Origin of the sequence: Neochlamydia sp. TUME1 (assembly GCF_000813645.1) — a bacterium.
In the GTDB taxonomy this organism is placed as follows: domain Bacteria; phylum Chlamydiota; class Chlamydiia; order Chlamydiales; family Parachlamydiaceae; genus Neochlamydia.
The window spans coordinates 1-57,671 of the sequence record NZ_JRXI01000111.1; the positions used below are offsets into that span (position 1 = coordinate 1).

Annotated in this window: 42 protein-coding genes and 2 pseudogenes (1 of these 44 running past the window's edge); 23 read left to right on the forward strand and 21 right to left on the reverse strand. The window is 37.8% G+C overall.

The features are described 5' to 3' along the window. Positions 1-91: 91 nt before the first annotated feature. On the reverse strand, positions 92-709 hold the full coding sequence (locus tag DB41_RS04820; protein ID WP_039384947.1) for an outer membrane protein: 618 nt from the start codon (positions 707-709) through the stop codon (positions 92-94). A gap of 394 nt (positions 710-1,103) precedes the next feature. Here DB41_RS04820 and DB41_RS04825 point away from each other — a divergent pair, with 394 nt between their 5' ends. Beyond that, positions 1,104-1,310 carry a DUF2892 domain-containing protein gene (locus DB41_RS04825; RefSeq protein WP_039384949.1) on the forward strand — a complete coding sequence of 69 codons (207 nt, stop codon included), beginning with the start codon at positions 1,104-1,106 and terminating at the stop codon, positions 1,308-1,310. 860 nt (positions 1,311-2,170) lie between these two features. On the opposite strand, the gene DB41_RS04830 is transcribed toward DB41_RS04825, so the two are convergent. Next, complete coding sequence (locus DB41_RS04830) at positions 2,171-2,758, reverse strand: NADPH-dependent FMN reductase (protein WP_039384951.1); 588 nt, start codon at positions 2,756-2,758, stop codon at positions 2,171-2,173. 122 nt (positions 2,759-2,880) lie between these two features. After that, entirely contained in the window at positions 2,881-3,468 is a 588-nt protein-coding gene (locus DB41_RS04835; protein WP_039384953.1) for a hypothetical protein, read from the reverse strand. A 1,179-nt stretch (positions 3,469-4,647) separates the two neighbouring features. Here DB41_RS04835 and DB41_RS04840 point away from each other — a divergent pair. From DB41_RS04840 to DB41_RS04860, 5 genes are all read left to right on the forward strand, one after another. After that, positions 4,648-5,865 carry a DEAD/DEAH box helicase gene (locus DB41_RS04840; RefSeq protein WP_079979978.1) on the forward strand — a complete coding sequence of 406 codons (1,218 nt, stop codon included), beginning with the start codon at positions 4,648-4,650 and terminating at the stop codon, positions 5,863-5,865. A 272-nt stretch (positions 5,866-6,137) separates the two neighbouring features. Next, positions 6,138-7,124, forward strand: a complete 987-nt coding sequence (locus tag DB41_RS04845; protein WP_052243916.1) for a C39 family peptidase — start codon at positions 6,138-6,140, stop codon at positions 7,122-7,124. A 259-nt stretch (positions 7,125-7,383) separates the two neighbouring features. Then, on the forward strand, positions 7,384-8,637 hold the full coding sequence (locus DB41_RS04850) for a TolC family protein (protein ID WP_039384954.1): 1,254 nt from the start codon (positions 7,384-7,386) through the stop codon (positions 8,635-8,637). A 14-nt stretch (positions 8,638-8,651) separates the two neighbouring features. Then, complete coding sequence (locus DB41_RS04855; RefSeq protein WP_039384955.1) at positions 8,652-9,464, forward strand: efflux RND transporter periplasmic adaptor subunit; 813 nt, start codon at positions 8,652-8,654, stop codon at positions 9,462-9,464. 17 nt (positions 9,465-9,481) lie between these two features. Continuing rightward, positions 9,482-12,586 carry an efflux RND transporter permease subunit gene (locus DB41_RS04860; RefSeq protein ID WP_155117582.1) on the forward strand — a complete coding sequence of 1,035 codons (3,105 nt, stop codon included), beginning with the start codon at positions 9,482-9,484 and terminating at the stop codon, positions 12,584-12,586. 982 nt (positions 12,587-13,568) lie between these two features. On the opposite strand, the gene DB41_RS04865 is transcribed toward DB41_RS04860, so the two are convergent. Together DB41_RS04865 and DB41_RS04875 are read right to left on the reverse strand one after the other, a co-directional pair. After that, positions 13,569-14,474: a DUF4116 domain-containing protein gene (locus tag DB41_RS04865; protein WP_039384957.1), complete on the reverse strand. Its 906-nt coding sequence runs from the start codon at positions 14,472-14,474 to the stop codon at positions 13,569-13,571. A gap of 404 nt (positions 14,475-14,878) precedes the next feature. Then, positions 14,879-15,160, reverse strand: a complete 282-nt coding sequence (locus tag DB41_RS04875) for a hypothetical protein (protein ID WP_039384959.1) — start codon at positions 15,158-15,160, stop codon at positions 14,879-14,881. A gap of 232 nt (positions 15,161-15,392) precedes the next feature. Here DB41_RS04875 and DB41_RS04880 point away from each other — a divergent pair, with 232 nt between their 5' ends. Beyond that, positions 15,393-15,683: a transposase family protein gene (locus DB41_RS04880; RefSeq protein ID WP_255350916.1), complete on the forward strand. Its 291-nt coding sequence runs from the start codon at positions 15,393-15,395 to the stop codon at positions 15,681-15,683. A 123-nt stretch (positions 15,684-15,806) separates the two neighbouring features. Further along, positions 15,807-16,265: an ISAs1 family transposase gene (locus DB41_RS04885; protein ID WP_080502413.1), complete on the forward strand. Its 459-nt coding sequence runs from the start codon at positions 15,807-15,809 to the stop codon at positions 16,263-16,265. Between the two features lie 371 nt (positions 16,266-16,636). On the opposite strand, the gene DB41_RS04890 is transcribed toward DB41_RS04885, so the two are convergent. Beyond that, positions 16,637-18,352, reverse strand: coding sequence for a hypothetical protein (locus DB41_RS04890; RefSeq protein WP_039384964.1), 1,716 nt, complete (start codon positions 18,350-18,352; stop codon positions 16,637-16,639). A gap of 229 nt (positions 18,353-18,581) precedes the next feature. Here DB41_RS04890 and DB41_RS04895 point away from each other — a divergent pair, with 229 nt between their 5' ends. From DB41_RS04895 to DB41_RS04905, 3 genes and pseudogenes are all read left to right on the forward strand, one after another. Then, positions 18,582-19,661: a class I fructose-bisphosphate aldolase gene (locus DB41_RS04895; protein ID WP_080502414.1), complete on the forward strand. Its 1,080-nt coding sequence runs from the start codon at positions 18,582-18,584 to the stop codon at positions 19,659-19,661. Positions 19,662-20,450: 789 nt separating this feature from the next. Next, positions 20,451-21,512, forward strand: a complete 1,062-nt coding sequence (locus DB41_RS04900; RefSeq protein WP_052243919.1) for a cytochrome-c peroxidase — start codon at positions 20,451-20,453, stop codon at positions 21,510-21,512. Between the two features lie 112 nt (positions 21,513-21,624). After that, positions 21,625-22,892 (forward strand): annotated as a pseudogene (locus DB41_RS04905) (NAD(P)/FAD-dependent oxidoreductase). A gap of 468 nt (positions 22,893-23,360) precedes the next feature. On the opposite strand, the gene DB41_RS04910 reads toward DB41_RS04905, so the two are convergent. Then, positions 23,361-24,335, reverse strand: coding sequence for a tRNA-dihydrouridine synthase (locus DB41_RS04910; RefSeq protein WP_039384966.1), 975 nt, complete (start codon positions 24,333-24,335; stop codon positions 23,361-23,363). A gap of 452 nt (positions 24,336-24,787) precedes the next feature. Continuing rightward, positions 24,788-25,099 carry a hypothetical protein gene (locus DB41_RS04915; RefSeq protein WP_039384970.1) on the reverse strand — a complete coding sequence of 104 codons (312 nt, stop codon included), beginning with the start codon at positions 25,097-25,099 and terminating at the stop codon, positions 24,788-24,790. A gap of 141 nt (positions 25,100-25,240) precedes the next feature. On the opposite strand from DB41_RS04915, the gene DB41_RS04920 reads away from it, so the two are divergent. Then, positions 25,241-26,683 carry an anion permease gene (locus DB41_RS04920; RefSeq protein ID WP_039384971.1) on the forward strand — a complete coding sequence of 481 codons (1,443 nt, stop codon included), beginning with the start codon at positions 25,241-25,243 and terminating at the stop codon, positions 26,681-26,683. Positions 26,684-26,772: 89 nt separating this feature from the next. On the opposite strand, the gene DB41_RS04925 is transcribed toward DB41_RS04920, so the two are convergent. Next, the gene (locus tag DB41_RS04925; protein ID WP_039384972.1) at positions 26,773-27,627 is read right to left on the reverse strand and encodes a bifunctional methionine sulfoxide reductase B/A protein; all 855 of its coding nucleotides are present in this window, start codon (positions 27,625-27,627) and stop codon (positions 26,773-26,775) included. A gap of 442 nt (positions 27,628-28,069) precedes the next feature. Here DB41_RS04925 and DB41_RS04930 point away from each other — a divergent pair, with 442 nt between their 5' ends. After that, a complete protein-coding gene (locus DB41_RS04930; RefSeq protein ID WP_039384975.1) occupies positions 28,070-28,300 on the forward strand; it encodes a hypothetical protein in 231 nt (76 codons plus the stop codon). A gap of 539 nt (positions 28,301-28,839) precedes the next feature. On the opposite strand, the gene DB41_RS04935 is transcribed toward DB41_RS04930, so the two are convergent. From DB41_RS04935 to DB41_RS04965, 7 genes are all read right to left on the reverse strand, one after another. Next, entirely contained in the window at positions 28,840-31,194 is a 2,355-nt protein-coding gene (locus DB41_RS04935; RefSeq protein WP_162180918.1) for an NB-ARC domain-containing protein, read from the reverse strand. A 584-nt stretch (positions 31,195-31,778) separates the two neighbouring features. Further along, positions 31,779-32,789, reverse strand: coding sequence for a hypothetical protein (locus tag DB41_RS04940; RefSeq protein WP_052243920.1), 1,011 nt, complete (start codon positions 32,787-32,789; stop codon positions 31,779-31,781). Positions 32,790-32,818: 29 nt separating this feature from the next. Further along, the gene (locus tag DB41_RS04945; protein WP_039384979.1) at positions 32,819-33,079 is read right to left on the reverse strand and encodes a hypothetical protein; all 261 of its coding nucleotides are present in this window, start codon (positions 33,077-33,079) and stop codon (positions 32,819-32,821) included. A 935-nt stretch (positions 33,080-34,014) separates the two neighbouring features. Further along, entirely contained in the window at positions 34,015-35,169 is a 1,155-nt protein-coding gene (gene dnaJ / locus DB41_RS04950; protein ID WP_039385035.1) for a molecular chaperone DnaJ, read from the reverse strand. Positions 35,170-35,350: 181 nt separating this feature from the next. Next, positions 35,351-35,530, reverse strand: coding sequence for a 30S ribosomal protein S21 (gene rpsU / locus DB41_RS04955; protein ID WP_039384980.1), 180 nt, complete (start codon positions 35,528-35,530; stop codon positions 35,351-35,353). A 98-nt stretch (positions 35,531-35,628) separates the two neighbouring features. Then, on the reverse strand, positions 35,629-36,315 hold the full coding sequence (gene tsaB / locus DB41_RS04960; RefSeq protein WP_039384981.1) for a tRNA (adenosine(37)-N6)-threonylcarbamoyltransferase complex dimerization subunit type 1 TsaB: 687 nt from the start codon (positions 36,313-36,315) through the stop codon (positions 35,629-35,631). Continuing rightward, on the reverse strand, positions 36,303-37,457 hold the full coding sequence (locus tag DB41_RS04965; RefSeq protein ID WP_039384984.1) for a deoxyguanosinetriphosphate triphosphohydrolase family protein: 1,155 nt from the start codon (positions 37,455-37,457) through the stop codon (positions 36,303-36,305). The genes tsaB and DB41_RS04965 overlap by 13 nt, the downstream gene beginning before the upstream one ends. A 416-nt stretch (positions 37,458-37,873) precedes the next feature. Between DB41_RS04965 and lon the strand changes: the two are divergent. Further along, a pseudogene (gene lon / locus DB41_RS04970) lies at positions 37,874-40,349 on the forward strand (endopeptidase La). Positions 40,350-40,603: 254 nt separating this feature from the next. Here the strand turns inward: lon and DB41_RS04975 are convergent. Both DB41_RS04975 and ychF read right to left on the reverse strand, forming a co-directional pair. Beyond that, positions 40,604-41,746, reverse strand: a complete 1,143-nt coding sequence (locus DB41_RS04975) for a class I SAM-dependent RNA methyltransferase (RefSeq protein WP_193365244.1) — start codon at positions 41,744-41,746, stop codon at positions 40,604-40,606. 12 nt (positions 41,747-41,758) lie between these two features. Then, on the reverse strand, positions 41,759-42,859 hold the full coding sequence (gene ychF / locus DB41_RS04980; RefSeq protein WP_039384989.1) for a redox-regulated ATPase YchF: 1,101 nt from the start codon (positions 42,857-42,859) through the stop codon (positions 41,759-41,761). 893 nt (positions 42,860-43,752) lie between these two features. Here ychF and sctU point away from each other — a divergent pair. The 9 genes from sctU (at position 43,753) to DB41_RS05025 (ending at position 53,973) form a co-directional block, all read left to right on the forward strand. Continuing rightward, positions 43,753-44,826: a type III secretion system export apparatus subunit SctU gene (gene sctU / locus DB41_RS04985; RefSeq protein WP_039384990.1), complete on the forward strand. Its 1,074-nt coding sequence runs from the start codon at positions 43,753-43,755 to the stop codon at positions 44,824-44,826. A gap of 3 nt (positions 44,827-44,829) precedes the next feature. Continuing rightward, complete coding sequence (gene sctV, locus DB41_RS04990; RefSeq protein WP_039384992.1) at positions 44,830-47,010, forward strand: type III secretion system export apparatus subunit SctV; 2,181 nt, start codon at positions 44,830-44,832, stop codon at positions 47,008-47,010. A 37-nt stretch (positions 47,011-47,047) separates the two neighbouring features. Beyond that, positions 47,048-47,782, forward strand: coding sequence for a hypothetical protein (locus DB41_RS04995; protein WP_039384995.1), 735 nt, complete (start codon positions 47,048-47,050; stop codon positions 47,780-47,782). A gap of 194 nt (positions 47,783-47,976) precedes the next feature. After that, complete coding sequence (locus tag DB41_RS05000; RefSeq protein ID WP_039384997.1) at positions 47,977-48,297, forward strand: TyeA family type III secretion system gatekeeper subunit; 321 nt, start codon at positions 47,977-47,979, stop codon at positions 48,295-48,297. A 7-nt stretch (positions 48,298-48,304) separates the two neighbouring features. Beyond that, the gene (locus DB41_RS05005; RefSeq protein ID WP_162180919.1) at positions 48,305-48,778 is read left to right on the forward strand and encodes a CesT family type III secretion system chaperone; all 474 of its coding nucleotides are present in this window, start codon (positions 48,305-48,307) and stop codon (positions 48,776-48,778) included. Between the two features lie 186 nt (positions 48,779-48,964). After that, a complete protein-coding gene (locus DB41_RS05010; protein WP_080502415.1) occupies positions 48,965-50,566 on the forward strand; it encodes a 4-alpha-glucanotransferase in 1,602 nt (533 codons plus the stop codon). Further along, positions 50,567-52,129 carry a transglutaminase family protein gene (locus DB41_RS05015; protein ID WP_238578432.1) on the forward strand — a complete coding sequence of 521 codons (1,563 nt, stop codon included), beginning with the start codon at positions 50,567-50,569 and terminating at the stop codon, positions 52,127-52,129. Positions 52,130-52,354: 225 nt separating this feature from the next. Next, entirely contained in the window at positions 52,355-53,371 is a 1,017-nt protein-coding gene (locus tag DB41_RS05020; RefSeq protein WP_039385000.1) for an HIT family protein, read from the forward strand. Positions 53,372-53,382: 11 nt separating this feature from the next. Beyond that, positions 53,383-53,973 (forward strand): cob(I)yrinic acid a,c-diamide adenosyltransferase, encoded by a 591-nt coding sequence (locus DB41_RS05025; RefSeq protein ID WP_039385041.1) that lies wholly within the window; start codon positions 53,383-53,385, stop codon positions 53,971-53,973. 241 nt (positions 53,974-54,214) lie between these two features. Here the strand turns inward: DB41_RS05025 and DB41_RS05030 are convergent, their stop codons facing one another. From DB41_RS05030 to DB41_RS05045, 3 genes are all read right to left on the reverse strand, one after another. Beyond that, positions 54,215-55,153, reverse strand: a complete 939-nt coding sequence (locus tag DB41_RS05030) for an ankyrin repeat domain-containing protein (protein WP_039385002.1) — start codon at positions 55,151-55,153, stop codon at positions 54,215-54,217. Between the two features lie 86 nt (positions 55,154-55,239). Continuing rightward, the gene (locus tag DB41_RS05035) at positions 55,240-55,452 is read right to left on the reverse strand and encodes a hypothetical protein (RefSeq protein ID WP_155117583.1); all 213 of its coding nucleotides are present in this window, start codon (positions 55,450-55,452) and stop codon (positions 55,240-55,242) included. Positions 55,453-55,896: 444 nt separating this feature from the next. After that, positions 55,897-57,671 carry the 3' portion of a patatin-like phospholipase family protein gene (locus DB41_RS05045; RefSeq protein ID WP_039385008.1) on the reverse strand. It continues 70 nt past the right edge of the window, so only the last 1,775 of its 1,845 coding nucleotides appear in the window; its start codon lies off the right edge, out of view — the gene reads right to left on this strand; its stop codon occupies positions 55,897-55,899.

Below are 57,671 nucleotides of genomic sequence, written 5' to 3' on the forward strand. Positions count from 1 at the left end.
CAAATTAAGATTAATTAATAGTAAAAAAAAAATGTGTCTTAGGCTAAAACCTAAGACACATTAAAGACACAATACTCTAAGAGGTTTAAGCTTAGAAGTAATATTTTAAGTTTACACCAACGTCATGGTTGTAATTGCTTCTTTCATGACGACGAGTTGTCGTATCAAAGAAACGATATTCAACAGCTAAATCCACATTGTAGTAGATTGGGTATGCAACGCCAGCGACTGCTTGCCATGCAAACTGATTATCGTTTTTATGGTATCTATGGTGTGCATTACCAGCATAGTTATAATGACGCTCATTTTTAATGTGAGCATAACCAATACCAACACCAACATAAGGAGCCATAGTCCATTGCATGTCGAAATCGTAGAGGACATTAACCATTGCTGCCCAAGTATCGCGGTGTCCACGATGACGATGGTTAGTTACTAGGTCACCATTGTGATAATGGTGGCGTTTTTTGCCCTTGTTATATCTGTAAGCAACTTCAGCTTCTAAATGGAAGCGATTGCACCAGCGGTATCCCAGATCTACAGTGCCGAAATAGCCTGTATCAAATTTGCCTCTATGTTTTTTAGCATGTTGGAGAAAGTTTGCTGCTCCAGTTGCACCTACATAAAAGCCTTCCATGTCTACTGCTTTCACGCACTGCGGCACGAGAAAAGCGGCAAACAATATTGTTAATAGAACAAATTTTTTCATAACGAGTTCCTTGGTTACGTTGTTTTAAGGATGTCTCAACAACTGGTGAACATACCCTATGTTATTAAATTTTTCAATAGAGAAAATTAGTTTTTTTCCTGCAGTACAATTTTTCTTAAAAAAACCTAATTTTTTATAAAGTAAATATCATTTAATATTTTTTTAAATGGCTTAAATCTTATTAATAATCAAAGAGATAAAATATCTCTATTTGGCTACTCTCTCTCCTCATAATTTTTTTTCCTGGCGGGGATAAAAGTTTATTGCTTATGAAACTTTCTATAGCTATCAATAAAATTGAGGGTATAAGATAGGAAGAGAATTGAGATCCTTTAGATCTAAATTGGTCTCTAACGCGTAACCTAAATCCATTGGCTAAGTTTTAAAAGGAATTATGAAAAAGAACATAGGCACTGCTGATCGAATTTTAAGATTTACTTTAGCCTTTTTATTGGGCGGATTAGCCTTTCAATTTAAAAGCTGGCTTTTAGGCGTCATGGCTCTGTTTACCCTTTATGAAGCATTAGCAAGCTGGTGCATACTTTATCATTTGATAGGAAAAAACAGCTGCTCTCTGCCTACAAAACCTAAAAGCAAGTAAGCCCTCTTGCTTTTTCAAAACAAACTTAACAAAACGTTTACCTAAATATTTATAATTATACGCTTTTGAACCGCTCTTTATGTAGCCACATACTTAATCAAAAGCTTGTTTTTATGGTGAGAGTCAGCTTGGAAAAGGGTTAATATCTTTTGGGGATATGCAGAGGTAGTTTCTTTAAAAGGTGTTAGGAAGCCTTTTTTATCTTAAGCATGTTAAAAATTATTATCTTAACACGATACAGCCCCTCCTCTAGCTTAAGAATCACTTTATATGATGAATAAAAGCGAAAATGGAGAACTTTCTATCCTAGAATTTTTAAGTAAAAGGTTATTAGAATTTATAGCTTAGATTGAAAAGGCTTGAAAACATTTTTTTAAAGGCTTTTCTTGATTTGCAGAAAGCATAAAACTTTATTATGCACTACCTAGCATGGCAACAGCTTTAGTTCTCCAGGCCGCATATAATCAAACAAGCTTTAATTTTTCTCAATTTGACTATAGATTTCTGCAAGGTAAAAATTATTATAAAATCATCACGCTCTCAAATTTAGCTCAACAAGACCTTTTTTGGTAAGCGGTCACAGGGATAAAACTGTTTAATCTTTTGATTTGCAGAAGATAATGTAAATCAGAAAGTCGTGCAAATAGGAAAACCAGCTATTTACAAGCATTTTTGGCTTTGCAGATGCCCGCAGAATCGCATCTAAAGCTGGGCTTGCCCCGTGGCCGCTTATCTTTTTTGTTATATAGGCTCTTAGAAATTTCAACTACATGATTTAGAACTTCTTATGAGAGATTAGGTATTACCTAATTTACATTTTTTAAGTTATTTTTTACATGCAATAGGAGCTGCTTTAAGGTTTATTTTGCATTAAATTTGATAATAAATTGTGCTAATTTTCTACCTACATTTAGCACATCTTCTTGATCTTTGAGATTTTTTAAATTTCCTTCTTCACTAAATGCTAGATGTGCTTGTGAGATGGATTTCTGCTGAGGAATTATATAACAAAAAATATTGCAAAACATGGAACGTACATGCACAAGTCCTCGCATACCGCCAAGCTGCCCTGGCGAGGCACTCAAAAGAGCAACTGGCTTTTCAAAAAAACAAGATAGGAAAGGCTCGTTTTCTTCCGCTTTTCTGGAAGTCCAATCGATGACATTTTTCAAAACCGCCGGTATTGAGCTATTATATTCCGGGGAAGCAATCAGGAATCCATCATGTTGAACCATTAACTTCTTAAGTTTTAAAGCATTTTCTGGCAGACCTTGTTGATCTTCAATATCCTGGTCATAGAGAGGTAAGGGGTAATCTTTTAAATCTATAAGGGTGACTTCGGCTTCAGCCTGCTGGGCGCCAGCTGCCGCAATTTTAATCAGTTTCTTATTTAGAGAGTCTTTGCGCAAACTGCCCGCGAAAGCTAAAATTCTAGGTTTTTTAGACATATCTATTACCATTTATAATTTCATTAGCATCATACTTAGTCGATTAACATATAGAATGTTTAAAAAGCTGTCATCAGATTAATCTAATGACAGCTACGAAAAGAATCAAACAGCAAGCTTAATTAACGAGGACAGGGAGTGGGGCAGCCTGATTTTCCGCATATATGCTTATAGTAATATTTGGGAACATATTTAACATGACGATCGGAAACCCATTTTTTGCTTGGTATACATTCTTGAACATCATAGCATTCGGTTTCATATTTACAAACAGTCTCGGTATAATACTGAGGAACCATTCTACATTTCTGCACTTCGGTGTATTTTGGTACTTGGCGAGTACATTTTTTTGTACGGTATTTATTCTCTGTTACACAACGTTTGGTATAATAATAACAAGGCTCGTAATGAACATATTTACACCAGCATTCACCAGTAGGGGCATCTGCTGCTCTATCTGCACAAGGATGGTCCTCTCCCTCAATAGAGCAGGAACCTGGATGCCAACGGCGGCCATCATGGCTCCAATAATGCTCTTCGGTGGTATTCTGATTGTTCTGATTCCATTCTTGCCCTTTTTGAGAGCTAGAAGCTTGGCTCTGAGCAAAGGCTGCGCCAGCAGAAGCAGCTCCGGACGTCTCTTGTGCATAGCTATGCGAAGCAACAAAGAGACCACACATTACCAGGCCTGTGAGCAAAAGTTTCTTCATATTATAATCCTCCGAACATTTTTGAATGTTTACGTCTACAGAATTTATCCTTTCTGTGAACGAATAATAATCTTTTCGCTTTGGCTGCACTTTGCAGCTTTTTGCGGCTAAAGTTTTATCAAACCTCACTTTCATTTTTTTAAGTTTTGTGTAAATATTTTTTTTAACAATTTAAAAAAAGTTATTTATGTGGTTGCCTTTATGCTGCTTGAAGAAAACAATTGATTCCGCGGCCGTATCATTCTCAGAAGATTACGTAATGTTAACTTTTTTAGAAAATAGATAACTTGTATAGCTTCAGCAATTCAGGGAAAGGATTGGACCATTTAGTAACAACAGCTAATTAACCGCTGCTGATGGGCTTAATTTTAATTCAAACATAATCTATTGAATGATTGGCTTTGACCAGGAGAAATTTAGCAGTTTTTTATTTTCACTCCCTTTATCTATCTTTTAAAAATTAAAATAGCGTTAAGTGCATTAGGAGTAAGAGATCTAGCACTTCTAAAAATCTTAATAAGCAGCTAAGCAGGCTATAGTCGCAGAATAGAATTTAATAGAAGTTGCAATATTACTGCCGGTAGACAATTAATCTTGATACCCTTACGGTGATTAATCAAGTTTTTGATTATCATGCACTTAATAATAATTAAGAAAAGCTTGTAAGCTCCAGCCATTTGAAGATAAAGCTCTACCCAACAAGACTATCTAAAGGAGCAAGACAAATTCCTATTAAAGTAGCAGTGAAGAATTAGGGTAATTTAGCCTTTAATCGTTCGAGCCAGATGAAACCTTGTGAGTAGGCAACCATGCAGCTAATGACCCTATCTAACAAGGTTTTCGGGCCATTAATTCCGAAATTTAAAAATGCCCTTTAATTTTAAAATCATTCTTTTTTATCCGTTTTCTTCCGTTAGACTATATTCATTTTTTTCATAGGCCTGCTTAACAATTGCTAACTAGATTATCAATGCCTAGATGGGTTGGGCTCTTTTATCCTCCCCCTTAATCTCCTATCGACTGCAAATAATTGAATTTCAGCTTAAATATATTCCAAAATAAAAAAATACTATTAACGAAAACAGATAAGAATTTTCTAAAAATTTTGTTAAAATAGATATCAATTATTTAAGGCTTCTGCTACGATATCTGTTTAAACCTAACCAAAAGTTGAAGTACATGACATTTAGCGAATTAAATTTACATGCTGGGATTTTAAAAACTCTTGAAAATGAAGGGCTTACAACTCCCACCCCTATCCAATTAGAAGCTATCCCGAAAGTATTAGCGGGCTACGACTTGCGCGCATCCGCACAAACAGGCACCGGTAAAACCGCAGCTTTCCTTTTACCTGCTCTAAACCGCTTAACCACCCCCTCTGCTGTTCCTGGGCAAGGGCCGCGTATATTAATTTTAGTTCCTACGCGCGAACTTGCAATGCAAGTAGCCGAGGAAGCTAGGCGCTTTAGTGCAAATTTATCAAGAGTAAAAACAGTATGCATTTACGGAGGAGCTCCTTATCCTCTACAAAACCGTGAGCTCTCACGTCCTTTTGAAATTTTAGTGGCAACGCCTGGAAGACTTATTGACCATATGAGCCGTGGCCGTATTAATTTTAATCGTATAGAAATGCTTGTGCTTGATGAAGCAGATCGTATGCTTGATATGGGATTTATCGAACCTGTGGAAAAAATATCGGCAGCTATTCCTAAACAAAGGCAAACGCTTCTTTTCTCTGCTACTCTTAAAGGAAATGTATTAAATCTTTCCAATCGTTTAATGAATAATCCTATAGAAATCAGCGTGATTTCTGAAAATTCCCGACACGAAAACATTGAGCAAAGACTACATTTCGTAGACGATATGCATCATAAAAGTCGCCTTTTGGATCACTTATTAAATGATCCATCCGTTAACCAGGCTATCATTTTTACGGCAACTAAGCGTTTTGCAGACCAACTTGTTGATATTCTGTATGAGAATGGACACCCTGCTGCAGCCTTGCATGGAGACATGAATCAAAGGCAGCGTTCAAAGACAATCATGCGTTTACGTGATGGCGAGATAAGAGTGTTGGTGGCTACCGATGTAGCAGCACGTGGTATCGATGTACAAACAATTAGCCATGTCATTAATTTTGATCTTCCTACAAATGCAGAAGATTATGTTCATCGCATAGGAAGGACAGGAAGAGCAGGGGCCAAAGGTATTGCACTTTCATTTGCAGCCTCTAAGGACATGCGTCTTGTTCGTCAAATTGAACAATTTACTGGCTATACCATTACCCCTTCAGTAATAGCTGGTATGGAGCCTAAATCAAAGCCTAGCAAGCCTTCTTCATCCTTTAAGCAAAAAAGGCCTTTTAAACCTCATTTTAAGCGTGCTCAGCGCTATTAAAAGAAGCCAAAAGCGAGGGTTCCCTAGAGTAACCCTTTCTTTTTTAAAAAGCTTTTTCCCCTCATCTACTTTAATTTCTATTTAACCAAACCAAGCTTTATAGCTCTTAAGGGTTAAAAAGCAATTCTTGCCTACACTTCTTATCATTAAAGCTGCGATGCCCCTTTTTATTCAAACAAAGTAATCTCTACGATTGCAAACCCCTTGCAAATAATTTTTTAAGGTCGTATAAACTTATTATTTATTAATTTTTTTTAAAACATTAGTTTTCTATGATTACCATGCTTTTATTATTTATTGGAAGTTTGCTGTTTTTGCCTTTGCAAGCTAGTCAAACTCTCCATAAGGAGATTGATCAAAAAGAATTGCATGGTAAAAGCATTGAATGGGAACAAACAGGCCTTACTCCCTTTAATGAACTCATCGTGTCCTGGGACGCTCAACGTCCTAAACATGGCTATTATCTAATTAAGGTTAGCTTATTAACAGATAATAAATGGTCTCCCTGGCTCAACTATGCTTATTGGGGGTCCTCCCATCAATACACTTTTAACTGTCATCCTAGAAACTCTTCATGTAAAACCTATCAGGACGTAGCTGGGCCATTAGGTAGGAAAAAAGCTACGGGCTTTAAAATTAGAGTAGACTGTAGCGAAAGCTCTCTACTGAAAAACATACGTACGCTGCATGCCAGCTTCACTAATATTCAAGAGCACAAGGTTAGCTTTGATTTAGCCCCCCATTATTCTATTAATTTAAATGTTAAGGGATTGTCTCAAGTTACATTACCTGATGAACGCCATATGAGACTTTGTTCTCCTACCTCGACAACAGCTGTGATTAATTATTTATCACCGGGTATCCATCTATCCGCTCTAACTTTCGCCGATCATGTTAAAGATTCAGCGTTTGATATTTATGGAAATTGGTTGTTGAATACTGCTGAGGCATCTAATCTTCTCGGCCCCTCATGGCATAGCTATGTAGCCAGGCTAAATAATTTTGATCAAATTATGGAGAGTCTTAGCAGAGGCTTTCCCGTAGTAGTGAGTATAAAAGGCCCTTTAACAGGTAGTGCCTCCCCCTATAGCTCAGGTCATTTAATTGTTGTCAAAGGGTATGAAGCAGAAAAGCAGCAAGTACTATGCATGGACCCGGCTTTTCCTACTGATCAAAGCACTCTTGTAAGTTATAGTCTCAAAGATTTTCTAGTAGCCTGGAACAGAAGAAAAGGAATAGCTTATTTATTTTATAGATAAGCAAGCGATCTAATAAGTCATTTCCTTTAAAAATTAATACCCTCATCTACCCCTTTAAGCCTTCTCATAGGAAAAAGTAAACTCGATAAAGTCCTTAATCTTTTATGGATGTATTAGAAGATCATTCACTCATTATCATGAAAAATCTCACCCACGTTCGTCTGCTCATCTTTTTTTAATTATTTTTCTTGTGAATAATGTAAGTTTATTTCTAATATTTCCTAATATTTTAAGGTCGTTTCTAATTACATGGAATATTATGATGCTTATCTTTAAGGTACTTGTATGCTATTTACTCGCAGCATCTTCTTTTTTATATGGTATTCTAACACTTGAAAAGTGTTATGATCTAGCTCTAAACTATAGCGAGACGCTAACGGTTGCCGAGCTTAAAGCTCTAATTGAGCAAGACCGTACGCGTGAAGTTTACGGCCTACACCTTCCCCAGATGACCGCACAAATAGACTTTCTTACAAAGGGAAATTTGAAGCGGGTGCGGCATCAAGAGCGTACGAAAAATGCTCGTGTTTCTCTTGTTATTCCTCTTTACAACTTTGGGCATTCAACCCACACAATTAACGCCCAAAAAAGTAGAGAAGAGTCATCTTTTATTAAAATGACTACAGCTCGCCAAAAGATTCTACACGCTACCAATCATGCTTATTTTACTTTAGCAGAAGCACAAAAAATTATCTTAATCATTAAAGAATCCATCCGCTCTTTAAAAGGTCAATTACGAATCAGCAAAGATTTTGCAGAACAAGGTCTTATTCATGAAAATGAAATTTTAGTAGTAGAATTAGAATTAGCTCTCAAGCAGCAAGATTTATTGCAAGCTCAGAGTAATGTATCCATAGCAGCTACCCAACTAAATCGCTTAATTGGATACCCTTTAGATCGGCAGACTGTAGTTATAGATCTGCTTGAGCCAATACCTTATCATGCAAATCTTAACCAGCTATTAGAAGAAGCACGAAGCAATCACCCTCATTTAAAAGCCCTACAAGCAGATATTAAAGCCGCTCGCTTTACCCTTACAGCCGAGAAAGGAAAGCTCTACCCTTCAATTTATGGCTATACGAATTATAGTACCTCTGATAACTATGCTCTACCCTATCGGCATGGTCTAGATGCGGGCATAGGCATCCAATTATCTCTCTACGATGGGGGGTCCACATGGGCAAAGCTTAGACGCTTAAGAAAAGAGATGTGTGAACTAGAACAGCAATATATAGCTGCAGAAAAAGATATGGAGCTATATATACGTACAGCTTTTTCTACTGTTGAAAATACCATTCAGAAGATTCCTCTTGCTTTAAAAGCTATCCAGGTTGCTGAACACAATCTGACTCTGGTAAAAAATCACTTTGCAGAAGGTCTTATCACTAATGAAGATCTTATGATAGACGAAGAAAAACTGCTACACGCGCGCCATAATTATTATCAAACGCTCTGCCAATATTATAAAGCTAAAGCCGATCTGGCTTATGCTGCCGGCCTCAATTTTTTATAAGCAAGGAAGTAAACATGACGAGAAATAAATTTGTTCATTTTCTTTTTATGACCTTAATCATTCAAAGCTCATTAAAAGGAGAAGAAATTTGCGCAATAGGACATATACAGCCTTCTTCTAAAAGCTTAATGGGAGCCCAGGTATCAGGAAGGGTTGAAAAAGTTTTAGTCGAAGTGGGAGACAAAGTAGTAAAAAACCAGCCTCTAGTTCAACTAGATAAAAATTATTACGAGATAGAATTAGCGCTAAAAACAGCGGCATTGGAAGGAGCTAGAGTGGAGCTGTCTGATGCCGAGAAAAATTTCCTCCGCATGCAAAAGCTATGGGAAAGGCCAGATGGACAATTACCTTCTATTCCTTTAAAAAAATATGAAGAAGCCAAAAGCAAATACGATCATTCTCTTATTCATGTAAAACAATTTCAAGAAGACTTAAAGCGTGCTCAGTTATATTGGGAAGAAACTACTATTAAGGCTCCTTTTGAGGGAATTATTACAAAAAAACTGGTAGATGTGGGGGAATACATTACCGTGCAACCTGTCACCAGCATGGTTGAAATCCAAGCTTTGAATCCTCTTTATCTTGAATTTTCTATTCCACAAGTGTATGCATCTACCCTAAGATTGGGTACTCCTCTTAGCTTCGAAATTGATGGAACCCATTTAGATTGCAATCACGCTCAAATAGATCTTTTTTATCCAACTCTAGATGAAACTACACACTCATTGCGGTGTCGAGCCATCCTTGATAACAGTGATTATAAAATTCGCCCCGGATCTCTTGCCCGAGTAATCATTAAAGCAGGTCAAGTAGCTAATAACCCTTAATTTGAGGAAAACAAACCGTGATTTTGTCTGACCTATCGATCAAGCGACCGACTTTTATTTCTATGATTACCTTTGGCTTAGCAATTTTTGGGTTACTTGCCTATAAAGAGCTTGGCGTAGATCTTTACCCTAAAATCGACTTTCCCATCATCACCATTATTTCATCCCTTCCCGGTGCTGACCCCGAAAGCATAGAGAAAACAGTTACCGAGGTTATCGAAGAAGCCGTTGCTACCCTTAACTCTATTAAGCATCTTCGCTCGACTAGCGCTGAAGGGATATCTCAAGTAGTGGTAGAATTCGATTTAGAAAAAAACATTGATATTGCCTATCAAGAAATACAAGCTAAGTTAGGGACAATTAGAAAAGAGCTACCAAGCGATCTTCAAGAGATAGTGATAGGAAAATTTGATATTGACTCAGCTCCTATTATGGCTCTCCTTATTTCTGGAGATTTACCTATTCAGCAATTATCTTACCTTGCAGATAAGAGCATAAAAGATAAACTTCAACAAGTCTCAGGAGTAGGCCAAATTAAACTAATTGGTAAACAAGAACGTACCATTTGGATCTCCTTAGACCCTTTTAAAATGGAAGGATTTTCTGTCACCGTGCAAGATATTTCCACTGCTCTTAAAGCCCAACATATTGAGCTGCCAGGCGGGCGTATATCTTCTTCTACGCACGAATTGGCCGTTAAGACAAAAGCTGAGTGGGAAGAGATAAAAAATTTGAAGGATATTGTTGTCGCTTACCGCCATGGTTATCCTGTGACACTTACTGATATAGGACATATTGAAGATGGGTGGGAAGAGCCAAGAACTTTAGCTAGATTAAATCATCAACAAGCTATTGCTCTTCTTATTACAAGGCAGTCTGGCACAAATACAGTGAATGTAGCTCAAGCTCTTAAAAAAACTATTGGAGAGATTCAGCAAGAGCTAAGGCCCCAAGGCATTAATATAGAGATTGCGCAAGATCTGTCCCTCTTCATTGAACATTCTATGAAAGACATTAATTTTCACCTAATGTTTGGGGGCCTATTAGCGGTCATCATCGTTTTCTTATTCTTAGGAGACTTAAAGATTACAATGATTAGCGCTTTAGCAATTCCTATAAGCGTTATTTCAACTTTTATTCTTTTACGTATAGTAGGCTTCACACTAAACAATATGACCATGCTAGCTCTATCTTTATCTATTGGAATTTTAATAGATGATGCTATCGTAGTCGTGGAAAACATCTATCGCCATTTAAAAAAGGGTAAATCTGCTAAAGAAGCTGCAGCGATAGGTACTCAAGAGATTGGATTAGCTGCTTTTGCTATTACAATGTCTATCGTTGCTGTGTTTTTGCCTGTCGCCTTTATGAAAGGTATTATTGGCCGCTTTTTCTACCAGTTCGGTATCACAGTAACCTTTGCTGTTTTAATTAGTCTTTTCGTTGCCTTCACACTCACCCCCATGCTTGCTTCTCGTTTCCTTACCTTACACATGTCCACAGGCAAGCTAGCATTAAGCATGGAAAGAATACTCGATAGCTTGGATAGAGTTTACACAAAACTTTTATCAAAAGCTCTTAACTACAGCAAGACCACTCTCCTGCTAGCCATTAGCTTACTTATAGGCACTTTATTTTTAGGAAAATACATTCGCTCTGAATTTATTCCTTTAGAAGATCGCAGCGAGTTTTTTATCAAAGTTAAAGTCCCTTTAGGTTCCTCATTAGTTGTGACTGATGAGGCCATACGAAAAATCCTTCAAGATATTTCTCCCCAACCCTGGGTTAAGTATACTTTCACTACTATAGGAAGCGATAGTTTCAATAGAGTAAATGAAGGCACTGTATATGTCAAAATGACCGATAAAGAAAGCCGCTCTTTAAGTCAAGCAGAAGCGATGAAGTTTGCTCGTGAGAAATTATCTTCTTTACCTCATCTTATAACAAGTATAGAGCCAGTTCCTGCTATAGGGGGTGGTGGGCGAAGAAATGCTGCCATTCAACTAGATATCAAGGGTGCAAGCCTTGAAAAGATTGACCAGATTGCTAATCAGATCAAAAATCATTTAGAAAAAACTTCTGGTTATGTAGATGTAGACACATCCTATGAAAAAGGTAAACCTGAAATCGAAATTTCTATTAAACGTGATGAAGCAACTGCTTTAGGAGTCTTACCTATCTTTATCGCCCAGGAAATTAAAGCTCTCGTGGGCGGCTTAGAGGTCAGTAAATTCCGTAGCAATGGAGAACGTTATAATATCAGCCTGCGACTAAGTGAAGAATTTCGTAACAAACCCCAAGATATTTTCCAACTTTCTGTAAAAAATAATAAAGGAAATTTAATCAAGCTAGGTAACCTAGTCAATATTAAAGAGAAGCAGGGACCTGTTCAAATTGATCGCTATAATCGGGCAAGATTTATTTCTGTTTTCAGTAATCTACAAGAAGGAAAAAAGGTTCTTGGTGACGCCATTAACGAAATAAATAGCTTTATATCCCAAATAAAAATGCCTCTAGGTTATCGTACAAGTTTTTCAGGCGCTGCAGAATCAATGAAAGAATCTTTTCAGCATTTAATTTTTGCTTTACTGCTGGCCGTAGTTATTATCTATATGGTTCTGGCTTCTCAATTTGAGAGTTTTGTACAACCTTTAGTTATTATGCTATCGCTTCCCTTCTCTATCATAGGAGCCTTAGGAATACTGATTATAACAGATATGACACTAAGCATTTTTACAATTATAGGCATTATTATGTTGCTAGGATTGGTAACAAAAAATGCCATTTTACTTGTTGACTACATCAATACCTTAAGAACACAAGAGGGAATGGATAGAAAAGAGGCTATAATGCTAGCAGGTCCTACCCGGCTACGTCCTATTCTAATGACCACATTAGCCATGATTTTTGGAATGCTACCTATTGCCCTAGGCCATGGGCCTGGCTCTGAATCCCAAGCCCCTATGGCTATGGCTATTATCGGAGGCCTTTCAACCTCTATGCTACTCACCCTGATTATTGTGCCTATTGCTTATTTGATTGCCGAGGAGCTACCTGGAAAGACAAGCCAGCTTTTTAAGAAACTTTGCAAACTTAAGGCTCGCTTAACAAAAAGCTCTTGAACAAGGATCTATGTATACTTGCTCCTGTAATGCTGCTTAGGAAAATAAAATTTAACTTACTCTACTTATCTTATCTCGGCAGAAAGATTGATAAGCTGGCTTATGCTTTAAAAAAAACCTCGCAGCGGATTACTGCCTAAAATAACGCAAGTTAGAGGATAAGGAAATAGCTGAAAAAAGATCGTCACATGGCTAAAAGTATTTTGCAAAAAAGCTTTAAACGTGGGAGATCAAAAATAAGGGAAGGGGATTGTAATAATTTTTCGTAAGAGTAGCTAGAACATATAAAGATTACCATGTCCAATATATTCTACCTTCTAAAGAAATTATGTCTGTAAAACCAAAAAGCAATTAACCCCGTTTCCAAGCTGATTCTCTTCAGCCACTTTCCACTACCAACTCATAGCTTATTTTTCATCTCTTGGGGTAAGCCTTACGGCAAGCGATTAATTAATTCCTTAAAAGTCTATGGAGTGACTCTAGCAAAAAAACTCCCAAAAGGTATCATCAAAGAGAGCAACTACCTTTCGTCCTCTTAAATTAGCAAGCCCGCCTGATCTTCATTCTATAAAATGAGCAATAGCAGCCGTAGTGTTGCCTCCTACTACATCTCCAAAAAGTATAATCAAAAAATAAATGCCATAAAGGATAGACGCATCGCTTACCTCTTTGAGGGTCTAATATCTGCTAAGTTAGATTTTATGCTTTCTTTAAATTAATTCCTTCTTGTAACTCAGCAAAGTTTCACCAGTAGTCCTTTTTATTGTCATTGTTACCTTTTTCTTAAAAGAAGGAGTTGACTTTACATCATATAGCGTCAATCTATGGCATCAATCAAATGTTTTTCATCCAGACTCTCTAGAATCTTACCTTAGAGGGACCTAAGCATTTAAAGAATATTACCATAAATTTATTTGCTTTTACCTAATCCCTAGGTTTTAAATCCTTTTGAAGCTGTTGGCTAGAATGCCTAAGTGCCCGACTATCTTGCTAGACAGCGAAGGACTTCCTTGTCGTTCCTCAGCTTTTCGCTAGCGTGCTTAAGCGCTGGACCGTATTGCTTAACAGCCGCAATGACAACTTCCCTATCATTTCGAAGCTCTTCGCTAGCATATTCAAGCGCTGAACCATCTTGCTGGACAGCCGCAAGGACGATTTCCTTGTCGTTCCTCAGCTTTTTGCTAGCGTGCCTAAGCGCCCAGCCCCATTCCTGAACAGCCGCAAGGACGATTTCCTTGTCGTTCCTCAGCTTTTCGCTAGCGTGCCTAAGATCATTACCGTGTTGCCGAACAACCGCAAGGAAGAATTTTCTATCATTTCGAAGATCTTCGCCAGCATATTCAAGCGCCCAGCTACATTTCTGAACAGCGGCAAGAACGACTTGCTTAACGTTTCGAAGCTTTGGACTAGCATATTTAAGGGCCTTACCGTCTTGCTGAACAGCGGCAAGAACGACTTGCTTAACGTTTCGAAGCTTTGGACTAGCATATTTAAGGGCCTTACCGTTTTGCTGAACAGCGGCAAGAACGACTTGCTTAACGTTTCGAAGCTCTGGACTAGCATATTTAAGGGCCATACCATTATGCTGAACAGACCGAATGGCAGCGCACAGAGCGTCTTTATCATCCTCTTTACTAGGAGCAAAATTCCAAATTCCAACGAGTATATTTCCCAACACCGGAATCAACAAAATCGCGCATCGCTTAAAAGTTTTTTGTTTGAGGTGAGTATAATAAGGGTTTCTAGAAAGATTTTCTTTTTCCTTTAAAGGTAAAACAATTACTTTTTGAAAGATGTTGACTAAATTAACCACCGTACTGGCGATAGGTATGTAATCAGCCTTATGATCAATAAATAGGCATGCTTTAGATAGAAAATTTATTACCATGGTATTCTCGGTGTGTATTTTTTTATAAAGAGTATGATTTTCTCAAAAAAACTAGAACATGTTTCCCTAATTGATTGACCTATCAACCTATCAAATAAATAAGCTTGTTTAAAAACTAAACTTTAATTGGTTGATTAATTAAATGTATTAGGTAAGATATTAAAATAAATTATACTAATTATTAGTTTTTTTAGCTAGGATAATGATTCTTTTCTTCGGGGCAGGATGTTTTGATGAGAATATTTGATAAACACCTTGCCTAGTAATCCTCTCAAATAATTGGGTGCATAAGCGGCACTTCGTCTAGCATCTGCCCTTCCTCGCTGCGAATCAAAAGTTCTTATTATATTAGTCGCTAAGCGTCTGATTAAAGCCATGTTTCCTGCACTAAAACCTACATCCACTTAATGAAGCATCTTGGCAAATTTTTTAGACCCTGCTTTTCGGCTAGATCCATAATAACGGATAGCTTGTTCTACTTTATCCCCTATCGTCCGTCCAGAACGCACTTCAATCATGGACTGCGAATGCCATTTCTCCCGTTGTGGAAGCCAATCCAATACATTGCCTACACACACATAGCGACTTTCTATGCGACCATGGTCTTTCTCGTGCGTCTCCTCCCGGCTAATCCCTTCGATTCCTTCATAATTAACTAGTTTTGCTTGCTCAAAAAAGTTATACACTTCAGCTTTAAAATTACTTTAATTACCTTTGATACCTAGGGCGTTTTGATGAAAAAGATTTGACAAATGCTACATAAATCTAAAATTATCTTCTTTCTAAAAGAAGGAGGTAACAATGCCCCAAAGGAAAACCACCGATAAAAACTTTGCTGATTTGCAAGAAGAAATCGATTTAGAGAGAGCGTAAGATCTAACTCTGCAGATTTTCCAGATCCTTAGAGCCAAGCAATGTATTTATCCTATATGGTATTTATTTTTGATTCCACTTTCTGGGTATCTAGCAGGATGTAATACCGTGGCTAAGATTGCTTATTTTGCAGAAATAAGGGCCAGTTGGTTTGCTGATCTAATAGGATTAAAGGTAGCTGCACCTTCTTATGATACCCTTTGGTGGTTTCTTGCTAGGGTCCATCCACAAGCATTTAAGGAATTGATTAATCGCTGGCTGCAAGGCTTACCGCAAGAAATGAAAGATCAGCTATTAGGGATGGATGGAAAGCGGCTAAAAGGCGTTTTTAGATAATAATACGCTTTCAAGCTACTTCTTATGTAATCCCGTACTTTGTATAATTCCTCTCATTAAGTAGAGAAGCAACTTTCAGAGGGTTAGGTATGCAGACTTAGTTTTTTTAAAGCGTATAAGAATATCGCGCATATTGTCGAGATATTTGCTGCCGAAGGACGCTTAGTGATTGCTCAAGAGAAACTGCAGGAAAAAGCTAGTGAAACCCCAGCAGTGCCCGCCTTGCTGGAGGCTATGGATGTCAGTGGAGCGATTGTATCGATGGATGCACTTTATGCCCATATAGATACCATTAATGAGGTTTTGAATAAAGGAGCGGACTATATAGTAGGAATTAAAGGTAACCAAGGCCATCTTAAAGCAGAAGCGTATAACTTCTTTGAGCAAGCAAAAGCAGTTAATTACCAGGGAGTAGAGGGAATAACTCGAGAGGAAACTCATGAGAAAAATCGGGGTCGCATAGAAAGTCGTCATGTGTGTGTAGTCAATGCTTTACAGTGGCTTCCCCAACGAGAGAAATGGCATTTGCAGTCCATGATTGAAGTACGTTCTGAACGGAAGGTAGCAGATAAAATAGAATAAGCTATCCGCTATTATGGATCTAGCCGAAAAGCAGGGGCCAAAGAATTTGCTAAGTGGATTCGAGCGCACTGGGCGATAGAAAATAGTTTGCACCATGTAATGGACGTGGTTTTTAAAGAAGATGCTTCATTAAGTGGATGTAGGCTTTAGTGCTGAAAACATGGCTTTAATCAGACGCTTAGCTGCTAATATAATAAGAACGATGGATTCAGGGCGAAGGATTGCCGATGCTAGACGAAATGCCACTTATGCACCTAATTATTTGAGAGGATTACTAGGCAAGGTGTTTATCAAATAATTCTCATCAAAACACCCTACCCCAGAACCGCAAACTTTACCACCTACCTTTCTCTTCTAAAGATATTTTATTCCTATTCCCCCGTTGGAGAAAGTATGATCAGCAGACTATCGTCTGTTTTCGCTACGTTTTTAGGATCCTTAATTTGCTGCTTTACAGCTTCCAATTTTTCCTCTATTTCTTTTAGCTGGGCTTTCAAATCATTAGCGTTTTCTTTCTCTGCAGGACTGCTTAACTTATGGTGAATTTCTATTGTCTGATGCTGTAAATCTCGCGCTTGTGTAACAACTTGATGCTGAGGATCTGTAATAAATTTAATATAATTATTTAGACGCTGGGCAATTTTTTCGTTATCGACAGAAGTGTCTATCACCTCATCTTTTGTAAATCTTTTCAAGTCCTCTGCTGTTGGCAAAGTAGGAGGATCTTTATCTAACCAGGGCTGCCCCTCTCTTTTTAGCTCTTCTAGGGATAAATCAAATTTCGAACTAAAGATAATGAGAGGGAGAATCAATTCTAGTTGTTTTTTTACCTCTGCTGCTCCCTCTTCAGAAGAAAGTCCTTCTAGATTTCCTGCATAAATATTATCTGCAAGGCCGTCACTAGCTAAGATAACGATATCATCGCGATTTACTTCTGCCGAAAAAGTTGAAATTTTCTCCAAATCACTTTTTTGCATTTCCCCTACTTGAAGGGCCCCTCCCGAATCTGCATGATCCATAGGATTTTGTTTAGTGATGGTGTTAAGCTGCTTAGCGGTGCCTTGAGCACGATTAACACTAACGGCTATTGTGTCCCCAATAGCCCCTCCATTGACTAGATAAACATCACTACGATCAGCAATATCCGCAAAAGTTGCAAATACAGCTGTAGCTGCCTTTGCATAAGTGTTATCATCTACCTTGACAGATTTTGAGGCGTTTACAAAAACTTCTTTTGTTAGCTCTTCTAATACAGTTGGCTCAAGGTTTTTATTAAGGCTGCCCTTTCTTATGAATGTTTCCATGCTTTTTGTGAAGGCTTGAGCTGCTTTCATTACATATTCCCCTGAGGAGGAGCCATCACAAACTATCCCATAATTTTTTCCATTCACCTGCCCTGCTGCGCCTCTGTCCATGTTTCTAAAAATTTGTTCAGTTGGGGAGCCTTTAATCTTATATTCATTAGCAGGAACTGTACTCTCATGATATATCACCCGTGACTTACCTGCGGATACTTTTAGCCCTTGCGAGCCGTTATCATCATTTGTTCCTATTTTTTTAAAATAAATATCTTGGGTGTATTCTTGATCTTTTGCACTCAGGCTATTAAAAAAATTTTCATACGCTTGCTCAGCTTTTACGGTTACAGAAAATCCAAAAGTTTTACTAAAAAGGTGTTGAATCTGTCTTAGAATTCCTCCTTTTTTGATTTCTTGACGATGCTCATCGACCGCTGTCTTTAAATCAGCTAAAATTTTTGGATGCTTGTCTTTATCTTCGGTACGGATAGAAAGATTAGTTCGATTAAGAACTTCCCTAAGTTTTTCATGATTAGTTGCTTGCTTTGAAAAGGCTGTTTGGAATATTGCCGTGTTAATAGAGCTTCTTTGATCCGTAGCTTTGGGTGGTACTTCTATATTTTTTTGCCGTTGGCTAGTTTTTACTATAACTTGAGAATGGGCAAGAGAAGGGCCGGGAATTGCTTTAAGGTTAGAAGAGGAGCTTTTCTGAACCTCTTGTTGATTATAAAGACGATTGGTTTGCCAATTATTATGGGTAGGGGGTCTTTCTTTGTTGAAGATATTCATATTCTCCTCCTAAATGCTAACTTAACCACCTTGTAAACAAACTTTTTTAATAACTATGCAATAATCATGCCATTCCTTAATAATTCTATTAACCAGGAAGAAGCTTAACTATAAGAGCCTGGTAAAAAGCTTCTGATATCATTTTTTTATTTTTTAAAGGAAGTTTACTGGCATATTTTTGTCGGATTATTTAGGATGAATTTTATAACTAATACTTGCGAGGTTTGCTGTGCTTGAAATAGCTGATATTGAAAGATTTCTTGGAGCTGAAGCTGATTCTTTACTCCACTACCAATGTAAAAAAGTTTCCAAAGAAGCGCTTCATTTGCCCGGGCCAGAGTGGTTAAGTAAAATTCATGGTGTTAGCGATCGTCCCGTACGTGTACTTGCCAGCCTTCAAACGCTCTTTAATCATGGGCGCTTGGGAGGAACAGGATATCTTTCTATCCTTCCTGTTGATCAGGGTATCGAACATTCAGCAGGTGCTACTTTTGCTCCTAACCCTATCTATTTTGATCCGCAAAATATTATGAAATTAGCTTTAGAAAGTGGCTGTAATGCGGTAGCTTCAACCTTAGAAACATTAGGACTTGTCGCACGAAAATATGCACATCGCCTTCCTTTTATAGCAAAAATCAATCATAATGAGCTTCTTAGCTATCCTAACCGTTATGACCAAATTCTTTTTGGAAATGTTAAGCAAGCTTGGAATATGGGAGCAATGGCCGTAGGTGCCACCATTTATTTTGGTGCAACAGAAAGTAATCGTCAGATTAAGGAAATTAGTGAGGCTTTTTCACAGGCGCATGAATTAGGCATGGCTACCATTCTTTGGTGTTATTTACGTAACCCAGCTTTTAAAGTCGATGGCATAGATTACCATGAGAGTGCTGACCTCACAGGCCAGGCCAATCATCTGGGAGCAACCATTGGAGCAGACATTGTAAAACAAAAATTACCTCTTAATAATGGGGGCTATAAAGCTTTAAATAAAGATAAGAAAGGCAGTTACGGCAAATATGCTGAAGCTATGTACACAGACCTTTGTACTGATCACCCTATCGATCTTTGCCGTTATCAAGTATTAAATGGCTATAGTGGCCGTGTGGGGCTTATCAATTCAGGAGGAGCTTCTTTAGGGCAAAAAAACTTGGAAGAAGCAGTTCGTACAGCTGTGATTAACAAAAGAGCTGGAGGGATGGGCCTAATCAGTGGACGTAAAACTTTTCAATGCCCTCTTGAAGAAGGCGTAAAAATCTTCCATGCCATACAAGATGTATATCTAAACAAAGCTATTACTATTGCCTAGCAAAGAGTTTAAAAGAGATCAGGAAAAATTTAAGTTATCGAAAAGGTTAAAAGATAAAAAGATATTCAACAGTTTGCACCCTCATAAATTTTAAGGAGATAGGCACTAAAAAGGATTAGGAAAGGATCTAATAAAGCCGAATTTGCGCTGCGAAAAATTTTTTAGCGATTTGGCTTTCAATGAACACTGCTTATTAATGGAGAGTCTATTGTTTTTTATGCATTGACTTCTCCAACATATTCTGATAGGCAAGTAGATTAGTATTGCCTAATTTGATCATCAATTTCAGCTTTTCTATCTGCTCTTTAAGTAAATCTGCATGATCAATAAAGAGCTTTTAAGAGGCCAAAAAAGCCTTTATTATATAGTCTAATGCGTTAAAAAATTTATGCCCACCCTTTTGATCTCCTTACTCATCTCCTCTTTACTTTGAAATCTAGTTTTTTTAAATCGATGATGCGCAAAAAGCTAGCCAAAAGCTTAAAAGGCCGCATTTTTCTAGATAGCTTAAGAGTTAGATTTTTATCGAGCTTTATGGACACTCGATGCTTAAAGTTCATTAGCAAGAAGAGCTATAGCCTAATAAAAATTATTAGTAGATTACCTTCAAAGAGTAAAAGAATTTAGAGTTAAAATATAAAATTTAAAGCCTATTCAGGCAGTTTTTCAATTTATTTTATTTACTTTTATAATTACTAAGCTTTTATAAATAAAGAGCTTAAACATTTAATCTTGCACAATTGAGCTGTAAAATGCAAAATGCAGTCTTATAGATAGAAGGGAGAAGATATGAAGCTTGCGCAGATAGCATGGATAGCTTTTTTCTTGATGGGTGTAGCATGGAGTGAAGTGAATGTCAGCGATGCATCAAAAATGAATTTCCTGGCCGAGCCTCAAAAACTTATCCTTCCTTATGGATTACCTGAAATTCCTTGGCCTAAAGATAACCCTTATCATGCAAAAAAAGCAGAGTTAGGACGGCTTTTATATTTTGATACTAGGCTCTCATCAGATGGAACTGTTTCTTGTGCAAGCTGTCATGCGCCCTCTGAAGGTTTTTCAGACCGCAGACCTGTATCAATAGGAATTAAAGGACGGTACGGTAGCCGCCACTCGATGACTATTATCAATTCAGCCTATCAACCTTTACTATTTTGGGACGGTAGAGCTAAAACTCTTGAAGAACAAAGTAAAGGGCCTATTGCCAATCCTAAAGAGATGACTTTAGCCGATAACCCTCATGAGGCCCATTGGCAATGCCAAGAACGTGTAAAAAACATTGCAGGCTATCGCCTTCTCTTTAAAGAAGTATTTAACAATGAAGAGTGTACAATAGATGATATTGCCAAAGCCCTCTCTACATTTGAACGCACCCTCTTATCTGGGAATTCGCCTTATGATCGCTACATTAAAGGTGACCAATCAGCCATGAATGCTGAGCAAGTGAATGGTTATCAAGTGTTTTTATCAAAAGGATGTATTGATTGTCATCATGGAGTTAATTTTAGCAGCGGAGATTTTGCTAACATTGGGATAGGGATGGCTTCTTCTAAGCCAGACTTAGGACGCTATGAAATAACAAAAAGAGATAAAGATTGGGGAGCTTTTAAAGTACCTATCCTCAGAGAAATAGTTAGGAATCATCCTTATATGCACGATGGAAGCCTTAAGACTCTAGAGGAAGTGATTGAGTATTATGATAAAGGAGGCACGCCTAATCCTAACCTGCACCCTTTGATGAAGCCCTTGCATCTTAAAGAAGAAGAAAAAAAAGCTCTCCTTAGTTTCTTAAAAGCCCTCGATGGTGAAGGTTGGCAGCACATTCAATCGCCTTCGACTTTTCCTCAATAGTAATGTTTCTATGGGTCTGCTGTAAGAGGCTCAAATAGGTAAAAATAATAGAGAAATTTAGTTGATTTATTCGGTCATCTAATAATAAAAAATGATTAAAAAGGTTATAAGCATGAGCAAGTTAAAAGTTGTAATTGTGGGAGGAGGATTTGGTGGCCTTAATGCTGCTAAAGCTTTAAAAAAAGCAGCAGTAGACGTCTTACTACTTGATAAAACTAATCATCACCTTTTCCAACCACTTTTATACCAAGTGGCCAGTGCTGCACTATCGCCATCTAATATTGCTTCACCTATTCGTACCATCTTCTCTAAACAAGAGAACGTAACAGTCCTTTTAGCCAACATTACCGCCATAGATAAAGAAAAAAGGTAGTAATAGCAGAGAATGGGGAAACTTACAATTATGACTATTTAATCCTTGCTCCAGGCTCTCAGCACACCTATTTTGGACATGCAGAGTGGGAAGCATTTGCCCCTGGCTTAAAAACTTTGCAGGACGCCATAAGAATTAGAGAACGTATTCTTCTAAGTTTTGAAAGAGCCGAACGATGTACCAAACCTAAGGAAACCGTAAAATTTTTACAATTCGTAATTGTGGGTGCAGGTCCTACAGGGGTAGAAATGGCAGGAGCCATTGCTGAAATTGCTCATACCTCTTTAATCCATAATTTTCGTCATATTAACCCTGAGCAGGCACGTATTTATTTGATTGAAGGCTCTGAACAAATACTATCTAGCTTCCCTAAAGATTTAGCCGAAAAAGCAGCTAGAGATTTAAGAAAGCTGGGAGTAGAAATAATTTTAAAAACCAGGGTAACAGAAATAACTTCTGAAGGAGTAAGAATAGGAGATAAGTTTATTGACAGTCGCAATGTCATTTGGGCGGCTGGTAACCAAACTTCTCCTTTATTAGATACATTAGAAGTCATGCAAGATCATTCCGGACGAATACATGTCAATAATGATTTATCTGTCCCTGGTTATCCAGAGATATTTGTAATTGGCGATGCTGCTCTTCTCTTAGATGCGGCAGGTCTTCCCTTGCCGGGTATAGCTCCTGTTGCTATTCAACAAAGCCATTACGTGGCTAGGCTAATAAGAAAGAATACTTGTGGCAAACAAAGAAAACCTTTCAGATATTTTGACAAAGGAATGATGGCAACCATTGGAAAAGCAAAAGCCGTAGCTGTAGTAGGAAAATTAAAAATCTCGGGCTTTATTGCCTGGCTAGCATGGTGCTTTATCCATATCCATTTCCTTATCAGCTTCGCCAATCGAGTAGTGGTCATGCTCAACTGGTTTTATCTATATTGCCGTAATCAGCGTTGCATACGGCTTATTACTCGTCCCCTAACTGATAAAGATGAACCGATCCGTTGATAATAACTTCTAATTTTTTTAGTTCTCCAACTGATACTATCCTAGTCAATAGGTACGCATTTATCTTAAAAATAATAATGGCCGTAGGCCCTCACTTAAGACTTTAAGCCACAAAAAAGGCTATCCTAACCAATTATTATAACAGTGCTTGATAGGTATTTATGCATATTAGGCACCTACTTTCTAGAAATACTTACCTAATAAGGAGATTGGGTAAAAAAGCTTTTTAGAAGCTGGGACGCTTTCTCTCTTCTGATTAAAAGCATGGTGAAGAAAAGAAAGTTAGAACTAAAAAAAAGACATCATATGCGAATGTCAGCTTGCTTTAGAAACTAGCAGACCCATTATTTAGGCAAAAAAGGTATAGGCTAAACTTCGTGAGTCGAACTTGTTAAAAGAAAATTAAATAATAAAACCTTCGATTATCAAATAAAAACTTAGGCAATTTTGGTGGAAGAAGAGATAGTTTTATATATAAAAGCTTTTAAGATGATGCATAGCATCCTCCATAAAAGCATCTAAATGGTTAAATTGCGAAGTTAACATTTGTTGGCGATAGCTTAATAGCTGTGGATTGGCTTTGTACAGAAAACTTAGTAATTGTTTCATCTTATTAATCTTATTGCGAACGGGAGTTGTTAAAGGTATTTCCGATAAGTAAGTTTTGAGATAAGTATCTAAAGAATCCCATGGGGGTATAAAAGCCTTCCCTGAAAAATAAGCACGTATGTGATGAAAGATAAAGGGGTTAATCACGCTTCCCCGCCCCACCATGAGGGCATCACATTGTGTTGTTCTCAACATACGCACAGCATCTTCTACACATAAAATATCTCCATTGCCCACCACAGGGATTTTCAAAATAGACTTAGCTTCAGCGATCAAATCCCAGCGCGCAGGAGGTCCATATCCCTCTACTTTAGTGCGGGGATGTAGAGTAATAAAACACGCTCCACTTTCTTGTGCGGCAAGTAAATTTTCTTTAAAAAGAGAAGTGTCTTCATATCCTGAACGCATTTTAACCGTCACAGGAACCTTTACAGCTTTTACCAACGCCCTTGCCACTTCATAAAGATGCCCAGGTTCTTTTAAGAGACTCGAACCTGCACCTCTGCCTGTCACTTTGTTAGAAGGGCACCCACAGTTTAAATCTATGCGAGGTGCTCCCCTGCGAGCTATCTCTAAAGCCATTTCTGCCATTAAGTTAGGTTCCGATCCCATCAATTGAGCTGCTAAAGGAATAGGAGAAATTTCATGAGAGTCATAAACTTTAGCTAAGCTGGAGACATGAGCATTGCTCGGCACCCGAATAAATTCGGTAACACCCTCATCGAATCCCCCTATGGTCGCCATTGCTTTACGAAAGCAGCGGTCTCCTACTCCTTCCATGGGAGCAAGAAAAAGATAAGGACACCCAAAAGCGTCTTTTGAGAGTAAATGCATGATGGTTGATGCCTTTAGCTTACTTAATTGCCAAGTCTATATTTTTTAGATATTAAAAATTAAGCGTTAGGCTTATTTATCTATAGCTAGTAAGAATTTTTCTTATATTTAATAATTTTTCTAGGCAGCAAACGAGTGACTGTAACCTATTTTCAAGGAACAAGGCCAAAGGCAATAAAAAAGATCAGCGTAATCTCAGGCAAATAAACCTGCTACCTATAATTAAAAGTAGGGATTAAAAGTGCACGTTTGGTAGTAAAATTTCTAGAGAATTTACAAGAAAGACGCCTAGCTATGAAAAGCAGGTAAGATTTATTCCTACTAACAAGTAAATTTTATGAATATTTCTACTTAATTAAACCCAGGCTTAAAGACCTAATAAAAAAAATTTAAGAATAAAAAGAGGCTTTGATTGCTGAAGAGCGGTATAATGCCGCTCTTCTATTCATCAATTATTTTTCTTCTTCATCCTCTTCAATATCTTCTAGTTCATCCTCATCTAATTCCTCAAAGTCTACTTCTCCGAATAAAGAATTAAATAAATTGATATAAGCCAAAAATTTTACATTGCTAGCAAGATCTTTTTTCTCTGGATTACTCTTACGTTTAACGATTTCTTCCTGAATCACTTTAATGACTTCTAGGATAACATCATCCTCATCTCCTTCAGCTTCTTCAGTGATTATCTCCTGCTTGAGTTCTTCTAAATCAGCTGAAAATTGGTCTAAATCCAACAAATTTAAAGATTCTATATCTGTAATCATAATTTTTAATCCTTTTGGGTTAAGGGGTAGAATAACATTATGGCAGTATCGGCTTCATCTACGCAAGCAAGATTTTCATCTTAAAAGAAATTCCTTCTCCTAGTAATATAGGTTCCTTACAAATATTTTTGGAGACACATCATGTCGCATCCTCAGCACTCTAACAAAGTAGTTTTTAAAGGTGCCAATTTCCTACCCCTTTTTATTGCTTGCACAGTGGGTGCATGCATAGGGTTCGCTCCCTCGCCGGTGGGTGTTGAGCCCAAGGCGTGGCAGCTGTTAGCCATTTTTTCTGCTCTGATTGTGGGATTAATAGGAAAAGCACTGCCTATGGGAGCCATTTCTTTTTTAGCTCTAACTACTCTTATTGTCACTCAGACTCTTACGTTGAAGGAAGCTTTAAGCGGTTTTTCCCATCCTATCATTTGGCTGGTTGTTGCTGCCTTCCTTATCTCCAAAAGTTTTATTAAAACAAAACTGGGAATGCGTTTAGCCTATCTATTGGTGGCTTTTTTAGGAAAAAAAACTTTAGGGTTAGGATATGGGGTAGCTTTTACCGAACTTATCTTGGCTCCTGCTATTCCTAGTAATACAGCACGGGCTGGAGGCATTATTTTTCCTATCGTCAGAGCGTTAGCTGTTAGCTTCGGAAGCTCGCCTGAGCGCCATTCTCAACGCCTCATAGGAAGCTATCTTACCCTTACGGCCTACTACTGCAATTTAATCACTAGCACCATGTTTATTACAGCCATGGCAGCAAATCCTCTTATCGTAGCAGTACTGCTTAATCATAATATCCCCATTACCTGGGGCCAATGGGCCTTAGCCGCCAGCCTTCCTGGAGTACTAAGTTTAATCAGCGTTCCCTATCTTGTGCATAAATTATATCCTCCAGAAATTAAAGAAACTCCTGAAGCTAAAGATTTAGCTATCAAAAATCTTCAGCAAATGGGTCCTATGTCAAAATATGAATGGATCACTTTGGTGGTATTTTTCTTGTTAATTGTTTTATGGATTTGTGGAGAATCCTATCTTAGCATAGATAGTACGACAGTGGCCTTCTTAGGAGTATGCATTTTACTTTTAACAGGTGTGCTTACTTGGGAAGATATTAAGAGAGAACAAGAAGCTTGGGATACGCTGATTTGGTTTTCTACGCTAGTGATGATAGCCACCTATTTAAATAATTTTGGATTAATTGGTTGGATGAGTAGCCACCTACGCGCTATGATGGCAAATACTTCCTGGTACTTGGCATGGCCCATGTTGGTGCTTTCCTATTTTTATAGTCATTATCTTTTTGCTAGCAATACCGCTCACGTTAGCTCTATGTATGCGGCTTTTCTAACTGTCGGCCTACATCTACACATTCCCCCTTATCTTATAGCTCTTTCACTTGCCTTTTCTAGCAGCTTGTTCGCCTGCCTTACTCATTATGGAACCGGATCAGCACCTATTTTATTTGGATCTGAATATGTAAATCTTAAAACTTGGTGGAAAATGGGATTTATAATGAGTTTTATCTTTTTAACTATCTGGATAGGCATAGGGTCTTTGTGGTGGAAAATTCTTCATCTGTGGTAGGCACACTTACATTCTCATCTTGCTTTGCTTCCTCCTTATGATGTTAAGGCGGGAAGCATAGTGATTGCTAATTGCAAGAAAAGGTATGCTTAAAAACGTTTGACACGCACATGGCAATAAGGCTCTTTACCCACTTTATCATAGTAATCTTGATGATATTCTTCTGCAGGATAAAAAAAGCTTGCTGGCAAAAGACGGGTAGCTACTTTAATCCCCTTCTTTTCCAATTTTATCACCAAATTTTCGGCTATCTTCTTTTGAGCCTCCGAGAGATAAAAGATTGCCGAACGATATTGTTCACCCCTATCAGGTCCCTGGCGATTGTGCTGTGAGGGATCGTGGATCTCAAAAAATAATTTAGCCAATGTTTCATAAGTCACAATTTCAGGGTCAAATATAATTTCCACGCTTTCTGCATGGCCACTCATTCCCGTACAGACCTCTTGATAGGTTGGATGCACTGTTGAGCCTCCTATATAACCTACGGTAGTACTAACTACTCCTTCAACTTTTTTAAATAGATGCTCAACACTCCAGAAACAACCGGCAGCAAAAACAGCTCTGGCATAGCCCTCTTGAGTAAATGCAGGGTTAAATGTTAGCGATGTTGAATTTACACAGTGCCGCTGATTCTTTCTTGTCAGCCTTTCTCCAATAAAAAGATGTCCTAGATGCCCGCTGCAGCGCCGACAAAGAATTTCTGTACGCTCCCCATCTGCATCAAGCTTGCGCTCCACAGCACCCTTAATTTCATCCTCAAAACTAGGCCATCCGCATTGAGAAGGAAATTTATCAGAGGACATATATAAAGGAGCGTCACAATGACGGCATAGATAAATACCTCCTTCAGCAAAGTGGTAGTATTTACCCGTTCCAGGTTTTTCAGTCCCTTTTTTTAAAATGATAGATTCCTCGTAAGAATCTAAGGCATGATATCTTTCCATATAAACCTTTCATGTTATTCTTTCCTCTTTTTCCTAAGAGCAAGCGATCATTATAATATTTAAGAGCAAAAGCCTCAAGCCATCATCCATTTAAGTTTACAATCATTCTACCATTAAATTGTTAGACCCAGTTACATGCTTGTGCTTTTATTTGAAATGCTTACTACATTTTTCACTCGTCTAGCTTTTTCCTTAAACACTTAAATCGTGAAGTGGGGCACTTTACAATTAAGAAAGCTGGATTAATAAAGGACATTTAAAGCAAAAAAAAACAGCATAAATGAAAGTTTTCTATCTACTAGCAAGACAAAAACTACCCAAGTGTTTTACCAATGCTAACGCTATTCCCCGTTAGGCGATCTTACGTCTATTAATTTTTTCACACTCATATTGATATTAATTATTTTAATAGCCTATAATAAAGTAATCAGGAGGAAAAAGTATGGGTGCTCCTATCAATAATAATTTTCGAGATCTTTATGAAGATGCTCATCTCATGGTTAGTAATAATCCTCTTGTCTCTACTCCCAAGCCTTTTGATATAAATGCTACCGAGCGAGCAGAAAAAGCCAAAAAAGATTTTAAAAAAAATCGAGAAGGCAAAAAAGATAAAGATGAAAAAGATAGTGAGGAAGAGGAAAATAAGCCGTTACCACGTCCTATGGGCCTTTAAGACGCTAGGCATAATTTATTAAAAACTCCTAACCCTTTATCTGTCGGTTTATTTTTTTACCTGATTCTTAAGGCTATCCCTATATTTAAGGGCCTTACAATTTTTAATTTAAGACGCGTTATCCCTTCATTTTTGACAGCCCCAGTAAAGATTGAAACAAATTAAATTGTAACGGCAAAAAAGTTTTTGCATATTAAGAATGCTGTGTACAAACACCACCATTTATCTTAAAGATTTAAGGATTGAATACCTAGGGGTTAAGGAATTTTGCTAAAGCTCCGTTTATTCTATATATCTACTTTACTCTCTAAAATTGATGAATTTTCAAAGATTTAAAGTCTTATAAACTCTTTTTATCTTTGACATACTTTTAATAAACGAGCCCTTCGTGTTGTACGTCTTTCTAGGATAATAAACATTTTAACTAGCCTTTAGGCTTAAAGGCTAGTTAGCTCTCATGCTCTTAGCATAAAGAATAGAAATAGCTAAAGGTACTATCTTATAAAAACTCATTTCTTCAGAGCTTAAGCATGAGAGCTTTATAAGCACAAAATTAATGGAGCATCATTTCTAAAAGCTTCTTTTATTTTCTCTGCTTCGTAGAAGCCTTTGGGACGGATCCTAGTTAATCCTTTCCCCCCTACTTTGTTAAATAATTGAATTGACTCGTTGATAGCCTTAAAAGCTTGATGGGAAAGACCTTTTTCCAAATAAAGCCTAGCAAGGTAGTATTTGGACTTTGCACCAATCATAAGATCGGTTTTGGATAGTTGCGAAGCCTTTTCAAAATAGTCTTGAGCTTTTCCAAGATCTCCAAAAGGACAGTCTTTATCTAAGTATAACTCTCCTAACATCAGGCAAATTTCTCCCGATCTTACATATTGCTGCATCATCTGGATGGCTCCTTGAAAAGGCACGCCATTTTCAATTCCTCCTATTTCAAGTCTCTCGCGTGCTTTATTATAATATTCCTGTTTTTTTTCTTTATCCGCTTCTTGCTGCGCTAACTTTAAGTAGACTCTGCTCAATTGAATATTACAATATCTTTCATTAAACAGATCACGTTGCCCTGCAGGCATGCAAGGATTTTGTTTAAAGAGATTAAGATATAATTTTTCTGCTTGTAACAAATCCTCCTTATCCCCCTCTAAGAGGGCCCAACCTTTGCCTTGACGTTGGAAAACTATAAAGTCAAAAGGATTGGGATTGTCATACTCATCGCGTCTGGCTGTTATTACTTCCTGGACATCAATAGCTTTTTGAAAATATTTTTTTGCTTGATCTAGCCCTTGCGTATGAAAATAGACTTTTCCTAAGTAGTGAAGAGCCTGAGCACATAGAGCTGGAAGTTCTTTGTGTGCTTTTAAATTATCACAGATTTGCTCAGCTGTTGTGCGATCTATTTGAAGTCCCACAAGCTTCAAACTTTTCTTAAAAGCTTGGCGAGCTTCGAAAAAATTATTGGATTGTAAATAATAATTACCTAAAACATTATAAAGATGCACGAAATAAGGTTTTAACTCTTCTTGCAACTCATATTTTTCTGCATGTCTTAAAAGAGTTTTTAGCTGATTTTCAATAGCTTTTGTTTTATTTAATCCATCAGCAAAACGCATATCCAATTTAAAATTGTTTTTAAGAAAAACAAGCAGCTCTTTTAACGTTTGTGAAGGCTTTACTCCTTTTTTTTCCGCTTTTTCAATTAGCAACTCTTGCAAAGAGGAATGGACCTCCCACCCATCTTCTCCATCCATAGCAATCAAAGCATAACTTTCTAGTAAATCTAATATGTGATTAAATAAACTAGTGTTACCTACATGCTTATCAAACCACAGCTGCAAAATAGATCGATCTATAAAGTAAGGGTTTAAAAAGGGTATAATAGAAAGAAGGGCTTTGCTTTCGCTTTGTTTTTGTTCGCATTCTTCTACACTCAAAGAGTGGACAGCCTTTATAATCCGGGTAGCATCATCGATAGAACGTAAAGAAACTTTCTCGGATACCCCTGCAACCTCTTTTAACCTTTTAACATAGGATTCTATTGAGGCATCAAAGCTATTATCTTGTGGCGCATCTTTTAAATAGATAGCTGCTTGCTTAATAGCTAAAGGTAAGTAAAAAAGTTCACTCGCTAATTGGCGCTTTGAATTATTTGCTTTCTTAAGAGCCCAATGATCATCACCGAGATTAAGATTAAAGATGTCGAGAGCTTCTTGCATATTAATCGTATTGCTTTGCATATCAAAAGGTACGGCCCCCTCTAACTTTTCTTTTGCAACAAGTAAAATTTCTCCTTTTTTATTATTTGGAAAAAACTTTTGCAACTTTTCGTAACTTTTGGCATCAACATTGTCAACTATAAAAAGCCAATGAGGCCTTTTTGCAAGTTTTTTATTAACTTTTTTGATAATAATTTCTTCTTGAGCTGCAAGCGGGACATGAACTCCTAAATCCTCTGCAAGTTTTCTGTACGCACGTAAAAATGTGTCTTCGTCTCTCATGTCAGCAAAGAAAACAGTTCTTATTCTATCAGGTTGTTCTTTCATTTTCTTTTCATAATGTATTGCATATCGTTTAGCTAAAGTTGTTCTGCCCGACCCAGCCATGCCTACAATTGCTACCTTTTGTATGTTAGATTCTGGCTCTTTAAAAAGCTCTTCTAGCTTGTCCAGATTTTTTGTTTGAATCCAGTTTCCCTGCTGAGATAAAATTTCGTCCGAAAGTCCAACATGCACAGTTTCTTCTTTAAATGCTTTTTTTACATAGTCGGTAATTAGAGGACGCAAGACATATAATACTAAAACACTAAAGGAAGTCCCTATAAATAGCTGTTGCTTTTCAAAAGGGGTCATATTTTTAAAACGTTTCTGCTTTTGACTAAAATATTCTTGCACACTTTTAATTCTCTCTTCCTTCCCGCCATTTTCTTTTATTTCTGTATGTAATCTTCTTTGCCCTTTGAAAACCCTTAAAGCACTTGGCTGTAATTTATCCTTGAACTTTGGGTTGCAAAGATATTTTCCTTTAGTCCAATAAGATCGCCGACCTTGATTCTCCGATATTGCTGAGAAGGTTACGTAATTTATTTTATGCCCCCTAAGCAGGTAGGTAGAATAATGACTTTTATAAAGATTATGAAAGGCAGTGGATATAGATATAGATCTGGAACAGAAGAGAGTAGAGGAAATAGCTTTAGAGTCTGTAGGGAAAGAAGGAAGGCTCTTTAATTTAGAATAGAGGCCTCTGCTCAGAGGAAAAGATGATTTTGAAGAAGAAATTGACATATTGTTCCCCCTAATTTATGTAAAAAAACATGTTTAAAAGCAATATAGAAAGCGATTAGCCTGACTTGAAATTTTAATTTGCTTATAGATTAAGCTAGGCCTCTTTGGATATTGGCTTATCCCGCATTATAAGTCAAAAGCTTATCAAAAAGATCTCCATAAGCGGGTGTAAACAAAAGTGTTGGCAATCTTTTTTAAGCAGCAGCTTTGTAGGAATTCCAATAAGCTTCCCAATAACCATTTAATCTACCTATTCTTAAGCTCAGCATCGCATTAGCATTTTCTGTCTTCCACCAAGCTCCCGCTATCTTCAGCCTCTTTTGTACCACATGCCTATGACTACTTTCTATCTCGCCTGAACCAATCGGTAAGCCTTTATCTAAAGCGCTTTTATAATTCATCATATCCAGTCTTTTTTCCATATACCTATAGCATCTTACTAAGCCATTCTCCTGCTCAGGATGATCTAGCGCCTTGAACTTATTTTCAATCTCTTTGAAAACTTCTCGGCTTTTTCCAGCTTTTAACTTCTCTTTACTTTCTTCTAACCACTTTTTTGGCTCAAAAATATTGCACCAAATTGCAGCCTCGGATAAATATCCACATAGATGGTAAAAATCAATTAAGTGACCGCTTCGATTGCAAAACTTTAGTTTTATTTGTTCAGCTATCCACGGCGCTCCATCACTTATTGCATGCACATAACTACCTTCTTTCAGACCCGCTATAAGAGCACATTCTAGCATCTGTTGGCCTGCTTGTTCTGCCGTTCCAATACTACCAGCATAAAAGCGGTTGGCTTTGTCCTTGCCTCTTGCCAGACTTAGTTTGGCTTCTTTCCAACACACTTTTCTTGCTTTTCTTGCATCTTTTTTTGCTTGTTTGTCGGCCTCATTTATCTCCACAATGGGTACCATACTCCCATCTGTTTCACTAATAATGATTGCTTCTTGAGTGGACGTTTCTTTTTTTAGCTTAGCTATTTTACTTGCATGCTTTTGGGTAATCAATCTAACCATGGAAGAAGAAGCTTCAATTCCATAATGCTCCTTCATCTTTTCCCCTACTTTTCCAAACGCAATATCTGCTCCAAAGTCGGTTATTGCTCGCTCTAAAGGTAAAGAATACCCTCTACATCTAACCTTAGAAGATAAGGAAAAGGGTCTAATCAATTTTCCTGCTTGTAGGAAGCACCTCTCTTCCATACCTACTATCCCAAATGTTGTATGCCAACTTAGTTTTTTTTTGAGTGCTGCCTTAATTTCATTTCCCGAGTCTTGGCTTCTTGTTCATTTACTTGATGCTTTGCCCAATCCTCAAGGCATTTTTTCCCTAAGCCTCTAACTTCGGGAATAAGAGCAAATTCAGCATCATCCGCCACTTCAATCCCTTTAACTCCTTCGGTAATATCTAATAAATCTCTGATGGATTCTAATAGACTGGGATGCTCCTTTAAGCGATTAAATACGTTATTAACTTCTTCTTCGTTAAGCATATGCAACCTCCTTTTGCTACGCTTTCAGTATGTATTAATCCTTCCTTATCTTGCCAACACTTTTAATTACACCTTCCATAAGCTTAAATATTTTTTATCAAAAATTAATCGAGCTTCTCGAAATTTTTTCCTTGTTCTTAAGCTGAGGTTAAGGAAAAAGTTTAAATAAAGAATAAACTATAAAGTAAAACTTTTTCGTAGGCCTACACAAAGAGAGACATCTTCACATAATAGGTCAGGAGGTATACTAAGAGGATATCTTAAAACCCTTATTTTACCCTCATACTTGTGCACATTATTGAAGAAATTCTAAAGCCCGTGGCTTAATCCATTTAAGGGAGAAGAGAGAGAAACTAGGAGAGGTTGAAACATAATTACCACTCTTCCTGCCATATTACCTAGCTAAGAGGGGATTTTCTTATCTTTTAACTGCTTTCCCCTTAAGGAAAAGACAGGTTAAACTCCTCTCAAGAAAAAAGTTAAACAATAAGAGTTAAAATATTGGGGAATATCAGCTAAAGGATCGAAAACTTAAGGTTGTAAGACGGCTATATAACGGCCACCCATCTATTTGCTAAGAAATTTAAATATATTCTAGCCTGTATTCAAGAGGAAAACGTTATAAAAAAAAGGAAATATGCGTTTAAAACCATCAATGTAGGTAAATTAAAAAGTAGAGCTTTAAGTATGCTTGCGAAGGATAAATAATAAAAAGGTCGTCACAAGCAAGATTCCTCTCTATGATAAAGATTTGGAATCGCTTGTAAAGTTTTAAAAAAGAGGATTAATGTTGGCTAAGACAAAGGAGAGCAGATAACAACTATAGCATAGATAACCAAACCTTAGTATTCATCAAAAAAAAATAAATACTTAGCCTTCCATTTCCACGAACCCTACTTTATCTTTCAATGAATAAGAAGATTGACAAGAAATTTTTATTTAAAAATACTTTTTATCTTATCCAAAAAGGAGTTACTTTTAGGTAAATTAGCAGGACCTTGCAAGGAAGAAAACTCTTTCAGCAATTTTATTTGCTTTTCGGAAAGCTGTGTAGGTGTTTCCACAAATATTTTAACTAGTAAATCTCCTTTGCCTTGTCCATGCACGCTGGGAAAGCCTTCATTCCTTAGGCGGAATACTTTTCCATTTTGGGTGCCTTCTGGGATAGTAATACGACAAGTATGGCCATAGAGACCCGGTACATCTTTTTTACATCCTAAGGCAGCTTCGGTAAAACTAATCGGTAGATCTAGCAAAACATCGTTACCTTCACGTTCAAAAATTTCATGCGGCTCGACGTTAATAAAGACATAAAGATCTCCTGCTGGCCCACCACCATGACCTGCATCTCCATAACCGCTCATCTTAAGGCGCATGCCACTATCCACACCTGCTGGTATATGAATTTTAACATGCTGCTTTTCTTTAATTAAACCCTCTCCTCGGCAATCTTTACAGGGATCAGTGATAATTTCCCCTTCTCCATGGCATTGAGGGCAAGCCATAGACATGCTAAAAAAGCCTTTCTGCTCATATACTTGTCCGGCGCCATGGCAACGCGGGCACTTTTTCTTGCCCTTAGAAGAGGGGGTACCTTTACCGTGGCAGGTCTTACAAGTAACATAGTTATTGATGGCCAATTCCTTATCCACGCCCTTAGCTGCCTCTAGAAACGAAATAGTGATATTGGCACGTTTGCTAGCGCCTTGGCGACGCATTTGGGCTGAGCCTCCCCCAAAGTCATTTCCACCAAAATAACTTTCAAATATAGACTCCCCACCCATGCCACCAAAAGCACCCATGAAAGTACGTAAAGCTTCATCGACAGAAGAAAATCCTGAAAACCCTCCTCCAGCTGCTCCTGCCGCTGCTCCTAATCCTTCTTTACCATATCGATCGTAAGTTTGGCGTTTTTTATCATTACTTAAAACTTCATAGGCTTCTGAAATTTCTTTAAAGCGTTTTTCAGCTTCAGCATTGCCAGGATTTTTGTCAGGATGGTATTTTATGGCTTTTTTTCGATAAGCCTTTTTAATCTCGTCTGCTGTGGCAGTTCGTGGAATTTCCAATGTTTCGTAATAGTCAGCCATAATGCTCACATAGATGTCTTGAGAGTGCATGTCTTTTAACAAAAAAAACATAACACTCGGTGGAATTTAAAAAACTTTAGCCTAAAGGGTATAGGTACTCATTGTAATAATAAATCTGAACACCCTTTGGGGAACTTATATTAAATCAATCGGCTTGTTACTTAAGCAAGCCAATCTGGTTTTAACGCTGTCTTTTGTATTTTAAAGCAGCCTTAGATTTTGCGCGCTTTTTAACCGATGGTTTAGCATAAAAGCGATGGGCTTTGACGGATTTCATTACACCCTCTTTATCTAATCTCTTTTTCAAGGCGCGAAGGGCTTTATCGATGGGTTCGCCAATACGGACTTTTACTAATGACATTTCGCTCAATTCCTAATTTTATAAGTTTAGTAATCACGGCAACACTTTTGCCAGTTTTCTAATGATGAAAGCATCATACACAATCGATGAGTAATTTATCAATACTGAATACTCTTTTGCAATTCTTTCTCTATTTCTGCTTGGGTTTTACGCAAATATAAAATCTCGAGGGGCTCTTTTTGCATGATCTCTCCCCTTCTCCATTTATCTTCCGATAAACGACTTAAATAAAGCGCATCGGGGCCTTTTTCTTCCCATGTCCACTGCCAGTTAGGATACATATTTTCTATCTTTTGTTTTAGTAGGAGACTATTAGGAGTAAGCAGATTGTTTACATTTTGTAGATATACGCCCACTTCACTTAAAGGAAGAAGTTGTACTTTTCCCTCCCTCTCATAAGCTCCTCGGCTAGCTTGGCCTTTTAGTACGTACACTCCCCCTATCTTTGCATCAAAAAGTACAGCATACGAGCCCTCATGGGAAGGAAGAAATCCTTCCAAACTACAAAAAGTAACCAATGGCTTTCTTAGGGAAAAAGCGACTGCTTTAGCAACTACAACGCCTACCCTTATACCGGTATAAGAACCCGGACCAATTCCTACCGCTACATAGCTCAAGTCTGCCGCTTTTCTTCCCAAATATTTCAATCCACGTTCAATTTCGGGCAAAAGGGATTGAGAAGAATTTAATCCAAACGGAAAATTTCCTTGAAAGATTACTTCTCTTCCATCAAAGAAGGCTGCGCAGCCGCGCTCACTACTAGTGTCGATTACTAACGAAAACATTCTCTTAAGTCAATCCTACGGGGAAGAGTAAGTTTTTCTAAGGTACGTATAAAAAAGCTGTCGGTCATTCCAGAAATATAATCAACCACCATTTGTACTAAAGAAGTAGAATTTTTGTAATGCTCATTTTTATTAAAAGTATAATTTTTCCACACGTAACTTTCTTCATTTAAATGATTAAGGTCTTCTAATAATAATTCAAATAAAAGACGATACGCTCGCTTGATCTTGCTAGATTCCACTTTGAGTTGAGGATGCACATAGATATGAGCAAAATTAAAATCACGCAAAAACTTTAAAGCTTCAAAAGCTTCCATAGAAATACCTATGTAAGCTTGTTCGTAACTCACTTTAATAATTTCTTTAGCAAGAGTCGCCAGAATTTCTTGATTTGTAGTACCTAAAAATGTTTTGGGCACCTGTTCCTTAGATATGATTCCTAAACGAATAGCATCTTCAATATCTTTGCCTATGTAGCTCATTGTATCGCATAGTTTCACTAAGCACCCCTCTAAAGTTCCTGGAATTATGTTATAGTCCGGTTCTCTTGCTTTCTGTTTTTTATCGTTAAAGTGATCTTCCCATGTTTTATCAAAGCTAGGATGGATCAAAGAGCTGCTCATTGCACCATCGTGGCAAAGAAAACCATCATAGACAGCAAGTCCAAGGTTAAGCGGTTCTATGTCAGTAAAAAGCCGGCATGATTGCAAAGGATGAGCAAACGCCCCATTCTCAAACATTATTGACAGTTCAGATAAATACTCCTCACCTTCGTGACCAAAAGGAGGATGTCCCACATCATGACCTAAAGAGATAGCTTCTACCAGATCAAGATTCAAGCGTAAAATCTCTGCAATTCCCCTAGCAAAGCTACTAACAAATTGTACATGTAAGCCACGATGAGTAATATGATCATTATCGACTAAGTATACGACCTGAGTTTTATCATTATAGCGAGCATATGCTCTAGAGTGGATGATTTTATCTACATCTCGTTTATAGGGTAAACGATAATCTTCCTCATTACCAGCCTGCCGACTGTGGGTGGATGTACGTGCGGCTAAGGGATGCAAATAAGCTTTTTCCTGTTTTATTAATGCATGACGATAAAAGGAAAGAGTTTCACTAAAAGGGATAGTCATGTATTTACACTCATTCTTTGAAAAATTCCTCATAGTAAATCTTAGTGAAAAATAATTTATAAAACAAGTCGTTTGAGTTATAACCCAGGAAGAATAGCTGATAGAAAAAAGTCTTTCCAATCTTATTTAAAAGCAGCCTAGTTGAGCAATATAAATAATTAAAGAATGTATTTAAATATTTTTTTTAGAAACATAACTTTCTTGTTTTTCTAAATAGGCTAGCTTAGAATAAAGCTTATCTAAAAACAACCCTGATAAGAACACCTTTGGCAGGATCTCTGCTGCCTAGGAAAAAACGCTTTCTTAATTGAATGTTTATTCTTTATCCTCCATAATATTATCACTCCTATAATTTAAATGGTAAGAGGCCAAGTTTGAATCTAGAAGATATTGAAGACAGTTCTTTTACTCAGCAGCTGGAAAATGCTGTGATCAAGACACTTGAAAATCAACAAAAAACAGAGAAAAGAAACTCCTTTCCGAACGAGCTATGTATATTTCCTCTTTTGAAAAGACCTTTTTTTCCTGGGATGGCAGCTCCTATAGTTATTGAACCTGGACCTTTCTTTGAAACTCTAAAATTAGTGGCTAAAACTGATCATAAGTCTATCGGTTTGATTTTAACCAGGCAAGAAGATGTTGATATCTATAAAGCTAGCTTTGGGGATCTTTATCAAGTGGGAGTTATCGCTCGTCTATTGCGAATCATTCCTTTAGAGCAAGGAGGAGCACAAGTTATACTTAACATGGAAAGGCGACTACGTGTTTTACGCCCTCTTTCTAACTCCAAAGTTTTAAAAGCCAAAGTTTCTTATTTTGAAGATAGTCCTACGCTTACCTCTGAGCTTAAAGCCTATGCGATCAGTATTATTTCTACCATTAAAGAATTATTGAAATTAAATCCGCTTTTTAAAGAAGAATTACAAATTTTTCTTAGTCATTCTGATTTTACCGAGCCTGGGAAACTTGCAGATTTTGCTGTAGCTTTAACAACCGCTTCCCGAGAAGAGCTGCAAGAAGTATTAGAAACGTTTGACATCCAAAAACGCATTGATCGAGCTCTTTTACTGCTTAAAAAAGAATTAGACTTAAGTGTTTTACAAAATAATATCAATCAAAAGATTGAATCCACCATCTCTAAAAGCCAGAAAGATTTTTTTCTGCGCGAGCAGCTAAAAACAATTAAAAAAGAGTTGGGTATTAGAAAAAGATGACAAGTCTCTTGACAAAGAAAAATTTGAAGGACGTATCAGAGAACGTAAAATACCTGCTGACGTATTAAAAGTCATAAAAGATGAGATGGAAAAGCTCTCTGTACTAGAGACGCAATCTGCTGAATACGCTGTATGCCGAGGATATTTAGATTGGTTGACCAATCTACCTTGGGGTATTCAAAGTGAAGAGTGTCAGGATATTATGAAAGCTGAAAAGATCCTTGCGCACGATCATTATGGCCTAGAAGACATCAAGCAACGCATCCTGGAATTTATAGGAGTAGGTAAGCTTGTAGGAGGGGTAAAAGGCAGCATATTGTGCTTGGTCGGCCCTCCAGGAGTCGGCAAAACCAGTATCGGTAAAAGCATAGCTCGTGCCTTAAATAGAAAATTTTATCGCTTCTCTGTAGGTGGCATGCGAGATGAAGCTGAAATTAAAGGACATCGCCGTACCTATATTGGAGCTATGCCAGGAAAATTAATTCAAGCACTCAAGTTTTGCCAGACCATGAATCCCGTGATCATGCTAGATGAAGTGGATAAAATGGGAAGTAGCTACCATGGAGATCCAGCCTCGGCATTGTTAGAAGTTCTAGATCCCGAACAAAATCGTGAATTTTTGGATCACTACTTAGATGTTCACTGTGATTTATCTAATATTCTTTTCATTGTGACTGCCAATGTGTTAGACACAATCCCCGAGCCCCTTAAAGACCGCATGGATATTTTGCGCCTTTCGGGCTATATTATGCAGGAAAAAATTGAGATTGCCAAAAAGTATTTACTTCCTCGCAACCGTAAATTAATGGGATTAAAAGCTAAAGATATCACCTTTACGACTGAAGGCTTAAGAGCTATTATCAATGGTTATGCACGTGAAGCGGGAGTAAGAAGCCTTGAAAATAATATTAAAAAGATCATGCGTAAGATCGCCCTACGTATTGTTCGAGAGGCCTCCTTAGCTGCAGAAAAACCTCGTAAAAATAACAAGCAAAAGGATACAAAAGTCTTAACTTCTTCTTATAGTGTGACTCCCACCAGTTTACATGAATATCTCGGTAAGCCTATATTTACCTCAGATCGTTTTTATGAACATAATCCTATAGGGGTTAGCACAGGCTTAGCATGGACTTCAATGGGTGGAGCCACTCTCTACATTGAAACAATTAAAGTAGCCGCAGAAAAAACGGAGATGAAGCTAACGGGCCAAGCAGGCCAGGTCATGAAAGAATCTTCTGAAATTGCCTGGAGCTATTTACATAGTGCCTTAAACAAATATGCTCCCAGTTATAGCTTTTTTGAAAAAGCGCAAGTTCATATTCATATCCCTGAAGGTGCTACTCCCAAAGATGGCCCATCGGCGGGCATTACCATGGTTACAGCCTTATTATCTTTGTTGACCAATACCCCTGTGCTTAACAATTTAGGAATGACAGGAGAGCTAACTCTAACCGGCCGCATTTTGCCTATCGGCGGGGTAAAAGAAAAACTAGTAGCAGCTAGACGCTCGGGTCTAAAAACTCTTATCTTTCCTAAAGATAATTTAAGAGATTATGAGGAACTTCCTGATTACATCAAAAAAGGAATAGACATACATTTCGTACAACATTATGACGAAGTCTTTCATATTGCCTTTCCTGATCTGGAGCATGCTCTAGGCGCTAAGTTGGACAAATAGAGATTTAAAAAAATCCTCTATCATAGTTTAACCTTTCGGGAATGCATGAATAATAGCTTATTCTTCTGAGTAACTTCTTGAGTAATCATCGACTTAATAAAAATCCTCACTTTAAGGAGAGAGGGAGCTCTCAGAAAGATGTTCTCCTTTTTAGACTTTATAGACGTAGGGTCTTTAGACGGTAAGATTTAAATGCCGCATGGAGAGGTTAGCACTTTATAAAAAACTTTATCCACTGTTTAGGAAAGCTTTTATTAATAAAGATCAAATTCAAGCAAGCGACTATCCACGCTACTATTAGTAATAACATGGCGACGACTCGCTGACAATCCAATTTCTTTGACCAAAGGGGTATTAGCCGTAAATATAAAGCCTCGCGCAGGTTTAGAAACATGATGCTTCATGAAGTCCCCCAGCGCTCTGTATAAAGGAATAAGAGTGTCTACATTGTCTAATCTTTTTCCGTGAGGAGGGTTGGTTAAAATCATGGTAGGCAATATTGAAGGACTAAATTCTCTAAAATCAGCTTGCTTAACTAGAACATCCTTTAAAAACCCTGCAGCCCGCAAATTACCTTGACAGATACGCGCTACATTTTTATTAATATCTATCCCAAATAAATGATTTTTTGGGATCGCTTGCCGTAAAGCATCTACTTCTGTTTTTACTTTTAACCATTCTTCAAAAGAAAAATGAGGTAAAAGCATAAATCCCCATTTTTGACGCAAATATCCAGGTGCCGTACGAGAAGCGATTAATGCCGCTTCTATTAATAAGGTTCCTCCCCCACAACAAGGATCTAGTAAAATTTCGTGAGGTTGATAATCAGCTAGGCGTAGCAAAGCTGCAGCTAAAGATTCCTGCAAAGGAGCTTCTGCCGACTCTTGCCGATAACCTCTTTTATGCAAGGGAGTTCCAGAAGTATCTACGCTTATAGTCGCTTGATTATCGTGAATAAATAGATTTAATTGTACATCAGGATTTTTAACATTTACACTTGGGCGATTGCCGGTTTTTGCACGTATTTGATCGCATATAGCATCTTTAAGAACCTGTGCTGCGAACAAGCTATTTTTTAGCTGCCGATGGGAAACATTGGCATCTATGGCAAAATTTTTTCCTGAAGGTAAATATTTTAACCAATCAATACTGCTTCCCCCTTTGTACAAGCCTTTTTGATCATAGCAGGGAAACTGAGCAAGTGGAAGTAAAACCCTTCCTGCTATACGAGAACAATAATTAAGGCGAAAAATAGCGGGGAAACTTTTATCAAAGACATAAACTCCTCGAAATCCTTCTCTTACCTGAGTAAAGCCTAATTCCGCTAATTCTTGGATTAATAAAGATTCTAGACCTTGTCCGCAAGTCACAAAAAGATGATTAGGATTTTCTAACACAATAATACCTGCTTAATTATGCATAAATAAAATAACATCGCCGTCTTTTACCACATATTCTCGTCCCTCAGAGCGAGCCTTTCCAGCTTCACGTGCGGCTACACGTCCTTTATAAGTAACCATATCTTCATAAGAAACAACTTCGGCACGAATAAATCCTTTTTGAATGTCTGAGTGAATTTTACCAGCTGCTTCTGCTGCCGAGGTACCTCTATTGATGGTCCAAGCGCGCGTTTCAATTTCTCCAGTGGTGATATAACTAATAAGCCCTAACATCTCATAAGAGGCTCTAATTAAGCGCTGTAGCCCCGATTCTTGCAGTCCCAAGCTATCTAAAAATTGTTGGCGTTCACTTAAGTTAAGCTGAGCAATCTCCTCTTCTATACGGGCACAAATAGAAATTACAACATTCCCCTCTGCAGCCGCATAGTCACGCACACGTTTTACATAAGGATTTTCCATGTCAGGAAGATCGTTTTCCGAAACATTAGTAGCATAAATGACTTTTTTCATGGTCAATAAGGGATAAAGCTGAAGAACTTCTCGTTCCTCAGGTGTAAATTCTAACATTCTCACCGGCTTGCTGGCATTTAAATGCTCTTGCACACGATTAAGCACAGATAAGGTTAAAGCAAGCTCTTTTTTTCCTTTAAGCTGCTTTTCAACGCGCGGGATAGCATTTTCAATCATCTGCAAATCTGCTAAGCACAGCTCCAGGTTAATCACTTCGATGTCTCTGATAGGATCTGTTTGTCCTGATACATGCACGATATCGGAAGAATCAAAACAGCGAACCACATGAACAATAGCATCTGTTTCTCGAATATTTGCCAAAAATTTGTTACCTAAGCCTTCGCCTTGGGAAGCACCAGCAACTAGCCCAGCAATATCCACAAACTCCATAGTCGCACAAATGATTTTATTGCTATGGGAGATCTCCGATAAGACATGCAGCCTGGTATCTTGTACTTCTACCACCCCAACATTCGGGTCGATAGTACAAAAAGGATAATTTGATGCAGGAGCTTGATTGGATGTTAGGGCATTAAATAAAGTAGACTTTCCCACATTTGGGAGACCTACAATACCGCAAGAAAGTCGACCGGCTGCCATATAGATACCTCATAGTAATTAGTGGCAAAAGTATAGGATGAAATAGTAAAAAAAACAATAGAGAATCATGGGGGAAGTCATAGAATAGGAAAAAATAGTGTTACAATATTTCTTCTTGCTATTTTCTTAGGAAAATTAAAGTTTAATCTTAATTTTAGCTTTATTAAGGCGATATCCATAACAGACTGGTTTCTTAGTCAAAAGGCTCTCGTTCCTTCAAAAGATATCCTTCACTTATTATTTCCTAATAAAATTTCCCACCTTTAGAAAAGAACTTTTCTGGTTTATTGAATTATCTTAAAGGATCTTTACAATCAGACCTCCTAGCTTAAGATTTTAAGCTCAAGCCTTTTCTTATAGAGATAACCTATCATAAAGCACCTCTAGGCGCGCAGAATAAAGTTAAAATAATTATCATTTTTTGAATTAAAACTTTTTTGGAAAGTTTTAAATATTTTTAGATTACTTTCTAGCAAAAGCTTGTGGATATCATTTTCCCTATTACCTTTAAGTCCTCCACAATTAAAGGGTTGCTTGCTCGCTGAAATTAATGGAATTTTTAGTTATAATCTAACTAGTTTTAAGAACCTGACTTTAATTTCTTTGTTAAATTATTGTAATTTCTACTTCGATTTTGTCATCCACCCCCTAAAAAGCTTACCTAACGCTTGTTAACTTTAAATAAATTTTGGAAAAATTAATTTTCATCTCGTTTGGAAAGAGGGGCCATCCAAAACTCCTTGACCATTCAGAAAGAAAAGAATTATACTAGACTTGTAGAGTGAAAGAATGTCTTGTCATCATTTGCGCACGGGCAAATATTTAAATTTTTCATTATAACTGATAAAATTTCTTTATTTTTGCCCATTTATTCCTAAGCAGAGGCTGTGACCATGGGCGAAAAAACCGAAGAAGCAACACCAAAAAAATTAAGAGATGCAAAAAAGAAGGGTCAGGTAGCTAAATCTCAAGACCTTCCTTCTGCTTTTACCTTCATTGTCTCGGTTTATGCAGCCGTAGCATTAAGTTCAACCCTTTATCAGCAACTTGGGGATTTTACGGTAGGGACTTTTCGCATGATAGCCACCACTAACTTGGAGGTAGCTATTCCTCAACTCTATTACCAATCAGCTATTGTAATCTTTATAGCTAGTATTCCTCTGATGGCTATCGTATGTGTAGTCGGCGTTATCGTCAATTTTTTAACTGTTGGCCCGGTTTTTGCTATAGAAGTATTTAAGTTTGACCCCAAAAAATTTAATCCGATACAAAACTTAAAAGCAAAGTTTAAGCTTAAGACTTTAATTGAATTGTTAAAGTCGACATTAAAGTTATTGATTGCTAGCTACTTAATCTACCAGGTCATGATGAAGAGTTTACCCATTTTGATAAAAACAGTGTCGATGCCGATGATATCTGCTTTGTTGGTTTTTGATGCTTTTTTAATGGAAGTGGTGGCTAAAATAGGCTTATTTTTTATTATCATCGCGGTAGCCGATTTTATCTATCAGAAGAAAACATTTGCTAAAGAAATGAAAATGGAAAAATTTGAGGTTAAGCAAGAGTATAAAAACTCGGAAGGGGACCCACATATTAAAGGTAAACGAAAGCAAATTGCCCATGAGATTGCTTATTCAGAAGGACCTGCAGCAGGTGTTAAAAAGGCCAAAGCAGTGGTCACTAATCCTACTCACCTAGCCATAGCAATAGGATACGAACGAGAAATAGACGCAGCTCCTTACATCTTAGTAATGGGTAAAGATTTACTAGCAGAAAGAATTATTAAACTTGCCGAAGAATACGAAGTTCCGGTTTTACGGAATATTAAATTAGCCCATCGACTCTGGGAATCTGGGGAAATTTATCAGTACATCCCCGAAGACACCTATGAAGCCTTAGCAGAAATACTACGGTGGGTTAGCTCGTTAAATACTGAGGCTCAATACGATTATATAGGGGAAAAGTAACAGATGAACTTTTTTAGAAAAATTTTGGACGGAATAACTGCCCGCCTAGGAGGAGAAAGATCGCTTGAAAATATTTCAAGATCAAGTGATATATTCCTTGCTTGCTTGATCATCGGCATTTTAATGATGATTATCCTTCAGCTGCCCCCTTACCTCATTGACTACTTAATTGCCTTTAACTTAGCGATCTCAGTGGCTCTCTTAATGGTGGGGATGTATATCCCTAGTGCTGTGCATCTATCTATCTTTCCTTCTTTACTGCTAATTACTACCCTTTACCGTCTAGGCTTAAATATTGCTTCCACTCGTCAAATTTTATTACATGCTGATGCAGGCGAAATTATTTATGGTTTCGGTAATTTTGTTGTCGGCGGCAACTTTGTAGTGGGAGGAGTTATATTTCTTATCATTACCTTGGTCCAATTTATTGTAATCACTAAAGGTGCTGAACGGGTGGCAGAGGTAGCCGCACGTTTTACTTTGGATGCGATGCCTGGTAAGCAAATGAGTATCGATGCTGATATGAGGGCAGGCATTTTAGATCAAAACCAAGCCCGTGAAAAACGCCTAGCCATTCAAAAAGAGAGCCAGCTATATGGTGCGATGGATGGTGCAATGAAATTTGTGAAAGGTGACGCGATTGCAGGCATTGTAATTACCCTTATTAACATTTTAGGGGGAATTATTATCGGTAATACGATGAATGGAATGACCATGACGGATGCCGCCCAAACCTATAGCGTTTTATCGATCGGTGATGGTCTGGTATCTCAGATTCCTTCTTTATTGATTACTATTACTGCAGGTTTAGTTACTACACGTGTTTCTAATGAAACTTCCGATTCCAACTTAGGTGCTGAAATATCAGGACAAATTTTAAAGCAGCCTAAAGCCCTGCTCCTTGCTGCAGCCTTTTTAATGGGCATGGCCATTATGCCTGGATTTCCTGCCGCTCCCTTCTTAATACTTTCTGCAGGAATGGGTTTAATTGGCTACTCTCTTATGTCAGCAGCAAGGCAGAAAAGAGAAGCTGCGGGCGGCCTTACCTCAGCGGGAGGAGGAACTATTTCTTCAGTAGCCGCAGCAAGCCCTAGCATAGACACTTCTGTTTCCGGCCATAAAGTGATTGCAGGTGGAGGCATTGATAATTATGCTCTCACCCTTCCTGTGATTCTAGAATGTGGGAAACATTTAAGTGGAGAGATCCAAAAAGCCCAAAAAGGACAAAGTTTTGTCGATCAAATGATTCCTAAGATGCGTCAAGCTCTCTATGCAGATCTAGGAGTGAGATTTCCTGGCGTGCACGTACGTACAGACTCCCCTGTCCTTGAATCCGATGAATATTCCATTCACCTGAATGAAGTTCCTATTATCCGAGGAAGGGCTTTAGAAAACAGCGTGCTAACAAACGAGAGTGAAGAAAATCTTAAGCGCTACAACCTTCCTTACGTGAGCTATAAGAACTCATTAGGGATGCCTTCCTTGTGGGTAAATATACAAAACAAAGAACTTTTAGATAAAGCAGGTATCAAATATTGGAATGCCTTAGAGGTGATGGTTTTGCATGTGTCTTACTTTTTTCGCCATTATGCTAATGAATTTGTGGGCATCCAAGAAGTAAAATCGATGATTGAGTTTGTAGAAAAGTCTTTTCCTGATCTGGTCAAAGAAGTTACCCGTTTAATTCCGCTCCAGAAAATGACCGATATCTTTAAACGTTTAATTCAAGAACAGGTCTCAATCAAAGACTTACGCACAATTTTAGAAGCTTTAAGTGAATGGGCCCAAACAGAAAAAGATACAGTTTTACTGACGGAATATGTACGTTCCTCCCTTAAACGCTACATTAGCTTTAAATATTCACAAGGGCAATCTGTTCTTTCAGTTTATATCTTAGACCCTGAAATTGAGGATATGGTGCGCGGTGCTATTAAACAAACTTCTGCCGGCTCCTATTTAGCTTTAGACCCTGATTCTGTTCAATTAATTCTACAAAGCATTCGCAATACCGTGGCGCCTCCCCCTCCTGGCGGGCAGCCCCCCGTTATCTTAACAGCCATCGACGTTCGCCGTTTCGTTCGCAAACTTGTAGAAATGGAGTTTTCTGATATTTCGGTAGTCTCCTACCAAGAAATTGTTTCTGATATTCGTCTTCAACCCTTAGGGAGAATACAGATAGGATAGCCTAATTTTAACGTTAAGTTTCACAAGAAGGTAAGCTATGGTCGTAGATCTTGGACATTTACAAAACCCGGATGGACTAAAACAAATTCTGATGGGAATGAAAGAGGATCAAGCATCCGATAAATTGGTAGCAAAAGCTGCTATTATCGCTTCTGAGCAAAAAGCAGAATTGCAAGAGCAACAATCAGAGGAAAAAAATCCCTTAGCGGCAGCGCTGCGCCGCTCAGATCGTCAGATTAAAGCTCACACCTCTAGTGTAAAAAAAGCTAAGGAAGCCAAATTAGCGCAAAAAAAGCTAATGCCGCCTAAAGAGTTAGAGGAAAGGGCTCAAGAATTTTCAAGAAGGAACCCTCAATTTCCTCCTGCAGGCTTACTCGCCTTAACAGAAAAGCTTAAAGATGGCATGAGTAAGCAAGAGATCTTGGAAATGATCCAAAAAGAATATCCCAATCCTATTGAAGCTAGCTTAGCATTAGAATTTCTTATTTCTGTGACTTTAGAGGATTTTAAAGAAACTCTTCAGTTTGCTCAGGTAGATTTAAACAAGGAAATCATTGATAAACGTGAACAGGAAGTAGCGCAAAAGGTCGAGAAGGAAGCCAAAAAGGCTACACAAGAAGCCACAGAAGCTGCCTTAAAAATTGTGCAAGGAGGGGATCTCAATAAATTATTAGATTATTTGATGTCCAACCCTATTGAAGCTACAGCTATTTATAAAATGTTAGATGAAGGCTATGGAAAAAACTTAAAAAAATTGAGTCTTTCCTTTTAAAAAAATGTGGGATAGAAATAAATAAGCTAAAGAAGCTAGATGACAAAGAAGACGTGGCCCACATGAAAAATACGATGGCTCTTTTAAAAAAATTGCAAGCTATCATGGGCGTTGATAGATATTTTGAAATTCGAAACGCTAACAAAACTACAAAAGCCGCTAGAGCTGGCTAGAATTTTTAACCACGATTGACTATGGCAAAATTTACTGCCCATGAAGTTTCTAGGCAATTCTTATATTTGGCCGCAGAAAGATTTTTGTCGTCGGATAAAATTATCCAGGCAGCCGTGAAAGCTGGTGCACAGACAATAGAAGATAAAATTACTTTGATCAACCAGATGCGTGATGCAGTTAGACAAGTTTCTATCCATCATATCTTTCGCTCTGTCCAACATCGCGATGAAATGTTTAGTGCCATCCTTGAAGCCTTAAGTGACTTAGAAGATCAATTAGAAGAAGAGCTAATTAAACAAGAAGAAGAACAGCAGCTACATATTAACCCTAATAATGAATGAGGTTTTAATGCCTTCTCATAATCTAGAATCGCTTCTGAAAGATCTTGGAGAGAAAATTGAACTTTCGCATTTAGAGCCTACAGGCAATAATAATATTACCCTTCTTTTAAAAGGCAATAATGAGGTGGTGTTGCAGAAGCATAACTCTCAGCCTTATCTCATCATTTCCTTCGAAATCCTTGAATTGCCTATCGGCCGTTTTCGTGAAAATATCTTTCGAGAAGCGCTTAAATTTAATCATCTAAACAAAGCCCATGAAGGCATATTTGCTTTTAGTAAAAAAACTCAAATGTTTTTTTTGTTTGATATGTTACCTTTTGATGAGATCTCCGGAGAGCAAGTGAATGCAATTATGCAGAATTTATCAGAAAAAGTGACTCTTTGGAAAGAAGCTCTTAACCGCGGAGAAATTCCCACCATCGGCTTTTCTAGCTTAACTTCTCCAGAAGGAGCTGGTAGCTTTTTTGGCATACGGCCTTGATAGGCTGATATTTTTAAGGCAGGCAGGTAAGCTCTCTTCATCATTTCAAAGAGGCTTTTGGCCAAGAAAATCTAAAAGCAAGCATAAAGCTGCTTATCTTATTTTGAAAATTAATGGCTAGGATGATTTAGCCATTTTTTTATATTTATTCTTATATAGACTATCTATTAATCTGCAGGCATGACAATGATAACACCCCAGCTTTGTAACTCGCTTTTGGCCACTCCCTCAGCTCCCGGCTGGAAGGCGGTAGGCATAAAACAGCACCACGGAATTAATGTTCCCCTATTTTCTTTACATACCAAGAATAGTGGGGGTATAGGCGAATTTCATGATTTAAAATGGGTGATTGATTGGTGCCATCAAGTTAATTTTAATGTGATTCAACTTCTTCCCCTCAATGATACGGGTCCCGAACCTAGCCCCTACAGCTCTATTTCAGCTTTTGCTTTAAATCCTTTACATATAAGTCTTTCTTCCCTTCCCGGTGTAGAAACTTATAAAGATTTAGCAGGCTTACTTGCTGAATTGCAATTACTCACAAAAAAACAGCGTGTGGATTACCCTACCCTACATATTAAACGCGATCTTTTTTTACAGCTCTACTATCAATATACTTATGCCCATCAATCTCAATTGCCAGACTACCTAAATTTTACTAAAGAAAATCCTTGGCTGCAGGGCTATGCTCTTTTTAAGGCATTAAAAGAAATTAGCAATTGGCAACCTTTAGATAGCTGGCCTTCAGAACTTCAAGATCCTTGCCCAGCAGAAATAGAGCGGCTGCAAAAAAAATATGAGACCCAAATTTCCTATCATATATTCCTCCAATATCTTTGTTTTAAACAATTTGAAGAAGTACGAAAGTATGCTCAATTTAAGAACATCTTATTAAAAGGCGATATCCCTATCCTTATCAGCCGAGAAAGCGCCGATGTATGGCTTCATCGCAAACTTTTTATCATGGATCAAAATGCTGGTGCTCCCCCAGATATCTACAGTCAAGAAGGGCAAAATTGGCACTTTCCTCTTTACAATTGGGAGGAGATGGAAAAAGACCATTATACCTGGTGGCAAGAGCGTTTAAAGGTGGCTGGTCGCCTATATGATATTTTTCGCATTGATCATATCGTGGGCTTTTTTCGTATATGGGCTATACCGTTAGGTCAAGCTAGCGTTCAGGGAAAGTTTTTTCCTGAAGATGAAACACAATGGGCTCCTTTAGGTAAAAAAAATCTGACGATGATGCTAAAAAATTGCTCGATGCTACCCATTGGCGAAGACTTAGGGGCCGTCCCTCCCAAGGTGAGAGAATGCTTAAAAAACTTAGGGATTTGTGCTACAAAAGTTATGCGATGGGAGAGAAATTGGGAAGGAGATAAAAGCTTTATTGATATCCATGCCTATCCGCCAGAAAGCATGACTACAGTTTCTACCCATGATTCAGAAACATTAAAACAGTGGTGGAAAAACCATCCCGAGGAAGCCCTTTATCTATGTCAAGCCAAGGGATGGAAGTATGAGCCTGATTTATCATTTGAGAAAAATCTAGCCATCCTTAAAGACAGCCATCGATCTCCTAGCCTTTTTCATATCAATCTTCTCCATGAATACTTTTCCCTTTTTCCCTATATGGCATGGGATGAGCTCAGCGATGAGCGCATTAATGATCCGTCGGGGCAATCCACTACCAATTGGACCTATCGTTATCGACTTTGTTTTGAAGAGATTTATCATAACAGCGAATTAATAGCTCTTATGAAGAGCTTAATTGAAGTAAACAATTAAATGAAAATGCGCTTGATTTTCTTTATCTTCCTTATTTTTTTCTATTCATCTTTGGGGGAAACAAGAGAGCCTAGCCACCCTAAGGTTAAAGCACTTTATAGTAGCTTAAATCCTCATTCCATTGCAGAACACCTTGCCTTCTATCAGCTTTATCCTCATAGCGTAGAAGGCAAAAAAGCTTGCCATGACGCATGGCAACTTCTTAATAAAAACAGTGGTAATGAAAACGTCTCTTTATCCTCTTTACCCGATGTGAATTCTATCCTTCAAACGATCATTGCTTTAATTAACAAAGAACCTAATGAAGAGCTCCCTTCTCTTTCAGGGGCAGAGCTAAAGGTGATAAATAAGCTCTGCAGCCAGCTAGGCAATAGAAGGCTAAAAGGCTATAAGGCCACTTCAGAAGCAGATATTATCGCTTTGCCTTCCCAAGAGATTGATTTAGCACGAGGGATCTTTTTATCGCAGCTAGGTGAGGGACCGGCAGCCCTTTTACAAATTGATAGCTATGAAGCCCTGATAGATTTAATGGCTCTTCAAATATTAGCTCAAATTCCTACCCCTGCTACTCCTGAACAAATAATCAAAGCGATTAATCATTTTGTGTTTACCGAAATGGAGTTTCGTTTTCCCCCTCACTCTTTATATGCTAAAGATATAGATATTTATACATTTTTACCCGCTGTACTTGATTCTAGAAAAGGAGTCTGCTTAGGGGTTTCTATTCTTTACCTTAGCTTGGCCCAACGTCTTAGTTTACCCTTAGAGATGGTTACCCCACCTGGCCACATTTACGTCCGCTATCATCAAGGTGACAAAGCTATCAACATCGAAACAACGGCGCGAGGAATTGATCTTGAAAGTGAAGAGTATTTGAGCCTCGACACATGCCAGCTGCAGTTGCGTGATCTTAAAGAAGTTATTGGCTTTGCTTATATCAACCAAGCTTCTGTATTTTTACAGGAAGAAAAATATGAGCAGTCCTTAGCTATTTATTTAAAAGCTCTTCCCTATTTACCTCACGATATCTTGCTAAAAGAGCTTTTGGGCTTTAATTATTTATTTGTAGGGAATCCTGAAAAGGCAATTGCTTTGCTAGAGGAAGTTAAAAATTATATTCCTACCTATACGATTAGCTCCAGTACTTTAGCAGAGGATTATCTTTTAGGGAACATAGACGCAGAAGGAATAAAAGCCATATTTATGCGAGTAGATGAAACAGCTGCCTCCATCCTCGAAAAACAAAGCCGACTGGCCCAAGCTATAAAAAAATATCCTCAGTTTCGAGCCGGCATGGCCGCTTTAGCTATCACATGGTTGCAGCTTCATCGCGAAGGAGAGGCACTTGAAATATTAGAGAAACATCATGCCCTTGAACCCTTCGATCCTACTACCCACTATTACATGGCTACACTCTATGCAGAAAGAATGGATTATAATAAAGCATGGGATCATCTAAAAATAGCAGAAAAAATTGCACATGGGCGTAATCATTTTCCACTTGCTTTAAAAGAGCTTAGATATAAAATTGCCTACTTATGCCCTGAATTTCTTGCGGATTAGATTGAAAGAAATTCAATGCAGGCTTGCAAGCTAACAGAAGTTAAAGCAATCCTATAGCTTAAAGATGAGTTAGCAAAATTTTAATGCTTACATTGTGAAAGCAAGATGAAAAAAAAGCATCCTACATTTTCTTCTGTTAGCCAAAATCCTTTTTTCTTAGAGGTAATAAAATTAAGAATGGATGACATTTGAATTCGTAATCTACATCTTAAAAGGCTATAGCTGATGATAAAAAAAATCTCCCTCGCCCTTCTATTGATACTCATCATGACAGGTTTGGCTTTTTTTTACTTGGCTCCTCGCAAACAGTTTCTCCATTATCCCCAAAATACTATTTATCGTAGTCAAACGGTTCAGATCGCAGTACCTTCTTGCCCCTTGCAAGCCAACTCTTTGATAGTAGAATCTATATTTCCGGAAAAAAGTCTCTCTCAATGGACTAAAAGACAGCATGCTGAATCTTATCATCTTCTGGAGAATACAGCTCAATTATGGAAAGATAATGAATTTATCGATAACTTTATGATTATTGCTACCATTCCTCCGCGCATGCATGCGGATAATTTTTTCTGGGAAATTATTCCTTACACAAAAAAAAATTACCATTTATTTGAGCAACTTTTAGTGCTAGGAAAGTTAACCTTTGATAGTCCCTGCCTTCCCAAAGCTGAACGTCAATCCATTAAAAGGAAATATCAAGACTATCTACCTTTCTTTTCCAAAAGTTATAGGCCTATTCCTGAAGACAACTTTTGCCCCCCGGTAGATGTCTTTTGCCAGCCAGAAATTATTGCCAAGCAACTCCTCTACGAAGGCAAACATACTCATCTACTCTACAATCATGCCCCCATAGGAATAGGTGAAGAAAAACTTCATTTTATAATTATCCCTAAAGCCCATCGTACAAATTTTATGGAACTTACCTTGGAAGAATATGTAGAAGCTCAAGAGATTTCCTCTAAACTTATTTTATATTATAAACAAAGAGGCTATCCTATTGTCTATATTTTTCATAAGTCAGGAAAGTATGCCGGGCAAACTGTACCTCATTGGCATGAGCACCTTATTTTTGTGCCGCACCGCACCCATGAATTTATAGGAAAATTAATGGTCTTGCAAAAAATGCTTTTCCCTACCTCTCCTCTTAATGAGAAGAAATTTAAAAAGCTTGTCGATATATATCGCCTACAAGCAAAAGAGGCTTTAAACTCTTTAAACGAAAGGAATTACACTAAGGAATAGTTATGGCAAAGATTAAAATTTATACTAAAACCGGTGATAAAGGCGAAACATCATTATTTTCTGGCCAGCGTGTCCTTAAAGATGATCCTTTCATCGGAGCTTTAGGCTCTGTGGATGAATGCAATTCAGCGATTGGAGCGGCTCTTTCCCTATTACCTAATGATCCACAATTACAGCTAACTAGAAAACAACTAGAAACCATTCAACACACTTTGTTTGATCTGGGAGCCGCCATCGCTACTCCCCTCAGTCAGGCTTCAGCAAGTAAAGTTGAGCGCACACGTTTTGATCAGGAAGGCATTGAATTTTTAGAGAAATGGATTGATCTAATGGAAGAGCAACTCCCCCAACTTCATACTTTCATCCTCCCTGGCGGCCATCCTGCCGGCGCTTTTCTGCATCTAGCACGCAGTATCTGCCGCCGCGCTGAAAGAGATGTGATCCCTCTTAGCAGAAAAGCCGATATCTCAAAAAATGTTACCATTTATCTTAATCGCTTGTCAGATTATCTCTTTGTGTGCTCTCGATATGTCAATCATCTATGTAAGCAACCGGAGACCTTCTGGACTATGCATAAACACTCATCTCTTATTGAAAGCTAAATGAAAACTGGTCACCTCAAGAATGAGGTTATCTCTTGAAAGCTTAAATAAATTTAATAGAAAAAGACTCTTACACCGCTTATGAATTTTTCCTTTCAGGGCAACGCCTATTACCTATAGATAAAAAATATGCTTAATCACACTCTCCTATATTTTTTGCAATAAATCAAAGCGTTTTATCCATCCATACAGCCTTAAGAAGCGCTTAATAACGTTGAACTATCGCTTCTACAAAAAGGTATTAGCTGGTGTCTTTCGAAATAATACATATATCATTTTTTAAAGCTTCTTTTTCAAGTTTTTGAAGATGCTTAAAATATTTCTTAATACACACCGTGATTTCATACCGAGCTTTTCTTTCAGTGGTAGAATTTTTATTTGGCAAAAATTTACATTTTTGCTTGGCAAAATCTTTTACATCTAAAGAAGAGTCTAACAGTGGGGAGTCTCCCTCTTTTCGGCGCTTTTTATCTAGCTTAAGCAGTTTTTTAGTAGCAAGGAAGTTACCCTCTTCTATAGCGTGATATATAAAAGGAAGAGTTCCAGCTACATGAAGGTCAGCTCCTTTTGCTAATAGAAGCTTAATAATTTCAGGATAAAACCGTTTCTTACCGATAGTATAATGGAGAGGAGTTTTCCATTTCTTATCTATGACATTTATATCCGCCCCATAATCAAGTAAGCGAGACGTAATCCCCATTAGACCTCGCTTTGTTGCTAGATGAAGAGGAGTAGATCCTCTTTTACTGTTACAATCGCTTACTTGCGCATCTGCTCCTTTGGAGAGAAGGTAATGCACTAATTCTTCCTGACGAGAACACACGGCTTCACTTAAAAAACTCTTTTGTTCCTTAAAGAAAGTACAAAGAATCGATGGATTTTTAGCTTCTATAATTTGCTTGACTCGTTTGATCTGCCCCTGACGGCAAAACCACTGCAGGGTAGAAACATTAGGGTCTTTACTTTCATCAATAAAAATTGGAAGGCTCTCATCTCTAGATAATTGGGTAAACTTTTTACACACTAGCCTTAGTTGGCACATTTCCACAGCACTTAGATAATGTAAGATGGAAAGAAACAATTCATCGGGCCAGGATTCAAATGGGCTTAACTCCAGGAAGTATCTTTCATGAAGAATAGTAGATACAGAGATAGCCGAATTATTTGTTATTGGATGCATAAGGTTAATCTCCTTAATTCCTACTCCCCTAATAAAAAAGAGGGTTGTAGTTCAATTATAAGCGATCACGGGATATAAAAGGCTTTTTAGATATCAGAAGGTATAGGTTGCTCAGTACGAGCTGCATGAATAGCATCTGCTAGAAAATCTAAAATAGATTTTCCTTGTCGATAAAGAGTTTCGATACAGCTAGGCAGCACCTCTCTCCATCTTTTGCCATAGGCAGACTGGCTACCTGGATATAACTTAGGTGCAATGGCTAGATTTCTTAAAGATTCTTCGGCAGCATTATGGGTCATAGGAATAGCAGTATCTTTCAAGTAAGCACAGAAAGGTGAAATGTTTGGTCTGCTTTAAAAGCTTGTGGCAAAACTTCCGTAACTTTTTGGTGCTACTCCAGCACTGCAGCGCTTGCAATTCTTCTTGTATATAACGCCAGTTAAGATATCCATACTGCTGCCAAGTAGACTGCTGATTACTCCTTTTCCTATGCGAGGTTTATCTTTAAAAAGCTCTTGCAAGGTAGCATATAGGTTTCCTAAGTGCTGTGTACCCTCCAAGGATATATTAAGCTGTTCTGCTTGACATTCCTTGTATTTTACGGATTATTGGAATGCCCGAAGGGCAGAGAGTACTAGCTTCTAGATAATGCGGCACCTTAAACAGACGAGCTATTAGATCATTTACGCCATAAGGCCATCTTTTAATCTAATACAGCCTTGCTTGGTCTTTATCTTAAAGCTTTAGCAATCCTGGAAACTCTCAGGGCTTAATACTTTACAGATATTGCGAATGCTATTGTAATTTTCTTTTACTAAGTTCTCTCCACAAGTCTTAAGAAATTGAATAGTTTGCAGACTCGTATCGTCAAGAGGAGGAGCTGGCTTGTCGAATTCATACTGAAAACGATGATAATTGTTAGCCCCTATCATATAGGACACGATATTGTGTGTTTCAAAATATGGTTGAGTCATGTCAGACCACATGTCTGCCAAATCCTCATAACCCTTAGGAAGCATGCTATCTTTTCCCCCGGTTCCAAGAGATAGCACAAACAAATCCTCATCCTCTTCTTTGTGTCCAAGGGCTTCAAATACACAGGGTAATGCAGGATTGTTCTGTAAAACACCACCATCCATAAACCAGCTCTCTTTCCCTTGGGTACTTTCCGTTACATTATAATTTACTACAACAGGAGGAAAGTAAGTTGGAGCAGCAGACGTTACTGTGGCTACATGATGCATAGGAAAATCGTAACTATTCACGCATGAAAGTTCAGGCGGTAGATTAATTAAATCTTTTGCTTTTAAATCTTGTAAACAATAGGAAACAATTTTCATTCCCTCTGAGGTATAAAGGTGTACGGTTTTAGAAATATCATCATGTGAAATAATTGAATGTATGGATCCGTCTATCGGTGCTGAGCCACTCAAAGATTCTCCCGAAATAATTTTTTTTCCTATGTTAATACTTTTACGGAGGATTTCATCATAAGTATTAGTTATAACCACAACCTTAGTTAATGCTGAAGATAAAGAAGTCCTCTCTCCTAATTTATCCTTAAAAAATTCTGAGGGATCCTTATATTTAGGATTATCCAACATCCCCTTGATATTCTTCAAGAACCACATAATTTTTTGCATCGATCCTAATTCTTTTGGCATTGGAAGATGCTCTTGATTGGGCTGAAAAATTCCAGCATATTCCTTTGTATACATGTCTAATAGATTTTTAGCTTTATATTGAGGCTTTCTTGGGTCATCTTTATCAGGCTTGCTCAGTCCTAGGGCCAAAATCCCCCCTGTTGATGTTCCTCCAATTAACTTAAACAATTTTGCAATGGGCTTTCTTGTTATCTCTTCAATTGCCACTAGCATTGTAGCAGGAATAATACCTCGGATACCTCCACCATCTAGAGAAAGGATAGGATATATCGATTTCCTTTTTTTACCTCTCGTATATGATGCGATGCTCTCCCGTGATTCTTGAACCACAAAATCAGAAGAGAATTCTTCAGCAAAAGAAAAGGAGTCTTCACGTTCAAAATAGGGATCATCACCCTCAGAAGAGGATTTTTTCTGAATAGGAGAGGGTTTTTTCTGAAAATACTTTTTATCAAGGGAAGAGATATAGCTCTCCCTACATTCTTCAATGATACCTTTATATATAGGTAATAAATTGCTTGTGATCTGTCTTTCAACTTTTGTAATAGACATATCTAGGTGAGCTAGATCGCGCTCAGTCTTGGCCTCTTTAATGTCTCTTTGAAAGCTTTTTAGCTGCTCAACAATCCTTAGGCAATCGTTTATCTTTTTATCAGTCTTGCCTAGGTATAAAGCAAAATCAGCACCTTCTTTAATCTCGTTAGGGATATTATTCTTAATTATCGAAAAACGTTTAGTGAACTCGGCTAAATCTCTTTCATCAGTAATAGCCCGCATATCATTTTGAAAACACTGCAAAATTTGTGTGTATTTAATGTGTCTACTTTCATCCATACTCTTATTGATCGTTTTAC

Bases quoted from the DNA above. Each gene is read 5' to 3' on its own strand.
- tsaB (WP_039384981.1), bottom strand. From the start codon at position 36,315: ATGTTTTCGTTAGTAATCGACACTAGTAGTGAGCGCGGCTGCGCAGCC.
- DB41_RS04940 (WP_052243920.1), bottom strand. From the start codon at position 32,789: ATGGAAGAGAGGTGCTTCCTACAAGCAGGAAAATTGATTAGACCCTTT.
- DB41_RS05015 (WP_238578432.1), top strand. From the start codon at position 50,567: ATGAAAATGCGCTTGATTTTCTTTATCTTCCTTATTTTTTTCTATTCA.
- DB41_RS04920 (WP_039384971.1), top strand. From the start codon at position 25,241: ATGTCGCATCCTCAGCACTCTAACAAAGTAGTTTTTAAAGGTGCCAAT.
- DB41_RS04945 (WP_039384979.1), bottom strand. From the start codon at position 33,079: ATGCTTAACGAAGAAGAAGTTAATAACGTATTTAATCGCTTAAAGGAG.
- ychF (WP_039384989.1), bottom strand. From the start codon at position 42,859: ATGGCAGCCGGTCGACTTTCTTGCGGTATTGTAGGTCTCCCAAATGTG.
- DB41_RS04930 (WP_039384975.1), top strand. From the start codon at position 28,070: ATGGGTGCTCCTATCAATAATAATTTTCGAGATCTTTATGAAGATGCT.
- DB41_RS04965 (WP_039384984.1), bottom strand. From the start codon at position 37,457: ATGACTATCCCTTTTAGTGAAACTCTTTCCTTTTATCGTCATGCATTA.
- DB41_RS04855 (WP_039384955.1), top strand. From the start codon at position 8,652: ATGACGAGAAATAAATTTGTTCATTTTCTTTTTATGACCTTAATCATT.
- sctV (WP_039384992.1), top strand. From the start codon at position 44,830: ATGAACTTTTTTAGAAAAATTTTGGACGGAATAACTGCCCGCCTAGGA.
- sctU (WP_039384990.1), top strand. From the start codon at position 43,753: ATGGGCGAAAAAACCGAAGAAGCAACACCAAAAAAATTAAGAGATGCA.
- DB41_RS05030 (WP_039385002.1), bottom strand. From the start codon at position 55,153: ATGCATCCAATAACAAATAATTCGGCTATCTCTGTATCTACTATTCTT.
- DB41_RS05020 (WP_039385000.1), top strand. From the start codon at position 52,355: ATGATAAAAAAAATCTCCCTCGCCCTTCTATTGATACTCATCATGACA.
- DB41_RS04835 (WP_039384953.1), bottom strand. From the start codon at position 3,468: ATGAAGAAACTTTTGCTCACAGGCCTGGTAATGTGTGGTCTCTTTGTT.
- DB41_RS04900 (WP_052243919.1), top strand. From the start codon at position 20,451: ATGAAGCTTGCGCAGATAGCATGGATAGCTTTTTTCTTGATGGGTGTA.
- DB41_RS04850 (WP_039384954.1), top strand. From the start codon at position 7,384: ATGATGCTTATCTTTAAGGTACTTGTATGCTATTTACTCGCAGCATCT.
- DB41_RS04890 (WP_039384964.1), bottom strand. From the start codon at position 18,352: ATGAATATCTTCAACAAAGAAAGACCCCCTACCCATAATAATTGGCAA.
- DB41_RS05035 (WP_155117583.1), bottom strand. From the start codon at position 55,452: ATGACCCATAATGCTGCCGAAGAATCTTTAAGAAATCTAGCCATTGCA.
- DB41_RS04865 (WP_039384957.1), bottom strand. From the start codon at position 14,474: ATGGTAATAAATTTTCTATCTAAAGCATGCCTATTTATTGATCATAAG.
- DB41_RS05000 (WP_039384997.1), top strand. From the start codon at position 47,977: ATGGCAAAATTTACTGCCCATGAAGTTTCTAGGCAATTCTTATATTTG.
- DB41_RS04925 (WP_039384972.1), bottom strand. From the start codon at position 27,627: ATGGAAAGATATCATGCCTTAGATTCTTACGAGGAATCTATCATTTTA.
- DB41_RS04845 (WP_052243916.1), top strand. From the start codon at position 6,138: ATGATTACCATGCTTTTATTATTTATTGGAAGTTTGCTGTTTTTGCCT.
- DB41_RS04825 (WP_039384949.1), top strand. From the start codon at position 1,104: ATGAAAAAGAACATAGGCACTGCTGATCGAATTTTAAGATTTACTTTA.
- DB41_RS04830 (WP_039384951.1), bottom strand. From the start codon at position 2,758: ATGTCTAAAAAACCTAGAATTTTAGCTTTCGCGGGCAGTTTGCGCAAA.
- DB41_RS04995 (WP_039384995.1), top strand. From the start codon at position 47,048: ATGGTCGTAGATCTTGGACATTTACAAAACCCGGATGGACTAAAACAA.
- DB41_RS05005 (WP_162180919.1), top strand. From the start codon at position 48,305: ATGCCTTCTCATAATCTAGAATCGCTTCTGAAAGATCTTGGAGAGAAA.
- rpsU (WP_039384980.1), bottom strand. From the start codon at position 35,530: ATGTCATTAGTAAAAGTCCGTATTGGCGAACCCATCGATAAAGCCCTT.
- DB41_RS04820 (WP_039384947.1), bottom strand. From the start codon at position 709: ATGAAAAAATTTGTTCTATTAACAATATTGTTTGCCGCTTTTCTCGTG.
- DB41_RS04840 (WP_079979978.1), top strand. From the start codon at position 4,648: ATGACATTTAGCGAATTAAATTTACATGCTGGGATTTTAAAAACTCTT.
- dnaJ (WP_039385035.1), bottom strand. From the start codon at position 35,169: ATGGCTGACTATTACGAAACATTGGAAATTCCACGAACTGCCACAGCA.
- DB41_RS04910 (WP_039384966.1), bottom strand. From the start codon at position 24,335: ATGCATTTACTCTCAAAAGACGCTTTTGGGTGTCCTTATCTTTTTCTT.
- DB41_RS05010 (WP_080502415.1), top strand. From the start codon at position 48,965: ATGATAACACCCCAGCTTTGTAACTCGCTTTTGGCCACTCCCTCAGCT.
- DB41_RS04915 (WP_039384970.1), bottom strand. From the start codon at position 25,099: ATGATTACAGATATAGAATCTTTAAATTTGTTGGATTTAGACCAATTT.